Here is a 42,313-nt window from a genome sequence, read left to right as displayed (position 1 = left end):
CTATATCGCAGGCCTCCACCTCCGCGCCGCAATGATCTGGATCGACGACCTCCTGAAGACCACCGACTGATCACGACATCACACAGGCCCTAGTGGCGGGCGGGGTGGAAGACCAGCTGCTGGTCGGCCGGCGAGTAGCCGCTGAGGGTCACGGTGGGCCCGTGGGTGGGCAGCGACGGGTCGGGGAAGTCGGCGGCCACCGGCTGCCGGCCCTCGGGACGCCGGTCCATCGTCGGGTACTCCACCGGGAACGGCGCGCCCCGCTCGATCTGCCGCGCGTAGAACTCCAGCCACCGGGTGTTGTCGAAGCTCACGGCGGCGATGACGCGGCCCTGGTAGCCGTACACGCCGACGAACCGCCGCTCGGCCGGCGAGCCCTGCGTGATCATGATCTGGTCGCCCATCGGCGGAACACCGACGGACTTGATGTTCACGCCGAACATCGACGACCAGAAGGCCGGCATCCACAGATGCGGCCGCCGGTCGGCGCCGTGGCAGATCATGTTGTGCGCGGCCGTCTCCGCCTGCGCGACGGCGTTGCCCCAGTGCTCCAGCGACAGGAACTGGTAGCCGAACAGCGCGTGCGGGGACCGCGCGACGTCACCCGCGACGAAGACGTCGTCCGTGACGATGCCCCGGAAGTCGAAGGCACGGCAGCCCGCGTCGCAGGCGATGCCCCGGGGGCCCGCGCCCAGCCCCGACCCGGCCAGCCAGTCCGTGTTCCGCAGCGAACCCAGCGAGACCACGACCACGTCCGCCTCGACGACACTCTCGTCGGACAGATGGACCGCCCGCACCCTGCCCGTCGCGTCGCCCTCCAGACCGGTCACCGTGACATGCGTGCGCAGATCCACACCGTTCTCGAGCAGGAGCTCCGCGGCGACCGCGCCGACCACTCGGCCGAGCGCACCCACCAGCGGCGCCCCCGCGCGCTCCGCGACCGTGACGGGGATGCCCATCTCCCGGCAGGCCGAGGCGACCTCCGAACCGGCGAACCCGGCACCGATGATGAACACCCGGCGCGGCCCCGCCTTCAGCCGGTGGTACAGAGCGGCCGCGTCGTCCCGCGTCCGCAGCAGGCAGACGCCGTCCAGCCGGGCCTCCTCCTCCTTCGGCCAGGGCCGCGCGCGGACACCGGTCGTGATGAGCAGCCGGTCGTACTCCACCTCGTCGCCGTCGGCCAGCCGGACCCGTTTGGCCGACAGGTCGAGCCCGGCCGCCGGGACACCGAGCCGCCACTTGGCGTCGATCTCCCGGCGGTGCGGCAGCTCGGTGTGCAGCGGTGACGCCCGGCCCAGCAGCACGGACTTCGACAGCGGCGGCCGGTCGTAGGGCTCGTACGGCTCGTCACCGATCAGGGTCAGCTCGCCGGTGAAGCCCTCGGCGCGCAGGGTCTCGGCGGCGCGCAGGCCCGCCAAGGAGGCACCGACGACGACGATCCGGCCCTCGCGCCTGAGCCATTCCACGGGGTCAGCGGCCATCGGACGCCCCCGGCGACCGGGACGCCGAATCCTCCGCACCGTCCAGACCGTCCGCGGTGATCGCCTGCACCGGGCACGCGGCGACGGCACGCGCCAGCCGCTCCCGCTGCTCCTCCTCCGCACGCGGGTTGTACACCAGCGACTCCTCGCCGTGCATGGCGAAGACGTCGGGCGCGAGGAACGCGCACTGCGCGTACCCCTGACACTTGTTGAGATCGACGACGAGCCTCATCGACGCTCCGCCCTTTCCGGTGGCCAGGTCCGGTGCGCTCCACCCCGTGGCGTGCGGTCAGCTCCGGACGGCGGTCATGTCCCGCACGCCAGCATGGGAGCCGGGCTGCGGGGCCGCCCGCCGGGAGGACCGACCGGGTGAACGGCGGCGCGGGGGTGCCGACGCGGTCAGGAGGACGCGGCGGCCCGGCCCTTCGCACTGCGGCCGACCATGAGGATGTGCAGGCTGAGCACGAGCGACCAGCCCGGGAAGACCAGCTCCGCCCAGGGCACGTTCGGGGACACGAAGAGCAGCGTCAGCGTGGTGAGGATGCCCACGACCGACAGCCAGCGCGGCAGCACCCCGAGGCGGTGACCCATCACCGACAGGGAGCACACGAAGACGGCCGCCATCCGCATGCCGTACCCCACCAGCAGCGTGTACGCGAAATTCCGGCCGAAGTCCCAGACGGACGGCCCGGGCGTCGCGCCCGTGGGAGCCTCCAGGGCGAGTACGGCGGACGCCGCCGCGGCGCCCCCGAACATCATGGCCGTGAAGATCAGTCCGCTGCCCAGGAAGACGGTGGCCAGGAACCGGTCCTCGACCGCCCCGACGTGGGTGCGTACGGCGCCGACGAACCACAGGAAGAAGATGCCGGCGAAGGGCACCAGCGCGAGGGCCGCCAGCACGGCCCTGCGCCGCCCGGACTGCTGGAAACCCTGGGCGGTGATCGCGTCGGCCCCCGCGGGGACCCCCAGCCGGACCAGGACGATCGTCGCCGCCAGCAGCAGCGCGAACACGACCCCGGCCAGCCCGGCCGCCCCGGGTGTCTCCAGCACCCGCTGCCCCGGCCTCTTCTCCCGCATTCCCGGCCCGCCTCCTCCGCGTCGCCCCGGCACCAGCTAGCGGCCTGGCCACCGCGGGCGCCACCGGGGGACGGCCGGACGGCCGAGGGGGGCGCCCGCCCCGGAGGCGGGCCGTACCGGGCAGGCCGTGGTGGAGCGGCACGAGGTCCGCGGCCCGCTCGCCGGAATTCGCTCGCACCGCGCGCGGCGCACCCCTATCGTGGCCGGTCATGTCTCCTGACGCGCACCGCCCCGCCCCGGAGGACCTGCGCCGGGATCCGCTGCCGCTGCTGGGCCGTACGGCCCTCGTCACCGGCGTCGGCCGGCGGGCGGGGATCGGGCACGCCGTCGCCGGGCGGCTGGCCGCGTACGGCGCCGGCGTCTACCTCCACCATCACGTGCCGCACGACATGGAGATGCCCTGGGGCGCCGACAGCCCCGAGGCCGTCGCCGCGTCCGTGCGCGCGGCGCTCGGCGATCCGGCGGCACGCGTCGTGGAGGGGCCCGGCGATCTTGCCGACCCGGACGGACCGGCCCGGCTGATCGACACCGTCACAAAGGAGTTCGGGCGGCTGGACATCCTCGTCGCCAACCACGCCCTCAGCGGCCGCGACGGCACCCTGGACGAGGTCGACGCCGCGATGCTGGACGCGCACTGGGCCGTGGACACCCGCTCGGTGCTGCTGCTCGTCCAGGCGTACGTCCGCGCGCGCTCGCGGCTGCCCCCGGAGGCACCCGGCGGCCGCGTCGTGATGATGACCTCGGGGCAGGACATCGCCGGCGGCATGCCGGGCGAGATCGCCTACGCCCTCCAGAAGGGCGCCCTCGCCTCCGTCACCCGCTCGCTGTCCACCGCGCTCGCCGAGCGGTCGATCACCGTCAACACCGTCAACCCGGGCCCGGTGGACACCGGTTACGCCACCGGCGAGGACCACGCGGCCGTCGCCGCGCGGTTCCCCGCCGGACGCTGGGGGCTGCCCGACGACCCGGCCCGCCTCATCGCCTGGCTGGCCACCGACGAGGCGGGCTGGATCACCGGAGAGGTCATCAACTCCGAGGGCGGCTTCCGGCGTTGAACCGGAGGACGGCGGCCGGGAAGCCCCCGGGAGTCAGAGCCGGGCCAGCTCGTCGACCAGGTCGTCCAGGCCCAGCGAACCCTGCGACAGCGCCGCCATGTGCCAGGCCTTCAGGTCGAACGCGTCGCCGTGCCGCGCGCGGGCCTTCTCCCGGCCCAGCAGCCACGCCCGCTCACCGAGCTTGTAGCCGATCGCCTGACCCGGGATCGTCAGGTAGCGGGTCAGCTCGCTCTCCACGAAGTCCGCGGGCCGGCTGCTGTGCGCCCCGAAGAACTCCTGCGCCAGCTCCGGCGTCCAGCGCTCCCCGGGGTGGAACGGCGAGTCCGCTGGGATCTCCAGCTCCAGGTGCATACCGATGTCCACGATGACCCGCGCCGCCCGCATCATCTGCGCGTCCAGGTAACCGAGCCGCTCCTCCGGGCCCGTGAGGTAGCCCAGCTCGTCCATCAGCCGCTCCGCGTACAGCGCCCAGCCCTCCGCGTTGGCACTGACCCCGCCGACGGTCGCCTGGTAGCGGGAGAGGTTCTCGGCCACGTGCGCCCACTGCGCGATCTGCAGATGGTGGCCGGGCACGCCCTCGTGGTACCAGGTCGACACCAGGTCGTACACCGGGAACCGGGTCTGGCCCATCGTGGGCAGCCAGGTGCGGCCCGGCCGGGAGAAGTCCTCCGACGGCCCGGTGTAGTACGGGGCGGCGGCGCCGCCGGGCGGGGCGATGCGCGACTCCACCTTCCGTACCCGCTCGGCGAGTTCGAAGTGCGTGCCGTCCAGGTCCGCGATGGCCTTGTCCATCAGGCCCTGCAGCCACTCGCGGACCTCTTCCACGCCCTCGATGTGCCGGCCGTGCTCGTCGAGGTGCGCGAGCGCCACCCACGGCGTCTCGGCGCCGGGCAGGACCTTCTCCGCCTCCTGCCGCATCTCGCCGAGGATGCGGTGGAACTCCGACCAGCCGTAGGCGTACGCCTCGTCCAGGTCGAGATCGGTGCCGTTGAAGTAGCGGGACCAGCGCGCGTACCGCTCCCGGCCCACCGTGTCCGGAGTGCCCTCGACGGCCGGCGCGTACACGTCCCGCAGCCAGTCCCGCAGCTCCACCAGGGCGTCGGTCGCCGCGCGGGCCGCTTCCTGAAGTTCCGTGCGCAGGGCCTGCGGACCCCCGTCGGCGAAGTCCTCGAACCAGCCCCGCCCCGAGCCGTCGGTGTCCGTCCACTCCGTGAGCTGTTCGATGAACGTCGCGGTCGGGCGCGGAGCGGCGAACAACTTCCGGTCCAGACCGAGTCGCAGCGACTCGTGGTACCCGGCGAGAGCGGCCGGCACCGCGCGCAGCCGCTCGGCGATCGCCGCCCAGTCCTCGTCCGTCTGTGACGGGGTGACCGTGAAGATGTCCCGCACCGAGTGGCCGGGCGTGTGCATGTTGCCGACCGCGCGCAGGTGCTCGTCCGCCTCGTGCACGGCGAGTTCGGCGGTCAGCCGCTCGCGCAGCAGCCGGCCGCAGCGCCGCTCCACGTCGCTGTCCGCGCCGGGCCGGCGTTCCGCCTCGTCCAGCTTCGCCAGGGTGGTCCGGGCCAGCTCCGCGAGGGCCTCCCGACCGGCCGGCGAGTAGTCGGGCAGCCTGCTCGAACTCTCCTGTACGCCGAGGTAGGTGCCGGTGATCGGATCGAGGGCGATGAGGTCGTCCACGTACGCGTCGGCGACCTGACGGGGGAGCGGGCTCTTGGTGTCAGACATGCCGCCCATCCTCGTACGCCGAGGATCACCGCGTCACCCACGTATCGGGGGATTCAGCTCTGGGCGTGGCCGGGCGGCAGCAGTGGCCCGCACTCCCACTGCTGGAAGATCAACCGGGTCTCCACCCGGGCCACCTCCCGCCGTGCCGTGAACTCGTCCAGCACCAGCCGCTGCAGATCGGCCATGTCCGCGACGGCCACATGCACGAGGTAGTCGTCCGGGCCGGTCAGGTGGAACACCGAGCGCGCCTCCGGCAGCTCGCGGATCCGCTCGACGAACGGTCCCACCAGCTCCCGCCGGTGCGGACGCACCTGCACCGACAGCAGCGCCTGCAGCCCGCGGCCCAGTCTGCCCGGGTCGACCTGCAGCCGGTGGCCGAGTATCACCCCCGAGCGGCGCAGCCGGGTCACCCGGTCCAGACAGGTCGACGGCGCCACGCCCACCTGCGCGGCGAGGTCCCGGTAGGTGGTCCGGGCGTCGTTCTGCAACAGACGCAGCAGGTGGAGGTCCACCGGATCCAGTACGACAGATTCGGCCATTGGCCGAACGTAGCACGGTGTTCGATTCCAGTGAACCGTTCGATGTTCACCCTTCCGCCCATGGACACAGCGAGCACCGGTGCCTACGACGACGTACGCACCGCAACGAGAGCACTGGCCACCGAGGCCGTGCACGCCGGCCGCGACGATCTCGCCCGCCAGGGTCTGCACGCCCCGCCGATCGACCTGTCCACCACCTACCCGTCGTACGACAGCCGCGGTGAGGCCGCCCGCATCGACGCCTTCGCCACCGACGGCGCCGATCCGGTGGGTCCGCCCGTCTACGGCCGCCTCGGCAACCCCACCGTCGCCCGCTTCGAGACCGCGCTCGCCCGCCTGGAGGGCACCGAGTCCGCCGTCGCCTTCGCCAGCGGCATGGCCGCCCTCAGCGCGGTCCTCCTCGCCCGCTCCGCCATGGGCCTGCGGCACGTCGTCGCGGTACGGCCCCTGTACGGCTGCAGCGACCACCTGCTGACCGCGGGGCTCCTCGGCTCGGAGGTCACCTGGACCGACCCGGCCGGCATCGCCGACGCGCTGCGCCCGGACACCGGCCTGGTGATGGTCGAGTCCCCGGCCAACCCGACGCTCGCCGAGGTCGATCTGCGGGCCGTCGCGCACGCCTGCGGCTCCGTACCGCTGCTCGCCGACAACACCTTCGCGACCCCTGTGCTCCAGCGACCGGCCGAGCACGGCGCCCGGCTGGTGCTGCACAGCGCCACGAAGTACCTCGGCGGTCACGGCGATGTGCTCGCCGGGGTCGTCGCCTGCGACGAGGAGCTCGCGGGCCGGCTGCGGCAGATACGGTTCGCCACCGGTGGCGTGCTGCATCCGCTGGCCGGCTACCTACTCCTGCGCGGCCTGTCCACGCTCCCCGTCCGGGTCAGGGCCGCGTCCGCCAACGCCGCCGAACTGGCCCGCCGGCTCGGCGACGACCCGCGCGTCGCCCGCGTCCGCTATCCGCGGCTCGGCGGCGCGATGGTCGCCTTCGAGGTGCACGACGACCCGCACGAGGTCATCAGCCGGGTCCGCCTCGTCACCCCGGCGGTGAGTCTCGGCAGCGTCGACACCCTCATCCAGCACCCCGCGTCCATCAGCCACCGGATCGTCGACGCCGACGACCGGCGCGGCGCGGGCGTGAGCGACCGGCTGCTGCGGCTGTCCGTCGGCCTCGAGGACGTGGACGACCTGTGGGCCGACCTCGACCAGGCCCTCGGTGTCCCGGCCCGCACCCCGGTACCCCTCCGGGAAGCGGTGCACTGACCGGGCTGTCCGCCGTCGTCCGGGTCGGGGGACCGGACGATCGGAGGGCGGGCGCGGTCGGCGGTGGTGCGCGAGGCGGCACCGCCGACCGCCCACGTACGGGCCCGGCGCCGGTGCCGGTGCACGCTCGCCGGCGGACCCGGGGGCCGGGCCCACCGGGCGGGCCGTGACCGTCGAACCAGAAGCGGTCGGCGTGGCGGCTCCGGCGGACCGTTTGGGCGGCGCCGGCCGATCGGGGGTACGACGGCGCGGGCCGCTGTCGGCCGAGCGGAGCTTCAGCCGGCCGGGGAGGCTGGTGCCGGCCTGACGAGCCGACGGCGGCCGGCCCGGGCGACGGGTCCGGTGGGTCGATGCCGCCCGGGTGCGATGCGGGCGACGAAGCCGGCTGACTGACGTCGCCGCGCCCTGGGAAGTTGCCCGCCCGGCCCGGCCGGGCGGGCCGGGCCGTCAGGGTGTGCGGTGGCGGGTCAGTCCCGGCGGGTCGGGGCGCCGAGCCGGTCCTGCGCGATGTCGTGGGCCGGCCGTGCGGCGACCGGTGTGGCGTCCAGCCGGGCCGTGATCACCAGGGTGCCTTCCTCGATCTGGTAGTCCAGGGGCAGCCCGAGACCGCGCATCGCGGCGACCATCCCGGTGTTGGAGGCCTGCGTCACCGCGTACACGCTCTCGCAGCCTGCCTCCGAGGCCATCGTCACCAGCCGGCCGAGCAGTTCCGCGCCGATACCGCGCCGCTGCCACGCGTCCTCGATCAGCAGCGCGATCTCGGTCTCGTCACCGTCCCACAGCAGATGCCCGAGGCCGACGACGCGGCCCGAGGTGGTCTGGGCGGCGAGGGTCCGCCCGAAGCGCGGGCTGAGCAGATGGTTCAGATAGCGGTCGGCGTCGGGGACCGGGCCGTGGTAGCGCATGCCGAGGGTGCGCGCCGAGCACCGGTCGTGCATCGCCTTCGCCGCCGGCAGGTCCCCGGTGTCGATCCGCCGCACGGTGATGTCGTTGCCCTCGGGCAGCGTCAGCACGTCGGTGCCCTCCGGGATCCGCGGGCCGAGCCGGCTGTCCAGCTCCACCAGGGCCCGGGCCCGCGCGAACTCGGTCGGCGTGAACGGCAGATACGGCCGCTCCACGGTGAGCACACCGCCCTCCGGCGCCCGCAGGCGCATGACCGTGTCCTCCAGGACGCCCTCCACCGGCACCGGCTCCGGCCCGCGCCCGCCCCCGAACGGTGTCCCGGGCAGCGAACGGATCGAGCACCGGCCCAGCAACTGACGCAGGGCAAGGGGCAGTTCCGCGGCGTCCAGTGCGGTGCGGGCCGCCAGGCCGAGCACCCGGGTCGGGGCGTCGACCAGATCGTGGGCGTCGGCCCGCTCGATCCAGGTGGACCTGCCCCCGGCCAGCGAGACCGCCCGGGTGAGTTCGGCCGCCTGCAGTCCGCCCGGCGCCCGGACCAGGAACTCGTCCACGGTGCCGTCGGCCAGCGGGTGCGTCTGCAGGCTGAGGATGTCGACCCGGTACTCGGCCAGCGCGGCGCAGAGCGCCGCCAGCGATCCGGGTTCGTCCTTCACCGTCGTCCGCATCCGCCACAGCGCACCGGTGCCGGCCACCTCGTCCGTCGAGGCGCCGGGCTGTCCGGTGGGCCCGGCCGACCGCGTCCGCGCGGCCTGCCGGGCACCGGTATCACTGACCGGCGGTGCGTGTCCGTGGCGCCGTGCCCACCAGATGTGGAAGCCTGCCGTCGCCGCCAGCACCATCGCGGAGATCACCAACAAAGTCGGACCGTCGGGTCCGTGGCCGATCAGGTTCGCCACCGCGTCCGCCACCGCGACGGCCGTGAAGAGCGCGGCGAGTTCGACGACGTCCCGCCGCCAGTGGTGCACGGGTCGTCCGTGCTTCGTCCGGGTCACATCAGACATGTCTGGAGTCATGCAGCCACTGTGAAGGAAGGGTGTTGCGTGATCACGAACGGTTTGTGACCGATGGGTAAAGCATGCTCCGCCCCATTTGTTGGAATTTCTACTGCTGCGGGTGCGGCCGACCCGCACCCGCAGGCCGGTCCACGGCCGGACCCGACCCGTTCACGCGGCCAGCGCCTCCGAGGCGAGCGCGGCTCGCAGCCGCCGCGCCTCGGTGACCAGCCGGGAGCTGCCCTTGCGCGCGGCGATGCCCGCCAGATGCGGCAGCTCTCCGTGTGCCCCGGAACGCTCGGCGCAGTCCGCCGCCGCGGCCAGCAGATCCCCGAGCCCTCTGGCGGGAACGGCGGACGCCTCCGGCCGGCCGGTCGCGAGGTCGGCGAACAGCACGGGAAGGGTGTGCCGCAACGTCTCCCAGACCGTCGCGTGCGCTCCGGTGGCCGCCGCCGTCCGAGCCGAGTCGGCCAGTCGCTGCGGTTTCACCGCGCCGCGCCGCACCAGCTGGCCGAGGTCCGCGCCCAGCACCGCGGTGTCGAGCTGCCCGCGCCCGGCCAGCACCAGCAGGGCGTCCACGGCGGCGAGCCGGTCCTCCGCGTGCCGTGCGCCGAGACCGTAGGCCACGCACAGGTGCACGGCCTCACCGGCCTCTCCACCGGACTCGGCGAGCAGCGGCAGGACGACGGCACCACGGCTGTCGTCCACGGCCGTGGCCGCCACGTCGTGCAGCAGCCGGATCGCGACCAGCTCCCGGCGCTCCGGCAGCACGGCGAGCCAGTGACGGCGCAGCGCGTGGTCCCAGTGACCGCACCAGCGCTCCGTGAAGACGGAGACCGGCCCGCCGAGCCGGTGGAACTCCTGCGGGAACCCCTCCACGAGATCGGGCAGTTCACCGAGCTCCAGCAGTACGCGCGGGCCGTGGACGCGCCGCCGGACCGGAGGCCGGACCGGATCGCCCGCCGACAGCCGGTGGGCCAGCCGCGCACCCTCGCGGGTGCCGAGCGCCCGCGCGTGCCGCGCCGCCTCCTCGGCCGCCGCGCGGTCGTCCGTGCGCACCCGCAGCAGGGCCTGGGCGAAGTCGGCCGCGCCGACCCGGGCGTCCAGGCGCCGGTACTCCACGAGGCGGGCCACCAGGTCCGCCGGCTCCAGCAGGCCGGTGCTCCAGGTGGGTGTGGCGAGCAGCAGCGGCAGCGGATCCGCCCGGAGGCGGTACGCCACCTCGCGCAGCCGGGCGTCGAACACACGGCTGAGGCCGGCGTGCGGGCACTCGTGCTCATTGGGACCGCGCCGCACGGCGTCCAGCAGCGTGGCCGTGCTCACCTTGCCGTGCAGGGTCGCGAGGAGCAGGTCGAGTCCCTCGCCGGCGCCGAGTGCGCCGTAACGGCCGTTGCCGAACATGTCGTCCATACGCGGCCAGTGGGTGTCGTCCGAGGTCGCCCACCAGCGGTTGGCGACGACCGGTCCGAGCGCCTCACGCAGCGCGTCGGGGTTCCGGTGGGAGTGGCGCACCAGGCCGTCCAGCACCCGCTCGTAGGCGGCGACGTCCTCGTCGGCGGAGGCCAGCACCGCGCCGATCTCCTCGGCCAGTTCCACCGCCGTCTCCGGCGCGGGCCGCAGGCGCACCGGTACGGGGGCAGGCGGCAGGATCTCCTCGTACACCTCCGGGGACGCCACGGTGATGCCCGGCAGCGTGGCCGCCCGGGCGCGCAGGACGGGGGACAACTGCTCGACCGCCCAGCCCAGCTCCTCGACCGAGCCCAGCCGTGCGGCATGCCGTTCGACCAGTTTGAGGGCGCGCTCCTGCACCTGGGCGTCCTCGTGCCCGAACGCCTGGGCCACCACCGGCAGCAGCTCCGCCGCGGTGCCCGGCTCACGGGCCAGCACCTTGCCGAGCAGCACGAGCTGCGCCCGCACCAGCTTCTTCTCCGCGCGGAACAGCAGTCCCTCGGAGGCCTCGGCCAACTGCCGCGGGGTCAGCTCGCCGTCCAGGGCCAGGGCCGCGAGCACCGCCTGGGCGTGGCCCGCCACGGGGGAGACCGCGTCCCGGGCGAGGGCGGTCCACTCGGCGATCCGCTCCCGCTCCTCCGCCCTCCCCAGGGCGAGCCCGGTGAGCAGCGGCAGGAAGACCCGGTGGTCCGTGGGGCCGCCGCCGCGCAGCAGCCGGGCGACGCAGGCGTCCACGAGGGACCCGCGGTCGAGGACACCGTCCCGGACCAGGGTGAGCAGGGCGCTCTGCCACGAGTGCGGTCCGTCCTCCAGCAGCCAGCGCACCTCGCCGAGGTCCGTGAGCGTGAACAGACCGGCGACCAGAGCGGCCAGTTGAGGCTCGACGCGCAGCGCGTCCAGCACCTTCGAATCGTCCCACCGGCCCCCGATGTGCTGGACCCAGCCGACGAGGTAGGCGTCCGTGACGGGCACCTCGCAGCCCGCGCGCGCCACGAGCCCGGACATCAGCGGGTACGGCACCCGCGCGGACACCGGCCGGCGTGCCAGCCGGTGTGCGACATCGGCCAGCCAGGCGGCGTCCCGGTGCTCCAGCGCCCGCAGGATGCTCTCGGTGGGTGCCTGACGCCAGCGCATGTCCGCGCCGGCGAGCCAGTCGGCGGCCGCCGCCGCGCCCGTCTGACAGGCGGTCCCCGCCAGATGCAGCGCCGGAGAGATCCGCTCGGACCGGGACTCCCACCACGGGACCGCCCGCATCTCCTTGCGCAACTCCTTCAACCCCGGCAGATGAAGCCGTCGTTCGGCATCCGTCAGCCCGGTCAGCAGTTTCAGCGCCTCCGCCGTGCGGCCCGCCCGGACCGCCTCCACCAGCTCACTCATCGCACACCCCCGTCGATTCCCGCCAGATCCCGCCGCCCCGCGCCGGCGCTCGCCGCCGCGCCCGGCACCGCACCGCGCCGGACCATCCGCACCGCCAGCGCGTGCTTGCACGGCCCGCGCCCGCCCCGGTACCTCGCCCACCACAGACAGCTGCAGGTGAGCACCCCCGCCGCGTCCCGCACCCGGTGCACATGGCCGTCCTCCGCCGTCACCGTGGCGAGGGAGCCGTCCAGAGCCACCGCGCCCGCCTCGACCAGCGCCCGCGCCGAGCGCAGACGCGGATTGTGCCGCTCGGCGCGCCCCGAGTCGTACGGCAGCTCCCGGTGGAAGTGGGCCGCCTCCGCCGTGTCGTACCCGACCTGGCCCGAGGTGCCCAGGCGGACCAGGGCGGCACGGACCCGCTCCGGGGTGAGACCGGACGCGGCGGCGAGGTCGGCCACGTCGACGCGCGGCTCCCAGGCCAGCAGGACGGAGATCAACTCGGCGTCCTCCGCCGCCTCTTCCGTGGCCAGCGCGTCCAGCACCCCGCCCTCACCGGAGAAGCCGCGCGAGGCGTCCGGCGACAGCGTCAGCGTGAGCCGCATACCGGCCAGGACGACCTCCCAGGCGGCGGCCGCGGGGGCCGTACCGGTGACCGCGGGGCCGTAGACCCGCAGGGCCATGGCGTGGCGCAGCACCCGCTGGAGCGCGGCCAGCCGCTCCGGGCCCGGCAGGCAGACCGCGCCCGGCACCGGGCGGGTCGTCGGCCGCAGCCCCCGGCCCACCGGCACCACCCAGCGCGGCCCGGCGGGGGCCCGGCGGCCGCCGTCGGAGCGGGGCAGTCCGCGCAGGAACCGCACCGCCTCGGCCGCCGGCAGTTCGGCCCGCAGGTCGAACCCCGCCGCCACCACCTGCGCCTCGGCGAAGCCGCGCAGCCAGCGGTCGGGCAGCGGGACCTTCTTCTCCACCACCGGTCCGCCCAGGGTGGTGACCGCCAGTTCGTCCGGGCCGACCCTCAGGTGCAGCGGGTCGTCGCCGCCGAGGCGGGTCAGCGCCTCCCGCAGCGGGTTGTTGACGTCGACGTTGGTGGTGCCGTGACCCACCTCGCCGCCGTCCAGGCCCGGGGTGAGCACGTCCAGGCGGGCGTACACCCCGCCGCAGCCGGAGAAGGACTCGAAGCGCAGCCGGTCGCCATTGCCCGTCACCACCGGGTCGAGCGAGGCCCGCAGTTGCGGCTGGTAGTAGCGCGCGGCCGCCACGTCGGCCACCGCGAGCAGTCCCGCCGCCGCCACCTGAGGGGTGGTCAGGAAGCCCGCGAAGAAGCTCGGATGGTCCTGGACACCCGTCGGCGTGGCCCCGCGGGAGGTTTCCAGCCCGAGCCGGCGCCCGTCCGCCGCCGACTCCAGCGCGGAGGGTCGGCGATAGGCCACGGCCTGCAGTGATCGCGTCATGGAAAAACCGTAGAGGCGACCACTGACAATCGGTCCGACCTGCGGAAACATCCCAGATGCAGGGGTAGTTGCCGTGCCGCGCTCCGGGGGATGACGCCGGGGCGCGGCACACTCGACAGGGTACGGGGCACGGTGGCCCCGCCGGTGCTACTGGCCGACCCGGCCCGGCTGGAGCGACTTCGTGAACAGCACGGTCCCGTCCTGCTCGCGCAGCCGGACCGTCAGCTCGCCGCTGCCGCCGTCGATGTCGACCTCGCCGAAGAACTGGTAGCCGCCCGCGGGCGACACGTTCGACGCCGTCGGCGCCTTCACGAACACCCGCTCCGGACCGAAGGTGCCGTCCAGCGCGCTCGCCGGGAACGCGCCCGCGTTGAGCGGACCGGAGACGAACTCCCAGAACGGCTCGAAGTCGGTGAACGCGGCACGCGACGGCTGGTAGTGCTGGGCGGAGGTGTGGTGCACGTCCGCCGTCAGCCACACGGTGCCGGTGATCCGCCGGTGCTTGACGAACCTGAGCAGTTCGGCGATCTGCAGCTCACGGCCGAGCGGGGCGCCCGGGTCGCCCTGGGCCACCGCCTCGATGTTCGGCCGGCTCTCGGTCGTGTCGGGCACCACGAGGCCGAGCGGCATGTCGGCGGCGATCACCTTCCACACCGCGTGCGAGCGGGACAGCTCCCGCTTGAGCCATTCCAGTTGCTCGCGGCCGAGGATGCCCTGCGGGTCGACGGTCTGGTCGTCGGGGGAGTTGGCGTTGCGGTAGGTGCGCATGTCCAGCACGAACACGTCCAGCAGCGGGCCCTGGCGCAGCACGCGGTGGACGCGGCCCTCCTTCGCGCCCGGCCGCAGCGTGGAGATCGGGAAGTACTCGCCGAACGCCCGCCGGGCGCGCGCGGCGAGCACGTCGACGCTCTTCTCGGTGTACCGGGTGTCCGTGGCCGCGATCACCTCGCCCGGGTACCAGTTGTTGCGGACCTCGTGGTCGTCCCACTGGACGATGGAGGGCACCTGGGCGTTGAACCGGCGCAGGTTGTCGTCGAGCAGGTTGTAGCGGAAGTTGCCCCGGAACTCCGCGAGTGTCTCGGCGACCTTCGCCTTCTCCTCGGTGGTGACGTTCCGCCAGGTGCTGCCGTCGGGCAGGGCCTGGGTGGGACCGATCGGGCCGTCGGCGTAGATGTTGTCGCCGCTGCACAGGAAGAAGTCGGGGTCGAGCTTGGCCATCGCGTCGTAGATGCGGTAGCCGCCCCGGTCGGGGTTGATGCCCCAGCCCTGGCCGGCGAGGTCGCCCGACCACAGGAACCGTACGCCGTCGCGGCGGTGGCGGGAGACGGTACGGAAGGCGCCCGCCACCGGCTCGCCCGTGCGGCGCGGGTCGTCGGGGTCGGCGAGGAGCACGCGGTAGTGGATCTGCTCGCCGGACGGCAGGCCGCGCAGCCGGGTCGTGCCGGTGAAGTCCGTGCCGGCGTCCAGCAGCGGGCCGTGGAAGCGGCGCGGGTTGCGGAACGACTCCGTCGCCGATGTCTCCACGATCATCCGGGCCGGCCGGTCCGAACGCACCCACACCAGGCCGGAGTCGGTGGTGACGTCGCCCGTCTGCACGCCCCAGCCCGCCTGGGGGCGCCCGGACCGGGCGAACGCCGGGGCCGCGCCGAGGCCCACGGGCAGGGTCAGGGCCGCCGACGCGGCGAGGGAGCCGCGCAGAACGCTGCGGCGGCCCGGGAACGGACGGTGTGACATGGCTGCGCCTCCAGGAACGGGATCCGGCCAGTGTGCAGAGCCACACCTACTGGGGTGCTGCGGCGCGCACGGAAACCGAAGGTGAACAACGGACCGTGCGGCCACCGGACTCCGTCACGGTCACGCAGACCGACGGTACGTCAGCCGGTGGGCGCACGGGATGGCGTCGGTGCGGGTCGGCGGCCGCGGGACGGCTGCCGCGCGGGGCTGGGACAGGGTGCGCACGGCGAGCGGTCGGCGGGGCTGCAAGTGCGCCTGGCAGCAGCCGCTGTGGCGGCACTCGAGACCGGCCGGTACGTGGCTGTGCCGAGGTCTCCCGCACGCGACCGGCGCCGGTCGCAGGTTGCCGCCGGCTTGGCGATGCGCGGCGAGCCCGTACGCGACTGCCCTGAAACCGCGCCCGTGCACCGCCGGCCGACGGCCGCGGCCTTCACGAGGGCAGCGCGCCTGCCGCCCCGATCAACAGTCCCGAGGGGGCCGTACGTACAACCAGCGGTCGGTACGTGAACCGTGTCCGTCAGCGGCTGCCGTCGAGGATGACCCGGGCGACCAGGGCCGGGTCGTCGTTCATCGGGCAGTGACCGCAGCCGGGCAGCCGCACCAGGCGGGCGTGCGGGATCATCTGCTTGGCGCGTATGCCCTGGCGGCGCAGGAGCAGCCGGTCCTGGGTGCCCCAGGCCACGGTGACCGGCAGGCCCGGCAGGTCGTCGGTGAACCGGACGGCGGTGCCCGCGCGCAGGGTGGCGTCGAAGCCGGTCGCCCCCACGAGGGCGAGCGTCTCGGCGACCACGGCCTCCGGGGCCCGGCGCGCCGGCCGGCTGTAGATGGTGCTCGTCAGCGCCGTACGGCCGGCCGCGCTGCGGCTCAGCCGCTCCACCAGCGGCAGCGGCAGCCGCTGGGCGATGCCCCGCATCGCCAGCAGCACCGCGAAGGCGTACCGGCGCTCGGCCTCCGTCCAGAACCCGGCGGGAGACAGCGCCGTGACGGACCGTACGCGCTTCTCGCGGCCCAGCTCCAGGGCGAGCAGACCGCCCAGAGAGTTGCCGGCGATGTGCGGGCGGTCCAGTTCCAGGGCCTCGAACAGGGCGCCGAGGACGGTGTTGGTCGTGGGCAGGTCGTAGGCGAGGTCGCCCGGCAGGGCAGGGGAGGCGCCGAAACCCGGGAGGTCGACGGTGATCACGTCACGCTCGGTGGCCAGGATGTCCACGACCGGGTCCCAGGCCTGCCGGTGATGGCCGATCCCGTGCAGCAGGACCAGGGGTGCCCCGTGTCCCACGCGCGCGTAGGACACGGTCACGTCCTTCGGGCCGTGCGCGGTGGGGACCTGGAAGGAGACGGTGGCGGACATGGGTGCTCCTCGTCTGGGTGCTGACGGACGCCGTAGACAGCTTGTCAGCAATTACTACCGACGGGTAGCCCCCGACCCGGTCCCGGGTGGACACCCGCCAGGTGTGTCGGATGGGATCACGAGGTGACAGCTGACCTCACCGACGTCTTCGAAGCGCACCGGCCCCTGCTCATGGGGGTGGCCTACCGCATGCTGGGCCGGGTGGCCGACGCCGAGGACGTGGTCCAGGACGCCTGGCTGCGCTGGTCCGGTGCCGACCGCACCGAGGTCGGCGAACCGCGCGCCTACCTGGTGCGCGTCATCACCCGGCTGGCCATCGACCGGCTGCGCCGCGCCAAGGCGCACGGCGAGGCGTACATCGGCCCGTGGCTGCCGGAGCCCTGCGTCACCGAGTTCGGCGGCACCGCCCCCGACACCGCGGAGCGTGCCGTGCTCGCCGACACGGTGTCCCTCGCCGTCCTGATCGTCCTGGAGTCGCTGTCCCCGCTGGAACGGGCCGTCTTCGTGCTCAGGGAGGCCTTCGGCTACCCGTACGCCGAGATCGCCGCCCTGCTCGACCGCGGCGAGGCGGCGGTACGGCAGCTCGCCGGGCGGGCCCGCCGGCACGTGGCCGAACGACGACCGCGCTACGACGTGGACCCGGTGCGGCGCCGTGACCTGACCGAACGCTTCCTCGCCGCGGCGGGTGACGGCGACCTGGACGGCCTGCTGTCCCTGCTCGCCACGGACGTCCGCCTCGTCGGCGACAGCGGCGGCAAGGCCAAGGCACCCCTGCGGACCCTGCACACCGCGGACAAGGTGGGCCGCTTCCTGATCGCCGTGTCGGGCACGGTACCCGAGCTGTCCGTGCGCTTCCTGGAGGTCAACGGCGGTCCCGCCGTGCTGATCCTGTCCGGCGGCAAGCCCGACAGCCTGATCCAGGTGGACGTCGCCGACGCCCGCGTCAGCACCGTGTACATCGTCCGCAACCCCGACAAGCTGCGGCACCTCGCCGACCTCTGAGGCACCTCGCCGAGCCGGCTCCCGCGAGCCCCTGTCGTACGACGGGGGCTTTGCCGCGATGTCACACGCACCGCCCATGACGAACGCCTCGTGAACGCTCCACGGCGGACGGCCGGTACATGACGCAGGGGACCGAGGATTGGTCTTGACCAAGGGTGACGGCAGCCCTATCGTCGCAGAGAAGTGCAACAACCTTTAATAAACAAGGGCGCTAAAAACCGCCGGACCACGGCTCTTGCGGAGGACAGGGTGGGGACCACGCAGCTGGAATCGGTGCCGGAACCGAAGTACTGGCATCTCAAGACCGTGCTCACCGAGGCACTCGACTCGGAGTTCTCGGTCGGTGAGATCCTGCCCAACGAGCGCGACCTCGCCGCCCGCTTCGGCGTGGCCCGCGCCACGCTCCGCCAGGCCCTCGAACAGCTCGAGCTGGAAGGCCGCCTGCAGCGCCGGCGCGGCGTCGGCACGACCGTGGCGCCGCCGCGCGTGGGCGTCGCCGTCGGCACCGAGCAGCACACCTGGCCGGGGGCCGCGGGAGACGCCTGGCAGCCCGTCGACAGCGCCCAGGAGACTCCGCCCGCCGCGGTCGCCGCCGGTCTGGAGACCGGCCCGGACGACGCCGTGCACACCGTCCGCCGCTCCCGGACGTCCCACGGCCAGCTGGTCGCCACCGAGCTGCTGTACATCCCGGCGGACTCGGTCCCCGACCTCACCGCGATCGACGCCCCGTCCGGCCCGGCACGCGCGCGTGCGGTGCTGCGCGAGCTCCAGCGGCTCGAACTGGAGGGGCAGGAGCGCGCAGTCGAGCTGGGGTCCGCCCGTGCGGACGACGCCAGGGAACTCGACCGGTTGCCCGGCTCGCCCGTCCTCGTCGTCACCACCCGCTTCTTCGCCCGGGGCCGCACCGCGGCGCTGTCCGTGGCGACCTACCGTGCCGACACCTGCCGGCTCACCTTCGGCGACTCGGCCGGCGTCGAAATACACCACGACCCCGAGCGCCAGGCTTCCTGACCCTCCGCCGAGCCTCCCGCCGGAGCGTGGGGCGGGCTTCCCGAGCCCGTCCGCCCCACGCTCGCGGCACACCGTCGCGCCCCGGAACTCCACCGGGGCGCGAGGCGTCTGACGGACCGGCACACCGGCCGTGGACGAGATACCCGCCACCCCCGTCGCTTCTCGGCCCCGGCCTCGGACGGGCCGACGCACGGACCCCGCCCGACGGGACGGCACACCCGACCCACTCGGCGGCACCCGGCGGCCCGGTGAACCCGTCCGGCCGGACGACCGGCACACCCGCCCCCTGCTGAAGTACGAGCACTGGTCCCCGCACGCAGCAAGGCGCTCCTGGTAACGCCCCGAGCGCCCCGTCCGCGCAGGGCCTCCGGCCGCCCCGCCCCGGTCAGCGGCGGGTCGTCGCCGCGCCCTCCACCGCGAACAGCTGCGCCTCCACGTGGTCCAGGGCGAGGCGGAGCGCGCCCGTGGCCACGGCGGCCTCGCCCAGCAGCGAGAGCGTCACCCGGGGCGGCCGCAGGCAGTAGCGGGCCAGTTCCCGGCGCAGCGGCTCCAGGACACCGTCGAGTCCGGCCGCCCAGCCGCCGATCACGACCAGCTCCGGATCGAGCGCCAGGACCAGCGCGGCCACGTCGTGCACGAGCCGGTGGTTGAACCGCTCGACCGCCGCCCGCGCCCGCTGGTCGCCGTCCCGCGCCAGCGCGAACACCTCGGCGACCGCCTGCTCGTCCAACGGGTGCAGCGGCTCGTCGGTGGTCGACAGCAGAGTCTCCGGCGTGGCCTCCCGGCCCAGCAGGTGCAGCGCGCCGATCTCCCCAGCCGCTCCTCCGTAGCCACGGTGCAGCCGGCCGCCGATCAGCGAACCCGCCCCGGGACTGAGCCCGGCCAGCACGAACACGACGTCGTCGGTCTCGGTCGCCGCGCCCTTCCAGTGCTCGGCGACGGCCGCCGCGTTGGCATCGTTCTCCACCAGCACCGGGCACTTGAAGGAGCGGCTGAGCCGGTCCCCGAGCCTCAGCCCCGTCCACTGCGGCAGGGCCGTGCTCAGCCGAACCGTTCCGTCGGCCTCCACGATGCCCGGGGTGCCCACGCCCACCGCCCGCAGCGAACCGCGCGCGACCCCGGCCCGCCGCAGCAGCTCGGCGACCGCGCCGCGCAGCCGGTCGAGCCGCTCGTCCGCCGGGGCGGACTCGTCGACCTCCTTGGCCTGCGCGCCGAGCACCCGCCCGTCCAGGTCGGACAGCAGCGCGGCGACCCGGTGCGGCCCGATCTCCAGGCCCAGCAGATGGCCCGCCTCGGCCCGGAACCGGAACCGTCGGGCAGGCCGGCCCTGGCGTCGCGTGGTGCCCTCGTCGGCCGCGGTCTCCACGACGAGCCCCGCCTCGATGAGGCCTTCGACCACGCCCTCCACGGTCGGCCGGGACAGTCCGGTGACCCGGGTGACCTCGGTGAGCGTCGCGCAGTCCGTGGCCCGCAGCGCGTGCAGCACCACCGCGGAATTGATCCTTCGCAGCAGCGAGGGATCGCCGCCGGTCAGCTGCCCCACCGTCCGTCCTTCCAGCTCGCGGGCGTGTTTGCCGGATCGTACTCGGCCCGGCGCACCCCGGCGAGTGCGGGTCGCCCCGGGGCCGGGTGGCCGCCCTCGACGAACGGACCCGGCCGCCCGCACCCGGTCAGCCCGGCTCGACGAATCCCGACTCGTACGCGGCGATGACCGCCTGGGTGCGGTCGCGCGCGCCCAGCTTGGCGAGCACGCCGCTCACATGCGTCTTCACCGTCTCGGTGCCCACGACCAGTTGTTCGGCGATCTCCGCGTTGGACAGCCCCCGCGCCATGAGCCGCAGCACCTCCGCCTCCCGTTCCGTGAGCCGGGCCCGCTCCAGCGCGGCCTCCGCCGGGCGTTCACCGTCGCCGTACCGGGCGGCGAGGCGTCGTACGGAGGCGGGGAACAGCAGCGACTCGCCCGCCGCCACGAGTCGTACCGCGTGCACGATCTCGGCCGGCCGGGCCCGCTTCAGCAGGAACCCGTCGGCACCGGCGCGCAGCGCCTCGTACACGAACTCGTCGTCCTCGAAGGTGGTCACCACCAGGATCTTCGGCGGCTCGGGCACCGTGCGCAGCACCGCGCGGGTGGCCTCGATGCCGTCCAGCAGCGGCATGCGGACGTCCATCGCGACGACGTCCGGCCGCAGTTGACGCACCAGCGGGATGACGGCGGCCCCGTCGGCCGCCTCACCGACCACCTCGATGTCGGGCTGGGCCTCCAGAACGGCCCGCAGACCCGCGCGGACCAAGGGCTCGTCGTCGACGAGGAGTACGGTGACCGGCATCCCGCCAGCGTAGATCAACCCAGCGGCAGCTCCGCGCGCACCTGCCAGTCGCCCTCGTCGGGGCCGGTGCGGGCCGTGCCGCCGAGCAGCGCGGCCCGCTCGCGTATGCCGCGCAGACCGCTGCCCCGCCCCGGGCCGGGCACCGGAGCCGGCAGCGGATTGCGGACCTCCAGGTCCAGCCGGTCGCCGGTGACCCGGACACGGACCCGCACCGGGACGGCTCCCGCGTGCCGCAGCACGTTGGTGAGCGCCTCCTGGAGGATGCGGTAGCCCTCCCGGGACACCGGCCCGGGCAGGGCGGCGACCGGACCGGTCACCTCGGCGTCGACCTTCGCACCGGAGGTCCTGGCCGAATCCAGCAGCCGGCCCGCGTCGGCCAGGGTGGGTCTCGCGCTCACCGGCCGGTCGGCCTCGCGCAGCACGCCCAGCACCCGCTCCAAGTCCTCCAGGGCGGCCCGGCCGGTCTCCTCGATGGCGGCCAGCGCACGGTCGGTGAAACCGGGGTCGCCGGCCGCCCGTGCCGCGCCCGCCTGCACCACCGCGACCGTCAGAGCGTGCCCGATCGAGTCGTGCAACTCCCGCGCGATGCGGGTGCGTTCGAGCAGCTGCTCGGTGCGCTGCTCCAGGGCCTCCAGCCGCTCGGCGGCGGACGGACCGAGCAGCCGGCGGGCCCCGGCGGTGGCCAGCGCGCCGAGGCCCACCACCAGGCCGTACAGGGCGATCAGGGGGAGCGGGACGAGGAGCCCGTACGCCCAGTGCGGCTGCACCTCGTCCAGCAACGGGGAGTGGGGGTTGGTGTGCCCGCCCGCGAGCCGCCCCAGCTCGTAGGAGAAGACCGGCAGCCACACCGAAGCGAACGTCGTCGGCACGGCGAGGAGCATCCGCAGCTCGAGCCAGAGCACCGTGCGCCCCCGGTCCCGCCAACTCGCCGACGGCGTCACCGAGATGCCCGGCTCCTCCTTGCCGGGCGTCAGCAGCAGCCGGGCCTGGACGCCCTCGCCCACGCGCACGGCGGGTACCAGGCCGACCGGCAGGAGGACGAGCGCGGGCACCCACGGCTTCGACATGTCGATGAACAGCCACACGCTCTCCATCAGCATGGGCACCCACAGATGCAGCAGCCGGGTGTACGTCGTCCCCCGCAGAAGCGGGCGCAGGCAGCGGACCATGAGCACATCGTCGCAGGTGGCACCGGAGACGGACCTCCCCCGCACGGGGGAGGCGGTCCCCACCGGCGGGGGAGGGGCAACCGCCCGCGAAGGGCCAGGCTGTCGGTCATGTTGAGCATCGACGTACGAGACCTCACCAAGGAGTACGCCGGCCGCCGGGCCGTCGACGGGCTGACCTTCCGAGTGCGCCCCGGCAGTGTCACCGGCTTCCTCGGCCCCAACGGCGCGGGCAAGTCCACCACCATGCGACTCGTCCTCGGCCTCGACCGGCCCACCTCCGGTACGGCCGTGATCGGCGGCCGCGCCTACACCGAACTGCGGGACCCGCTGCGCCGGGTGGGCGCCCTGCTCGACGCGCGTGCCGCACACGGCTCCCGCACGGCACACGACCATCTGCGGGCCCTGGCCGTCAGCAACCGCATCCCGGCCCGGCGGGTCGACACGGTGCTGGAGGAGACCGGACTCGCCGCGGTCGCGGAACGCCGGGTGAAGACGTACTCCCTGGGCATGCGCCAGCGGCTCGGCATCGCCGCCGCCCTGCTCGGCGACCCCGAGGTGATCCTGCTCGACGAGCCCGCGAACGGCCTCGACCCCGAAGGCATCGTGTGGATCCGCACGTTGCTGCGCGGGCTCGCCGCAGAGGGCCGCACGGTCCTGGTCTCCAGCCATCTCATGGGCGAGACCGCCGCGTTCGCCGACCATCTGCTGATCCTCGGCCGGGGCCGCCTGCTCGCCGACACACCGGTGCGGGAGTTCATCGACGCACGCGTACGGCCCCACGTCCGCGTCCGCAGCACCGATCCCGTCGTCCTCGGCGCCCTGCTCGCCCGGCACGGGCACGACGCCTCCCGCGGCGAGGACGGCAGTTGGACGGTGCGGCACGCGCGCGTGGACGACATCGGCCGGCTGATGTCCGAGGCGCGCGTCCCGGTCCTCGAACTCGCCGCCGGCGAGGCCACCCTGGAGGAGGCCTACCTCGATCTGACCGCCGCCGAGGCCGAGTTCAGCGCACAGCCCCAGGAGGCCTGACCATGTCGTTCGTCCCCGTGTTCCACTCCGAGTGGATCAAGATCCGCACCCTGCGTTCCCTGTGGGGCGCACTCGCCGGAATCCTCCTGGCCACCGCCGCGTTCTCGGCGCTCGCCTCCGCCGACGCCGACACGGGCGACGCCGACCCGCTGTTCGCGGTGTTCTTCGGCATCAGCTTCGGGCAGATCGCCGCGATCGCCTTCGGTACGACGGCCGTCTCGTCCGAGTTCCGGGGCGGCGCGCTGGGACTGACACTGGCGGCGGTGCCCGACCGGCGACGCTGGTTCGCCGCGAAGGCGACGGCGATCGCCCTGCCCGTGCTGGCGGTCGGCCTGCTCACCGGCCTGCTGACGCTCGTGCTCGGCAAGGCGGTGCTCGGGAGCGCCGGGCCCGGCTGGACCGAGGGGCTGCGCGGCGCGGCCGGCTGCGGACTCCAGCTCACGCTCATGGCGCTGTTCGCCGCCGGTCTCGCGGCCGTGCTGCGCAGCGGGGTCGCGACGCTCTCGGTGCTGATCCCGTTCCTGCTGATCGTGTCCTTCGTCGTCGGCGACCTGTCCGGCGGGGCCGCCGACTTCCTGCCCGACCGGGCCGGCCAGGTCGTCCTGCACAGCACCTGGGACGGCACCCTCGGCCCGTGGACCGGCCTCGCGGTGACCGCACTGTGGACGGCCGCGGCCCTGCTCGCGGGCGGCTGGTGCCTGAAGAGCCGGGACGTGTGACGGCACACCCCGACGGCTCGTTGTGAGCCGCCCGGCGCCGGACGACGTAGCGCTCAGGTGCCGACCACCGTCCGCCGACGTGATCAGCCCTGGCCGGCGCGGTCCCCCGGGGCGAACGCGGCCTGTCGCAGACGGGCGAACTCCTCGGCCATCGTGGCCGCCGTCCAGTGCGCGTTCAGTCCGCTCGGATTGGGCAGCACCCACACCCTGCTGTCCCCGACGGCCCGCTCCTGCGGGCCCACCCGCGCGGTACGGTCGCCGAACGCGGACCGGTACGCGGTCACGCCCACGACCGCCAGCCACCTCGGCCGCAGCTCCGTCACCTTCTCGGTCAGCAGCCGGCCGCCCGCCACGTACTCCTCGGCGGTCAGCTCGTCCGCCCGCGCGGTCGCCCGCGCCACCACGTTCGTGATGCCGAGGCCGTACGACAGCAGCTCGCCCTGCTCGGCCGGCCTCAGCAGCCGCGGGGTGAACCCGGACAGGTGCAGCACCGGCCAGAACCGGTTGCCGGGGCGGGCGAAGTGGTGGCCCGTCGCCGCTGTCATCAGCCCCGGATTGATGCCGCAGAACAGGACGTGGAGGCCGTCCGCGACGACGTCCGGTACGAGACGGTCGCGGGCGGCCTCCAGCTCCGCCTTGGTGAAGCGGGGCGAGCGGGGGGAGCCGGTCAGAGGATCGCCCCGGGGGTGTAGCCGGCGGCCTCCGGGCGCTGCTTGGCGAGCTCCTCGATCCGGCCGACGACCACGCCGACCTGATCGGCCGCGGCACCGGTGAAGGACAGCTTGTCGGCCATCAGCGCCGCCAGCTGCTCCCGGTCGAGCGGCAGCCGCTCGTCGGCGGCGAGCTTGTCGAGCAGCTCGTTGCGCTCGGCGCCCTGCTCCCGCATCGCGAGCGCGGAGGCGACGGCGTTCTCCTTGATCGCCTCGTGCGCGACCTCGCGGCCCACACCCGCGCGCACGGCGCCCATGAGCACCTTGGTGGTGGCGAGGAACGGCAGGTAGCGGTCCAGCTCGCGGGCGACGACGGCCGGGAAGGCGCCGAACTCGTCGAGGACCGTCAGGAAGGTCTCCAGCAGGCCGTCCAGCGCGAAGAACGCGTCCGGCAGCGCGACCCGGCGCACCACCGAGCAGGACACGTCACCCTCGTTCCACTGGTCGCCCGCCAGCTCACCGGTCATCGAGGCGTAGCCGCGCAGGATCACCATGAGGCCGTTGACGCGCTCGCAGGAGCGGGTGTTCATCTTGTGCGGCATCGCCGAGGAACCGACCTGGCCGGGCTTGAAGCCCTCGGTGACCAGCTCGTGCCCGGCCATCAGCCGGATCGTCTTGGCCAGCGAGGACGGCGCCGCCGCCAGCTGCACCAGCGCGGTGACGACCTCGTAGTCCAGCGAGCGCGGGTAGACCTGGCCCACCGAGGTGAACGCCTGCGAGAAGCCGAGGTGCCCCGCGATCCGGTCCTCCAGGTCGGCGAGCTTCGCCGCGTCGCCACCGAGCAGGTCCAGCATGTCCTGCGCGGTGCCGACCGGGCCCTTGATGCCGCGCAGCGGGTAGCGGCCCAGCAGCTCCTCGACGCGGCCGTACGCCACGAGCAGCTCGTCGGCGGCCGTCGCGAACCGCTTGCCGAGGGTCGTGGCCTGCGCGGCGACGTTGTGCGAGCGGCCGGCCATGACCAGCTCCGCGTACTCGCCCGCGAGCTTGCCCAGCCGCGCCAGCACGGCCACCGTGCGGTCGCGCATCAGCTCGAGGGAGAGCCGGATCTGCAGCTGCTCGACGTTCTCGGTGAGGTCGCGGGAGGTCATGCCCTTGTGTACGTGCTCGTGCCCGGCGAGGTCGTTGAACTCCTCGATCCGCGCCTTCACGTCGTGCCGGGTGACCTTCTCGCGCTCGGCGATCGAGGCGAGGTCGACGGTGTCGAGGACCCGCTCGTAGTCGGCGATCGCCGCGTCCGGCACCTCGATGCCGAGGTCCTTCTGGGCCCGCAGCACGGCGAGCCAGAGCCGGCGCTCCAGCCTCACCTTCTGCTCGGGCGACCAGAGCGTGGCGAGCTCGGCGGAGGCGTAACGTCCGGCGAGGACGTTCGGGATGCGGGGCTTGGCGGGCGCAGAAGTCACGTGTCCAGAGTCTACTGGCGATTCGTGCAGGCCAGCGCCATGGGGTGGTTCGGCTGAAGCTACGAGACGCCCGTCACCTCGGCCGGGCCGGGGGAGCGGCCTCGGCCTCGCCGGCGGCACCGGCCGCTCCACGGGTCCGGTGCACGGCCACGACCTCGGCCCGGGCGCCGTCCGCTTCCTCTTCAGGAGTCGTGGGCGCACGGGCCGTACAGCGGGTGCGGCTACGCCAGGTCCTCGTACGGCAGCAGCTCCGGCCGCTTCGCCGGGCGGCCGTCCCCCGAGGAGCGGCCGGTCAGGCGCCGCCCTATCCACGGGAGCAGGTGCTGCCGGGCGAACCGCGCGTCCGCGACCCGCCGGGTCATCCAGCCCGGCGGCAGGGTGGCCGGCATCGGCACCCGCCAGTCGGAATCCTCGGGCTCGTAGCCGAGCGTCTGCCAGACCGCCTCGGCGACCCGGCGGTGACCCTCGGCGGTCAGGTGCAGCCGGTCCACGTCCCACAGCCGCGGGTCGGCCAGCGAGGGCGCCCCGTACAGGTCGACCACCAGGGCGCCGTGCTTGGCGGCCAGCTCGTCCACGCACGCGAACAGCTCCTCCATGCGCGGCCGGAACCGCTCCAGCACCGGGCCCTGCCGGCCGGGGCTGCGCATCAGCACCAGTCGCTCGCAGGACGGCGCGAGGCGCTCCACGGCCTCGGTGAGCAGGTCCCGGACCTGGACCATGTCGCACTTGGGCCGCAGGGTGTCGTTGAGGCCGCCGACCAGGGTGATGACGTCGGGCTTCATGGCCGCGGCCACCTCGACCTGCTCGTCGACGATCTGCCGGATCAGCTTCCCGCGCACGGCGAGGTTGGCGTACCGGAAACCGGGGCTGCGGGCCGCCATCCGCGTGGCGAGCAGATCGGCCCAGCCGCGGTAGGAGCCGTCGGGCAGCAGGTCCGACATGCCCTCGGTGAAGGAGTCGCCGAGTGCGACCAGGCTGGTGTGCGGGGGAGGTGTGGGTTTCGTCTGCATGGCGACAGCGATGGTATCCCGGCTCCATACCTGCCGGTCGGTCGGCCCGGTCCCGTCCGTGGGCGGGACCGGGCCGCGGGCGCGGCCGGCGTCAGGCGGGCTGACCGAACAGCTGCCGCAGCACGTCCTCCATGGTCACCAGACCGGCCAGCCGGCCGTCGTCGCCGAGCACGGCCGCGACGTGCGTACGGCTGCCCCGCATGGCGGTGAGCACGTCGTCCAGCGGGGTCCCCTCGCGCACCCGCGGGATGGGCCGCATGTCCCGCAGCCGGAACGGCACGTCCCGCGGCGAGGCGTCCAGCGCGTCCTTGACGTGCAGATAGCCCACGATCCGCCGGCCCGCGTCGACCACCGGGAACCGGGAGAAGCCCGAGTCGGCCGACAGTCGCTCCAACTGCTCCGGTGTGACGCCCACGCGCGCGTAGACGACGCGCTCCAGCGGGACCACCACGTCCCGTACGGGCCGGCTGCCCAGCTCCAGGGCGTCGTGCAGCCGCTCCTGGGCCCGGCCGTCGATCAGCCCGGCCTCGCTGGCGTCCTTGACGATCTCGGCGAGTTCGGCGTCCGTGAAGGTCGCCGCGACCTCGCCCTTGGCCTCCACGCGCAGCAGCTTCAGCAGCCCGTTGGCGAAGGCGTTCACGGTGAAGATCACCGGTCGCAGCGCCCGGGACAGGCCGACCAGCGGCGGGCCCAGGAGGAGCGCGCTGCGCACCGGTTCCGCGAGCGCGATGTTCTTGGGCACCATCTCGCCGAGCAGCATGTGCAGATAGGTCGCCAGGGTCAGGGCGATCACGAAGGACACCACGTGGCCCGCGCTCTCGGGTACGCCGACCGCGTGGAACACCGGCTCCAGCAGGTGCGCGATCGCCGGCTCGGCCACCACGCCGAGGACCAGGGTGCACAGCGTGATGCCGAGCTGGGCGGCGGCCAGCAGCGCCGACACGTGCTCCAGGCCCCACAGCACGCTCCGGGCACGCCGGTCGCCCTCCTGCGCGAGCGGCTCGATCTGCGAGCGGCGCACGGAGATCAGCGCGAACTCGGCGCCGACGAAGAAGGCGTTGACGACGAGCGTCGCCAGGCCGATCAGCAGCTGTACGGCGGTCATCGCGCCCCCTCCGGCGTCTCGTCGGCCCGCTCGTCGTCCAGCGGCGCGTGCAGCAGCACCCTGGCCGCGCGGCGGCCCGAGGCGTCCACCACGTCCAGCCGCCAGCCGGTGACGAGGACGGTGTCGCCGATCTCGGGTATCCGCCCCAGTTCGGTGGCGACCAGGCCGGCCAGCGTCTCGTACGGCCCCTCGGGGACGCGCAGGCCCACGCGCGCGAGCTGGTCGGTGCGGGCGGCGCCGTCCGCCGAGTACAGGGCCCGGCCCTCCTCGTCCGCGCCGGCCGGGGCGAGGTCGGGCGTCTCGTGCGGATCGTGCTCGTCGCGCACCTCGCCGACGACCTCCTCGACGATGTCCTCCAGCGTGGCCACGCCCGCCGTGCCGCCGTACTCGTCTATGACGACGGCCATGGTGCGCCGGCCGCCGAGCCGGTCCAGCAGCCGTTCCACGGTGAGCGACTCGGGCACCAGCAGTGGTTCGCGCATCACCTGGGCGACCGTGCGGTGGCGCCGTTCGTCGGCGGGCACGGCCAGCACGTCCTTGATGTGCGCCGTGCCGACCACCGAGTCCAGGCTGCCGCGGTAGACCGGGAACCGGGACAGGCCGGTGGCCCGGGTCGCGTTCGCCACGTCCTCGCAGGTGGCCTGGGTGTCGAGGGCGACGACCTGGACGCGCGGGGTCATCACGTTCTCCGCCGTGAGGTCGGCCAGGTTCAGCGTGCGGACGAACAGCTCCGCGGTGTCCGCCTCCAGTGCGCCCTGCTTGGCGGAGTGCCGGGCCAGGGCGGCCAGCTCCTGCGGGCCGCGCGCCGAGGCCAGTTCCTCCGCCGGTTCGATGCCGAGGCGGCGCACGAAACGGTTGGCGGTGTTGTTCAGATGCGTGATGAAGGGGCGGAAGGCCGCGCTGAACCAGCGCTGGGCGCTGCCCACCCGCTTCGCCACCGCCAGCGGTGAGGAGATCGCCCAGTTCTTGGGCACCAGCTCGCCGACCACCATCAGGAACACCGTGGACAGGGCCGTGCCCAGCACCAGGGCGACGGAACTCGCCGTGGCCGGCGACAGCCCCAGGGCCTCGAACGGGCCGGACAGCAGCTTGGCGATCGACGGCTCGGCGAGCATGCCGACCACCAGGTTGGTGACGGTGATGCCCAGCTGGGCGCCGGAGAGCTGGAAGGTCAGGCTCCGTACGGCCTTGAGGGCGCCCGAGGCTCCGCGCTCGCCGCGCTCGGCGGCCCGCTCCAGCTCGCCGCGCTCGACCGTGGTCAGCGAGAACTCCGCCGCCACGAAGGCGCCGCAGGCGAGCGACAGCAGGATCGCCACCAGCAGGAGCAGCACTTCGGTCATCGGGTCACCCCCGTCCCATGATCGGACAGGGCAGGGGGAATCGCGCGGTGTCGCGGACCGGGAGGCTCGCCCATGGGCGGACGCTCACAACCTTTCATGGAGGGACGGGTGCTCCCTCAATGGTAAAGGATGGGCAAAGAGATCGGTGATCTCAGTCCGTCAGGGGCTTCACCCAGCGCCGCCACTGCTCCTGCGGCCCGTAGCCGGCGGCCCGCCAGGCGTGCTGCCCGCTCTCGTTGCGGACCAGCACCATGGCGTCCGCGCGCCGGCCGCCGAGCCGGGTGAACCGCTCCTCCGCAGCGGCGAGCAGCGCGGAACCGATGCCCCTGCGGCGCCGTTCCGGATGCACCGCGAGCCGGTAGAGATGACACCGCCAGCCGTCGAAGCCGGCGATCACCGTGCCCACCAGCTCGCCGCCGGACTCGGCGAGCAGCAGGGCGTCCGGGTCCCGCTCGACCAGCCCCTCCACACCGGCGCGGTCGTCGCTGATACTCGTCCCCTCGGCGGCCGTCTTCCAGAACGCGAGGACGGCGTCGAGATCGTCCGGCCCGGCAGGTCGTACACACAGCTCGGTCATGCGGTCATCGGATCACGGACAGCCCGGCAGGGCGCGGGAATTCCGTCATGCGGACTCCTCGCGCAGCCGTCGCATCACCGGCGCGAACGCCTCTATGGACGGCTCCAGCACGGTCAGGTACGAGAACCCGAACCGCTCCCGCTGCGCCCGCACCCGCGCGACGATCTGCTCCAGGGTCCCGACCAGCATGATCGGCAGGGTCAGTGCCCGGTCCAGGTCCAGCCGCGGGTGCCGTTCCAACAGCGGCCTCAGTACGGGTTCGGGGTCGTCCGTGACGGCCACCAGCTGGATGAGCAGGTTCAGCTCGGCCGGTGCGGGGCGGTCCGCCGCCAGCTCGCGGTAGCGGGCCACGCGCTCGTCCAGCTCGTCCGCGGTGAGCGGTGTCAGCGTGCCCGCCGCGTCCGCGGCCCGGGCCCCGGTGAACGCGGCGACGTCCGCGTGCTCGGCGGTCAGCCGCAGCATCCGGTCGCCGTTCGCGCCGATCAGCAGCGGCACCCTCGGCTGAGCCGGGCGCGGCCGGTGTTCGGCGGAGCGGAGCGCGCGCTCCAGCTCCCCGACGGTACGGCGGAGCAGGTCCACCCGCTCCCGCGGCGAGCCGAACGGCAGGCCGGCCGTCTCGTGCTCGGCCCGGACGTACCCGGTGCCCAGGCCCAGTTCGAGGCGGCCGCCGGTCAGCGCGTCCGTGGTCGCCACCTCACGCGCCAGCAGCGCCGGGTTCCAGAAGCCCGCGTTCAGCACGAACGTGCCGAGCCGGGGCCGCTCGGTGGCCCCGGCCGCCGCGACGAGCGCCGGGAACGGCGCGACCATGCCCAGGTGGTCGGGCACGAGGATGACGTCGTACCCGAGTTCCTCCGCGCGACGGCACTTGGCCCGCCACTCGGCGGCCGGCGCGGACGTGAGCAGGTTGACCCCGAAGCGGAACGGGCGTGGCATGAACTCTCCTCACCGACACGTGACTTGGCTCTGCCCCGCGATTCCATCACGTCCGCGGCCCGCTCGGCACGGGTGCTCTCACTCGTGCGCGATCGCCGCCAGCACGTTCATCCTCGACGCCCGCAGCGCCGGCAGCAGGGCCGCGACGACGCCCACCACCGCCGAGCCGATCACGACCGCGACGATCGTGCCCCAGGGGACGGCGAACGCCGTCAGGCCGCGCAGCGCCAGCACCTGCTGCATGCACACACCCCACACGAGCCCCAGCGCCAGCCCGAGGACCGCGCCGAACACCGCGATCACCACCGACTCCAGCCGGATCATCCGGCGCAGCTGCCGCCGCCCGAGCCCGATCGCGCGCAGCAGACCGATCTCCCGGGTGCGCTCGACCACCGACAGCGCGAGGGTGTTGACCACACCGAGGACCGCGATGACGATCGCCAGTCCGAGCAGCGCGTACACGAGGTAGAGCAGCACCGAGATCTGGTCGTGGACCAGCTTCTTGTAGTCGGCCTGGTTGCGCGTCTGGACCTGCGGATACGGCTTGAGCGCCTGTTCGAGCCGGGGGCGCAGCTCCTCCGCGCCGGTTCCGGAGGCCGCGTTCACGTACAGAGCGGAGTCCTGGGCGTCCGGCACGTACCGGTCGAGGGTGCCGAGGCCGAGGAAGAGGCCGCCCTGGGCGCCGAACCCCTGCGTCGTCTCCTGATCGGTGAGGGCGCCGACCGTCAGCTCGGTGTGCCGTCCGCCCGGGAACTCCGCGGGCAGCACGCTGCCGACGCGCACGCCATGGTCCCTGGCGAAGTCGGCGTCCATGGCGAGGTGCCCGTCGGCCAGCGCGGCCGCCGAACCGCCCCGCGCGTAGGGGATGTGCACGACGTCGTCGAGACCCGGCCCGTACGCGGCGGCGGACGTCTTGACCCGGTCCCCGTCCGGCAGCCGTACGGCGAGGGGGGTCTGCCGCTGCGGCACCACGAGCCCCACACCCGGCGTCCCGCGCACGGCGGCGCGCACCTCCTTGGTGAACGGGGCGAAGTTCGTGTTCTGGACGATCAGGTCGGCGCCCAGCGTCCTGTCGATCTGCCGGTCGAACGACGCGGACAGCGAGGCGCTCGCCACCGACATCCCGCCGACCAGGGCCAGGCCCACCATCAGCGCGGCGGCCGTGGCACCGGTACGGCGCGGATTGCGCAGCGCGTTGCGCTGGCTCATGCGGCCGACCGGCCCGAACAACGCGGGGAAGGCGCCGCCCAGCACCCGGATCACCGGCCGCACGAGCAGCGGCCCGGCGACCACGGTGGCGATCAGCGTCAGGACCACGCCGAGTCCCAGCAGTGCGGCCGCCTGCGCGGTCCGCGTGGCCGCGGCGCACCCGGCCAGGGCGGCGGCACCGGCCGCCCCGACCAGCGCTCCGACGATCGCCCGCACCTTCAACGGCTTCCCCACACCGGCCACTTCGGCGTCCGCGAGCGCCGCCATGGGGGAGACGGCCGCCGCCCGGCGCGCGGGCAGGTAGGCGGCGACGACGGTGACCCCCAGACCGACGACGTAGGCCGCGACGGGCGTTCCCCAGCCGATGACCATCTCGGTGGTCTTCAGGTTCATCCCGAAGGCGCTCATCAGCCGGATCAGCCCGAAGGCCAGTCCGATCCCGGCGGCGAGACCGAGTGTCGAGCCGACCAGGCCCAGCAGCACCGCCTCCGTGAGCACCGAGCGCCGCACCTGCCGCCGGTCGGCGCCGAGCGCCCGCAGCAGGCCCAGTTCCCTGGTGCGCTGGGCGATGAGCATGGAGAAGGTGTTGACGATGAGGAACACGCCGACGAGCAGCGCGATGCCGGCGAAGCCCAGCATCACGTACTTGATCACGTCGAGGAAGGTGCCCAGGTTGGCGGAGGCCGACTTCGCCTGCTCGTTCGCGGTCTTCAGGTCGTAGGCGCCGGTGTCGACCGCCGTGCCGATCCGGCGCTTGAGTTCGGTGTCGGTCACGCCCCTGGCCGCGTCCGCCTGGATGCTGGTCGCCTTCGCGGCGGAGCCGAGCAGTTCCCGGCCGGCCACCGCCGGGTCAAGGTAGATCAGGGCGGAACCCGGGTTGGTGGTGGTGAACGTGGCGATGCCGACGATCCGCACCCGGAAGGTGCCCGGCTGCGCGTGCACCGTCAGCGTGTCCCCGATCCGCACGCCCTTCTTGGCGGCGGTGTCGGCGTCCAGCAGCGCCTCGCCGGAGCCTCGCGGAGCATGGCCCGAGGTGAGCTTCACCGGGCTGTGCGGAGTGACGTACCAGGCCATCGCGATGGTCGGGGCGCCGGTCGTGGGGCCGACCGACTTGTCGTCGGCGTCGACCACGACGGCGTTCTGCACCGACACCTCGGCCCGGGCCGCCGCGACCCCGTCGGTCCTCGCCACGCGGTCCCGCAGCGCGGCGGCCAGGGTCGGTACCGAACCGCTCAGCCGGGCCGACCGCAGGTCCTCCTGCTTCGGCAGCACCGTCACATCGGCCGCGGTGGAGGCGAACAGCCGGTCGAAGGTACGGGTGACGGTGTCGGAGAAGATCAGGCTGCCCGCGACGAACGCCACGGACAGGACCACGGCCAGCGCGGACAGGGCGAGCCGCCCCTTGTGCGCGAGAAAGCTCCTGAGGGTCGCCTTGAGCACCGGGTCAGTCCTCCCCGGCGGTGACGCCGTCGGCGAGCCGGCCGCGCACCACGTCGAAACGCTTCATGCGTTCCAGCACGGCGTCCGCCGTCGGCTGTTCCATCTCGTCGACGATCCGCCCGTCCGCCAGGAAGAGCACCAGGTCGGCGTGGGCGGCGGCGCCCGGGTCGTGGGTGACCATGACGACGCTCTGGCCGAGATCGTCGACCGCGCCGCGCAGGAAGCCCAGCACCTCCAGGCCCGCCCGTGAGTCCAGGTTGCCGGTCGGCTCGTCCGCGAAGATCAGCTCGGGCCGGGAGGCCAGCGCCCGCGCGCACGCGACGCGCTGCTGCTGGCCGCCGGAGAGCTGCGCGGGCCGGTGCGTCAGCCGCCCGCGCAGGCCGAGGGCGTCGATGACCTGGTCCAGCCATCGCTGATCGGGCCGGCGCCCCGCGATGTCCATCGGCAGGGTGATGTTCTCGGCGGCCGTCAGCGTCGGGATCAGGTTGAACGACTGGAACATGAACCCGATCCGGTCCCGCCTCAGACGGGTCAGCTCCCGCTCCTTCAGCCCGGTGATCTCGGTGTCGCCCAGCCACACCTGGCCGGCCGACACGTTGTCGAGGCCGGCCAGGCAGTGCATGAGCGTGGACTTCCCGGACCCCGAGGGGCCCATCACGGCCGTGAAGCGACCGCGCGCGATGTCGACGTCGACCGAGTCCAGGGCGACGACGGCCGTCTCCCCGGAGCCGTAGGCCTTGGTCAGTGCGCGGGCGCGGGCCGCGATCCCGACGTCCGGCGCCCGGCCCGGAACGTGCTCCGCAGCAGTGGTGGACAAGACCGCCTCCCGGTCGCCTCGACGTCACGCCCCGACTCCTTGGTGGGCCGAGCCTAGTGTGACCCGGCACACAGCCGGAATCCCACCTTCGCCCGAGACCCGGACCACGTCCAAGGGACGCGGTCCGGTCGGGGGCCCCTTGCCGTGCTAGCACTCCGGCGCTAGCGTCGAAACCATGGCGAAGACCCAGCTGAACGTACGCGTGGACGAGGGCACGGCCCGCGCGGCTCGCGAGCGCGCCGTGGCCCGCGGGATCAGCGTCAACCGCTACATCGAAGAGCTGGTCAGACAGGACACCGGGGAGGCCGGCCGTACGTTCGTCGACGCCGCCGCCGACTTCATGAAGCAGTACGAGTCCGTGTTCGCCGAGGAGTTCGCCGACACCCGCGGCACCGACCCGGTCGAAGACCGCCGCTGATCCCTTGGACGCACTCACTGTCGACCTCGCCTGGCTGCTGATGCTCGCCGAGCAGAAGACGCCGGGGGACCCGCAGGTCACCGACTGGGGCGCGCTGGTCGCCGCCGTCGCCCGGCACCGGGCCGAGATATTCGGCGTCCCGGTCTACGACAGCCCGCACGCCCGTGCCGCGTCCCTGCTCCAGCTGCTGATCCACGTGCCCGCGCTGGAACGCTCCAACGCGCTGTTCGCCTCGGCGGTCGCCTACGCCTACCTGGTCGCCGGCGGCGAGAAGCTCGCCACCACACCCGAGCAGGTCCGCGACCTCGCCCGGCTGGTCAAGGACGGTGCGGCGAGCGTCGACGACATCGCGCGGCAGCTGCGCGGCTGGAGCGTCTGATCAGCGGGCGGCCGGCTCGTCCGGCCGCCAGGCCACCCCCAGCGAGCAGTAGGAGGTCGGCAGCACGGGCCCCTTGTCCGGCAGCAGCACCCGCCGCTGCGGGCCGATGAGGAACCCGGCCTCGCGCAGGGCGGCCACCGGCTCCCGGGACAGATGGCAGCCCCCGTTCAGCACGGGCCACAGCGTGCGGTCCAGCGCCCGCTGCGTCAGCGTCATGGCCCGGCCGCCGCCACGCCCGTGCTCGAAGAAGCGCACCTCGCCGCCCGGCCGGAGCACCCGCCGTACCTCGCCCAGCGCCCGCGGCACGTCCCGCACGCTGCACAGCACCAGCGACAGCACGACCGCGTCGAAGGCCTCGCTCTTGACCGGCAGCGCCTCGGCCGCGCCCGGCACCACGTCCACCGGCACCTGGGCGCGCAGCGCGGCCTCCAGCGCCAACTTCCTGAGCGACGGCTCCGGTTCGATCGCGACGACCTCCGCGACCGCACCCGGGTAGTGGCCGAAGTTCAGCCCGTTGCCCGCGCCGATCTCCAGCACCCGGCCGGACAGCCCGGCGAGGAGCCGCTCGCGCACCCCGGCCATGCCCAGCCGGGTCTCGGCACCCACGCTGAGCCGGGCGTAGTAACGGGCGAACAGCGGATGGTGGACGGGACCCCGCGCCACCTTGCCCGAGCCGGTGGACAGCAGTCGCATGGCAACCTCCCGAAGCAGGACGGCCCTGCCAAGAGTGTCCCCCGCGGGGCGCCCGGGCACCCCCGCCGAGCGGATTCGGCGGCGAAAGACGGCCGAACGGGTGCCCGGGCGGTACGGGCGCCCGGCTCAGGCGAACGCCGGAGGTGCCTCCCGTACCTTGAACGCCTCCGCGTCCCAGGTGCCGTCCAGACGGGGTGCGAGCCAGGTCGGGGCCGCCGTGCGGAACTCGGCCGGCGGCAGCGCGCCGGCGCGGGCGGGCAGGGCGCCGAGCAGCGGGGCCCCGGCCACCACGGGCAGGTCGGCCACGTTGCAGCGGGTGGCCAGGTCGGGGGAGTCGGGCCAGCTGCCGATGACCACGCCGGCGAACTCCAGCTCACGACGCCGAAGTTCACGGGCCGTCAGCTCGGTGGTGTTCAGCGTGCCCAGCCCGGCCGTGGCGACGACCAGCACCGGTGCGTTCAGCAGCCGGGCCACGTCGGCCAGGGTGCCGCCCGCCGCGTCGAACCGGACGAGCAGCCCACCCGCCCCCTCCACCAGCACCAGATCGTGCTCGGTGGCCAGCTTGGCGGCCCGGTCGGCCACCTCGTGCGGATGCACCGGCGCCATTCCCGCCCGGCGGGCCGCCGTGCCCGGTGCCAACGGCTCCGGGTAGCGGGCGATCTCATCGGCCGTCACCGGACCCGCGAGCCACACGACCTCGTCGGCGTCCCCGCGTTCGTCCGGCGTCACGCCCGTCTGCGCGGCCTTCAGCACCGCCACCGAACGGCCGGCCGCGAGCGCCGCGGCGGCGACGGCCGCCGTGGTGACGGTCTTGCCGACCTCCGTGCCCGTTCCCGTGATCACCAGTACCGGCATCTCATCCCTCCCGCGCCGCGGCGCACACCGCGCGCGTGATCCGTTCCAGGTCCGCGTCCGAGGTGACGTACGGAGGCATCGTGTAGATCAGGTCGCGGAAGGGCCGCAGCCACACGCCCTCCCGTACGGCCGCGGCGGTCGCCGCGGCCATGTCGATCTCGTGGTCGAGCTGCACGACCCCGATGGCGCCGAGCACGCGGACGTCCCGCACGCCCGGGAGCTCCGCGGCCGGTGCGAGCCCCTCGCGCAGGCCCGCCTCGATCCGTTTCACCTCCGCGCGCCAGTCCTGCCCGAGCAGCAGTCCGAGGGAGGCGCAGGCCACCGCGGCCGCCAGCGGGTTGCCCATGAACGTCGGACCGTGCGCGAGCACCGGCACCTCGCCGCGCGAGATGCCGTCGGCGACCCGCGCGGTGCACAGCGTGGCCGCCATCGTCAGATAGCCGCCGGTCAGCGCCTTGCCCACGCACATCACGTCCGGGGTGACGGCCGCGTGGTCCGCGGCGAACAGCGCGCCCGTACGGCCGAATCCGGTGGCGATCTCGTCGAACACCAGCAGCACGTCGTGCGCGTCGCACGCCTCCCGCAGCACCCGCAGGTAGTCGGGTGAGTGGAAGCGCATCCCGCCCGCGCCCTGCACCACCGGCTCCACGATGACCGCGGCCAGCTCGTCCGCGTGCCGCGCGATCAGCTCGCGCAGATGCTCCGCGTACGACTCCTCGTACTCCGCCGGCGGCGCGTCCGCGAAGAGCTGGCGCGGGAGCACACCGGTCCACAGCTCGTGCATCCCGCCCTCGGGGTCGCACACCGACATGGGGTTCCAGGTGTCGCCGTGGTAGCCGCCGCGCCAGGTCAGCAGCCGTCGCTTGCCCGGCCGGCCGAGCGAACGCCAGTACTGCAGGCACATCTTCACCGCGACCTCGACCGAGACCGAGCCCGAGTCGGCCAGGAACACATGCTCCAGGCCGTCCGGTGACATGTCGACAAGGAGCTTCGCGAGCCGTACGGCGGGCTCGTGGGTGAGCCCGCCGAACATCACATGGCTCATCCGGCCCAGCTGCTGGTGCGCGGCCTCGTTGAGCACGGGGTGGTTGTAGCCGTGGATGGCCGACCACCACGACGACATCCCGTCGACCAGCTCGCCCGAGCCGTCCGCGAGCCGCAGCCGGACCCCGCTCGCCGACTCCACGACGAGCGGTTCGGCACGGCCGGGCATCGGCCCGTAGGGATGCCAGACGTGCTTGCGGTCCAGTTCCAGCAGTTCCGGGACGCTCGGCCGGGACAGGTCAGGCATTGGGCGCGAGGTCCGTTCCGGCGCCACGGCGACGCACGGCGACGAGATCGGGGCGCGCCTCCTGGGCGGCGGGCGCGGCCGTCACGGCGGCCGTACCGCACACCCCGCCGCCGGCGTGGGACCCGCAGCCGGCCTCGGCGTGCGAGCCGCAGCCGGCCTCCGCCTCGGACCCGCACCCGGCGCCCTCGTGCGACCCGCATCCGCCGCCGGCGGCCATCGCCCGGTGCTCCGGAAGCGTGACCTCCCCGGCGCCCTCCACCTCGAACCCGGCGTCCGCGATCATTTCCAGGTCGGCCTTGCCGGCCTGGCCCTCACTGGTCAGGTAGTCGCCGAGGAAGATGGAGTTGGCCAGGTTCAGCGCGAGCGGCTGCATCGTGCGCAGGTGGACCTCGCGGCCGCCCGCGATCCGGACCTCCACGTCCGGACAGACGAAGCGGACCATCGCGAGGATGCGCAGGCAGCGCTGCGGGGTGAGGTTCCACTCCTTGGCCAGCGGGGTGCCCTCGAACGGGATCAGGAAGTTCACCGGCACCGAGTCCGGGTCCAGCGCGCGCAGCGAGTAGACGACGTCGACCAGGTCCTCGTCGCTCTCGCCCATGCCCGCGATCAGACCGGAGCAGGCGGACAGACCGGCCGCGTGCGCCTTCTGCACCGTGTCCACCCGGTCGGCGTACGTGTGGGTGGTGGTGATGTCCCCGTAGGTGGACTCGGAGGTGTTCAGGTTGTGGTTGTAGGCGTCCGCACCGGCCTCGCGCAGCCGCTCGGCCTGGCCGTCGGAGAGCAGACCGAGGCAGGCGCACACCTCGACGTCCTCGTTCTGGTCCTTGATGGCCTTGATGGTGTCCGAGACCCGGTCCACGTCCCGGTCGGTCGGGCCGCGCCCGCTGGCCACCAGGCAGACGCGCTTGGCGCCGCCCGCCAGCCCGGCGGCGGCCGCCTGGGAGGCCTCGTCGGGCTTGAGCCAGGTGTACTTCAGGATCTCGGCCTTGGAGCCCAGCCGCTGGGAGCAGTAGGAGCAGTCCTCCGGGCACAGGCCGGACTTGAGGTTCACCAGATAGTTGAGTTTCACCCGTCGCCCGAACCAGTGCCGGCGCACCTTGCCGGCCGCGGCCACCACATCGAGCAGGTCGTCGTCGGAGGTGGCCAGCACGGCGAGTGCTTCCTCGCGGGTCGGCAGCTCGCGCCGCAGCCCCTTGTCCACCAGCGTGTTCAGCAGGTCCATGAGGTCCGATCCTGGCCTACGGGACCGCCCCTGGCCAAGGAGACTTTGCACAAGCCCGACAGTTCTCCGTGTGGGTATCGCCACACAGTGGGCGGCCGGGCGGCCCGCTAGGGTCTGTGCGCTACCTACAAAAGCACCGGAGGGGTTCATGGCGTTCGGGTGGATCGACGAGCAGGCGGAGGCGCGCCGCCGCGCCGGACTCGTACGAACCCTGCGGCCGCGCCCCGCCGACTCGCCGCTGCTGGACCTGGCGAGCAACGACTACCTGGGCCTGGCGCACCACCCCGAGGTGACCGAGGGCGCGGCGCGGGCCGCCCGTACCTGGGGCGGGGGAGCCACCGGTTCACGTCTGGTCACCGGCACCACCGAGCTGCACTCCGAGCTGGAACGCGAACTGGCCGCCTTCTGCGGATTCGAGGCGGCCCTGGTCTTCTCCTCCGGTTACGCGGCCAACCTGGCCGCGGTCACCGCGCTCGGCCCGCACGGCTCGCTGATCGTCTCCGACGCGGGCAACCACGCCTCGCTCATCGACGGCTGCCGGCTCGCCCGGGGCGCGACGCAGGTCGTCGGGCACGGCGATCCCGAGGCCGTGCGCAAGGCCCTGGCCACGCACGAGGGGACGGCGATCGTCGTCTCCGACACCGTGTTCTCGGTCGACGGGGACCAGGCGCCGCTGGCCGGGCTGGCCGCGGCGTGCCGGGAGCACGGCGCGGGCCTGGTGGTGGACGACGCCCACGGTCTCGGCGTGCTGGGCGACGGCGGGCGGGGCGCGCCGTACGCGACCGGTCTGGCCGGTGCCGAGGACGTGGTCGTGACGGCCACCCTGTCCAAGTCGCTGGGCAGCCAGGGCGGGGTGGTGCTCGGCCCGGCCCGGGTGATCGGCCATCTGGTCAACGCGGCCCGGACGTTCATCTTCGACACCGGTCTGGCGCCGGCGGCGGCGGGTGCCGCGCTGGCCGCGCTGCGGCTGCTCGTCCGGGAGCCGGAGCGTGCGGCGCGGGCCCGGGAGGTGGCTTCGGAACTGCACGCACGGCTGACCGCCGCGGGCCTGGAAGCGGTACGTCCGGACGCCGCGGTGGTCTCCGTGCGGGCACCGTCCCCGGAGCAGGCGGTGCGCTGGGCGGCCGACTGCCGTACGGCGGGTCTGGCCGTGGGCTGTTTCCGTCCTCCCTCCGTGCCCGACGGCATCTCACGGCTGAGGCTGACCGCCCGGGCTGACCTCTCCGGGGCCGAGATCGAACGCGCTGTACGAGTGATCGGCGAGACGCGACCATGAGTCGGCGTGACACGGCCGGGCGCCGCCGTCAGGGGATGTGATCAGAGGCGGGCAGGGTGTTGGTGGATCACGGGAGCGTGGTCACGAACCCCGCCCAGCTCTCGGGGGAGAAGAGCAGCGCGGGTCCGGCCGGGTCCTTCGAGTCGCGCACGGCGAGCAGCCCGGCCCAGGGGCCGGTGTGCGGCCGGGCCGTCTCCACGCAGTTGTTGGCTCCCGTGCTGTGGCTGCTGCGCAGCCAGCTCACGTCGTGCAGGTCGGTACTGGCAGGGACGTTCCGAGGCAGAGCGGTCATGGTGCCTCCTTACGCGCCGTCACCTATCCCGGCGATGTAGTCCAACGAGTCCTCGGGTGAAAGGGCTTGGTTTTGAAGGGACTTGAAGGCCTGCGAGTAGGCCATCAGGTCTTCTTTCCGTTCGAGGTAGAGGCTACTCGTCAACTGGTCGACAACAACCACATCCAGATCAGAAGTGCTCGGAAATGAGAAGATAACGAAAGGCCCGGTGAGGCCGACATGCGCTCCGGCGCCGAACGGCAGTACCTGGAGCCGTACTTGGGGCAGCCGGGCGGCCTCCTCCAGTCGCTCCAGCTGCCGGGCCATCACCCCGGGACCGCCGACCTCGCGGCGCAGCACCGCCTCGTCGAGCACCGCGCTGAGCTCCAGCGGCGGGTGCGAACGCAGCACGTCCTGCCTGGCCAGACGTACTTCCACCAGCGCGTCCAGGTGCTCCTCGTCCAGGTCGTTCACGGCCGCCCGGGTCACCGCGGTGGCGTACTCGGCGGTCTGCAGCAGACCCGGCACGACCGTCGTCTCCAGGGTGCGCATGACGCTCGCCTGCGACTCCAGACTGATGAAATCCCGGTACGTCGGCGGCAGCACCCCGCGATAGGCGTGCCACCACCGGTTGCTTCCACCGGCGTCCTCCGACCCCGCCAGCATCAGCAGCAACTCGCGCAGATGTCCGTCCCGCACCCCGTACGCGTCCAGGAGTAACCGCAGATCGGCCGGTTTCACACCGCTCGCGCCGGTCTCGATGCGGCTCACCTTCGACTGGTGCCAGCCGACCAGCTCCGCCGCCTCCCCGCTCGTGAGCCCAGCACCGGTACGCAGCGTGCGCAGTTCGGCGCCCAGTTTGCGGCGGCGCACCGCGGGACCGTTCTGCATGGGCTCCTCCTTACTCCTTATGGACCGCCCGGATACGGCTGCGCGTCGCAGAGTTCACCGCTTCGGGCGACAGATATATGCATATCTTGGTGGATCGCTCCCCGTGACCGGCCCGGTGATGGCAGTCTGGCGACGAGCACCAGTCCGGGACCGTACTCGAACCATCCGCTCCATGTCGGACTGCGGTCCCGCGGGAAAGGGACGACGTCGCCATGGCAGACCATCTGGAAGCATCCGTCACTCTGCCGAGCGATCCCGCCTCGGTCTCCGCGGCCCGCGCCTACGTGGTGGGGACGCTCGCGGAGTGGGGCCTGCCGTCGGACACCGACGTGGCCGACACCGTCCGGCTCATCGTCTCCGAACTCGCCACCAACGCCGTACAGCACACCTTCGGACAGTCACCCACCTTCACGGTCGACATCGCGCTGCACCGTGACGAACACCTGCGCATCGGCGTCACGGACAGTCATCCCCGCTTCCCCAAGAGACTGCCCGCCGCCGTCCAGCAGGACAACGGGCGCGGCATGGTCATCATCCGCTGTCTCACCGCCGAGTGCGGCGGCAAGCTCCGCGTCCGCCCGACCCGTGAGGGGGGCAAGACGGTGTTCATCGAACTTCCGTGGGCGCTGCCGGTCGAGCCGGTGGCGGCCGGAGGCCAGCAGGAACCGTAGCCCGGCACCCGCGCCCGGACGCCGCGACGCCCCGGCCCGGGGGCCCCCCCGGGGGCCCCGGGCGGGGGGGGGCCCCCCCGGGTGGGGCCCGTCCCCCCGGGGGCCGCCCCCCGGCCCCCCAGGGGCCCCGCCGGGGCCCCCGCCGCCCGGCCCGGGCCCCGGCCCGCCCCCCCCCCCG

General features: G+C 73.7%; 38 protein-coding genes. 10 read left to right on the top strand and 28 right to left on the bottom strand.

Annotated features, from left to right (window positions below):
- Window positions 1-89: 89 nt before the first annotated feature.
- The 3 genes from ACF08B_RS19985 to ACF08B_RS19975 form a co-directional block, all read right to left on the bottom strand.
- Window positions 90-1,481 (bottom strand): NAD(P)/FAD-dependent oxidoreductase, encoded by a 1,392-nt coding sequence (locus tag ACF08B_RS19985; RefSeq protein WP_392318551.1) that lies wholly within the window; start codon window positions 1,479-1,481, stop codon window positions 90-92.
- Window positions 1,471-1,713 (bottom strand): ferredoxin, encoded by a 243-nt coding sequence (locus ACF08B_RS19980; RefSeq protein WP_392318550.1) that lies wholly within the window; start codon window positions 1,711-1,713, stop codon window positions 1,471-1,473. The genes ACF08B_RS19985 and ACF08B_RS19980 overlap by 11 nt, the downstream gene beginning before the upstream one ends.
- 167 nt (window positions 1,714-1,880) lie before the next feature.
- Window positions 1,881-2,558, bottom strand: a complete 678-nt coding sequence (locus tag ACF08B_RS19975) for a hypothetical protein (protein WP_392318549.1) — start codon at window positions 2,556-2,558, stop codon at window positions 1,881-1,883.
- Between the two features lie 209 nt (window positions 2,559-2,767).
- On the opposite strand from ACF08B_RS19975, the gene ACF08B_RS19970 reads away from it, so the two are divergent.
- A complete protein-coding gene (locus ACF08B_RS19970) occupies window positions 2,768-3,613 on the top strand; it encodes an SDR family oxidoreductase (RefSeq protein WP_392318548.1) in 846 nt (281 codons plus the stop codon).
- Window positions 3,614-3,646: 33 nt separating this feature from the next.
- Here the strand turns inward: ACF08B_RS19970 and ACF08B_RS19965 are convergent, their stop codons facing one another.
- Together ACF08B_RS19965 and ACF08B_RS19960 are read right to left on the bottom strand one after the other, a co-directional pair.
- A complete protein-coding gene (locus tag ACF08B_RS19965; protein WP_392318547.1) occupies window positions 3,647-5,338 on the bottom strand; it encodes a DUF885 domain-containing protein in 1,692 nt (563 codons plus the stop codon).
- A 53-nt stretch (window positions 5,339-5,391) separates the two neighbouring features.
- Window positions 5,392-5,877: an Lrp/AsnC family transcriptional regulator gene (locus tag ACF08B_RS19960; RefSeq protein ID WP_073895094.1), complete on the bottom strand. Its 486-nt coding sequence runs from the start codon at window positions 5,875-5,877 to the stop codon at window positions 5,392-5,394.
- A 60-nt stretch (window positions 5,878-5,937) separates the two neighbouring features.
- Between ACF08B_RS19960 and ACF08B_RS19955 the strand changes: the two genes are divergently transcribed.
- Entirely contained in the window at window positions 5,938-7,137 is a 1,200-nt protein-coding gene (locus ACF08B_RS19955; RefSeq protein ID WP_392318546.1) for a trans-sulfuration enzyme family protein, read from the top strand.
- A gap of 467 nt (window positions 7,138-7,604) precedes the next feature.
- Here the strand turns inward: ACF08B_RS19955 and ACF08B_RS19950 are convergent, their stop codons facing one another.
- From ACF08B_RS19950 to ACF08B_RS19930, 5 genes are all read right to left on the bottom strand, one after another.
- Window positions 7,605-9,041, bottom strand: coding sequence for a GNAT family N-acetyltransferase (locus tag ACF08B_RS19950; protein ID WP_392318545.1), 1,437 nt, complete (start codon window positions 9,039-9,041; stop codon window positions 7,605-7,607).
- Between the two features lie 162 nt (window positions 9,042-9,203).
- Window positions 9,204-11,858, bottom strand: a complete 2,655-nt coding sequence (locus ACF08B_RS19945; RefSeq protein WP_392318544.1) for a DUF6493 family protein — start codon at window positions 11,856-11,858, stop codon at window positions 9,204-9,206.
- Window positions 11,855-13,288 (bottom strand): SWIM zinc finger family protein, encoded by a 1,434-nt coding sequence (locus tag ACF08B_RS19940; RefSeq protein ID WP_392318543.1) that lies wholly within the window; start codon window positions 13,286-13,288, stop codon window positions 11,855-11,857. Before ACF08B_RS19940 ends, ACF08B_RS19945 begins: the two co-directional genes overlap by 4 nt.
- Before the next feature lie 147 nt (window positions 13,289-13,435).
- Window positions 13,436-15,022, bottom strand: coding sequence for an alkaline phosphatase D family protein (locus ACF08B_RS19935; protein ID WP_392318542.1), 1,587 nt, complete (start codon window positions 15,020-15,022; stop codon window positions 13,436-13,438).
- A 517-nt stretch (window positions 15,023-15,539) separates the two neighbouring features.
- Entirely contained in the window at window positions 15,540-16,370 is an 831-nt protein-coding gene (locus ACF08B_RS19930) for an alpha/beta fold hydrolase (RefSeq protein ID WP_073895088.1), read from the bottom strand.
- A 123-nt stretch (window positions 16,371-16,493) separates the two neighbouring features.
- Between ACF08B_RS19930 and ACF08B_RS19925 the strand changes: the two genes are divergently transcribed.
- On the top strand, window positions 16,494-17,372 hold the full coding sequence (locus tag ACF08B_RS19925; protein WP_392318541.1) for an RNA polymerase sigma-70 factor: 879 nt from the start codon (window positions 16,494-16,496) through the stop codon (window positions 17,370-17,372).
- A gap of 249 nt (window positions 17,373-17,621) precedes the next feature.
- Window positions 17,622-18,383 (top strand): GntR family transcriptional regulator, encoded by a 762-nt coding sequence (locus ACF08B_RS19920; RefSeq protein ID WP_392318540.1) that lies wholly within the window; start codon window positions 17,622-17,624, stop codon window positions 18,381-18,383.
- 385 nt (window positions 18,384-18,768) lie between these two features.
- Here ACF08B_RS19920 and ACF08B_RS19915 read toward each other — a convergent pair whose 3' ends face one another.
- From ACF08B_RS19915 to ACF08B_RS19905, 3 genes are all read right to left on the bottom strand, one after another.
- Window positions 18,769-19,926: an ROK family transcriptional regulator gene (locus ACF08B_RS19915; protein ID WP_392318539.1), complete on the bottom strand. Its 1,158-nt coding sequence runs from the start codon at window positions 19,924-19,926 to the stop codon at window positions 18,769-18,771.
- Window positions 19,927-20,053: 127 nt separating this feature from the next.
- Complete coding sequence (locus ACF08B_RS19910; RefSeq protein WP_392318538.1) at window positions 20,054-20,710, bottom strand: response regulator; 657 nt, start codon at window positions 20,708-20,710, stop codon at window positions 20,054-20,056.
- Between the two features lie 14 nt (window positions 20,711-20,724).
- Window positions 20,725-21,879, bottom strand: coding sequence for a sensor histidine kinase (locus tag ACF08B_RS19905; protein WP_392318537.1), 1,155 nt, complete (start codon window positions 21,877-21,879; stop codon window positions 20,725-20,727).
- A gap of 108 nt (window positions 21,880-21,987) precedes the next feature.
- Here ACF08B_RS19905 and ACF08B_RS19900 point away from each other — a divergent pair, with 108 nt between their 5' ends.
- Together ACF08B_RS19900 and ACF08B_RS19895 are read left to right on the top strand one after the other, a co-directional pair.
- Window positions 21,988-22,908 (top strand): ATP-binding cassette domain-containing protein, encoded by a 921-nt coding sequence (locus ACF08B_RS19900; RefSeq protein WP_392318536.1) that lies wholly within the window; start codon window positions 21,988-21,990, stop codon window positions 22,906-22,908.
- Between the two features lie 2 nt (window positions 22,909-22,910).
- The gene (locus ACF08B_RS19895) at window positions 22,911-23,627 is read left to right on the top strand and encodes an ABC transporter permease (RefSeq protein WP_392318535.1); all 717 of its coding nucleotides are present in this window, start codon (window positions 22,911-22,913) and stop codon (window positions 23,625-23,627) included.
- Window positions 23,628-23,710: 83 nt separating this feature from the next.
- Here the strand turns inward: ACF08B_RS19895 and mug are convergent, their stop codons facing one another.
- From mug to ACF08B_RS19850, 9 genes are all read right to left on the bottom strand, one after another.
- On the bottom strand, window positions 23,711-24,256 hold the full coding sequence (gene mug, locus ACF08B_RS19890) for a G/U mismatch-specific DNA glycosylase (protein WP_392318575.1): 546 nt from the start codon (window positions 24,254-24,256) through the stop codon (window positions 23,711-23,713).
- A gap of 38 nt (window positions 24,257-24,294) precedes the next feature.
- Entirely contained in the window at window positions 24,295-25,737 is a 1,443-nt protein-coding gene (gene purB / locus ACF08B_RS19885; protein ID WP_392318534.1) for an adenylosuccinate lyase, read from the bottom strand.
- Window positions 25,738-25,958: 221 nt separating this feature from the next.
- The gene (locus ACF08B_RS19880) at window positions 25,959-26,747 is read right to left on the bottom strand and encodes an SGNH/GDSL hydrolase family protein (RefSeq protein WP_392318533.1); all 789 of its coding nucleotides are present in this window, start codon (window positions 26,745-26,747) and stop codon (window positions 25,959-25,961) included.
- A gap of 91 nt (window positions 26,748-26,838) precedes the next feature.
- On the bottom strand, window positions 26,839-27,852 hold the full coding sequence (locus ACF08B_RS19875; RefSeq protein WP_392318532.1) for a hemolysin family protein: 1,014 nt from the start codon (window positions 27,850-27,852) through the stop codon (window positions 26,839-26,841).
- The gene (locus ACF08B_RS19870; RefSeq protein ID WP_392318531.1) at window positions 27,849-29,192 is read right to left on the bottom strand and encodes a hemolysin family protein; all 1,344 of its coding nucleotides are present in this window, start codon (window positions 29,190-29,192) and stop codon (window positions 27,849-27,851) included. Before ACF08B_RS19870 ends, ACF08B_RS19875 begins: the two co-directional genes overlap by 4 nt.
- 151 nt (window positions 29,193-29,343) lie before the next feature.
- The gene (locus ACF08B_RS19865) at window positions 29,344-29,769 is read right to left on the bottom strand and encodes a GNAT family N-acetyltransferase (RefSeq protein ID WP_392318530.1); all 426 of its coding nucleotides are present in this window, start codon (window positions 29,767-29,769) and stop codon (window positions 29,344-29,346) included.
- 45 nt (window positions 29,770-29,814) lie between these two features.
- Window positions 29,815-30,702, bottom strand: a complete 888-nt coding sequence (locus tag ACF08B_RS19860) for an LLM class F420-dependent oxidoreductase (protein WP_392318529.1) — start codon at window positions 30,700-30,702, stop codon at window positions 29,815-29,817.
- Window positions 30,703-30,780: 78 nt separating this feature from the next.
- Window positions 30,781-33,351, bottom strand: coding sequence for an ABC transporter permease (locus tag ACF08B_RS19855; RefSeq protein WP_392318528.1), 2,571 nt, complete (start codon window positions 33,349-33,351; stop codon window positions 30,781-30,783).
- Between the two features lie 4 nt (window positions 33,352-33,355).
- Complete coding sequence (locus ACF08B_RS19850; RefSeq protein ID WP_392318527.1) at window positions 33,356-34,168, bottom strand: ABC transporter ATP-binding protein; 813 nt, start codon at window positions 34,166-34,168, stop codon at window positions 33,356-33,358.
- A gap of 175 nt (window positions 34,169-34,343) precedes the next feature.
- On the opposite strand from ACF08B_RS19850, the gene ACF08B_RS19845 reads away from it, so the two are divergent.
- Complete coding sequence (locus ACF08B_RS19845; protein WP_392318526.1) at window positions 34,344-34,586, top strand: toxin-antitoxin system HicB family antitoxin; 243 nt, start codon at window positions 34,344-34,346, stop codon at window positions 34,584-34,586.
- Between the two features lie 40 nt (window positions 34,587-34,626).
- Window positions 34,627-34,965 carry a fic family toxin-antitoxin system, toxin component gene (locus ACF08B_RS19840; protein WP_392318574.1) on the top strand — a complete coding sequence of 113 codons (339 nt, stop codon included), beginning with the start codon at window positions 34,627-34,629 and terminating at the stop codon, window positions 34,963-34,965.
- Here ACF08B_RS19840 and ACF08B_RS19835 read toward each other — a convergent pair whose 3' ends face one another.
- From ACF08B_RS19835 to bioB, 4 genes are all read right to left on the bottom strand, one after another.
- On the bottom strand, window positions 34,966-35,658 hold the full coding sequence (locus ACF08B_RS19835) for a class I SAM-dependent methyltransferase (RefSeq protein ID WP_392318525.1): 693 nt from the start codon (window positions 35,656-35,658) through the stop codon (window positions 34,966-34,968).
- 126 nt (window positions 35,659-35,784) lie between these two features.
- Window positions 35,785-36,513: a dethiobiotin synthase gene (bioD, locus tag ACF08B_RS19830; protein WP_392318524.1), complete on the bottom strand. Its 729-nt coding sequence runs from the start codon at window positions 36,511-36,513 to the stop codon at window positions 35,785-35,787.
- Window position 36,514: 1 nt separating this feature from the next.
- Window positions 36,515-37,804, bottom strand: a complete 1,290-nt coding sequence (locus tag ACF08B_RS19825) for an adenosylmethionine--8-amino-7-oxononanoate transaminase (protein WP_392318523.1) — start codon at window positions 37,802-37,804, stop codon at window positions 36,515-36,517.
- Entirely contained in the window at window positions 37,797-39,026 is a 1,230-nt protein-coding gene (bioB, locus tag ACF08B_RS19820) for a biotin synthase BioB (RefSeq protein ID WP_392318522.1), read from the bottom strand. Before bioB ends, ACF08B_RS19825 begins: the two co-directional genes overlap by 8 nt.
- Window positions 39,027-39,174: 148 nt before the next feature.
- Here bioB and ACF08B_RS19815 point away from each other — a divergent pair, with 148 nt between their 5' ends.
- A complete protein-coding gene (locus tag ACF08B_RS19815) occupies window positions 39,175-40,302 on the top strand; it encodes an 8-amino-7-oxononanoate synthase (RefSeq protein WP_392318521.1) in 1,128 nt (375 codons plus the stop codon).
- 67 nt (window positions 40,303-40,369) lie between these two features.
- Here ACF08B_RS19815 and ACF08B_RS19810 read toward each other — a convergent pair whose 3' ends face one another.
- A complete protein-coding gene (locus tag ACF08B_RS19810) occupies window positions 40,370-40,594 on the bottom strand; it encodes a DUF397 domain-containing protein (protein ID WP_123438665.1) in 225 nt (74 codons plus the stop codon).
- A 9-nt stretch (window positions 40,595-40,603) separates the two neighbouring features.
- Window positions 40,604-41,464, bottom strand: a complete 861-nt coding sequence (locus ACF08B_RS19805; RefSeq protein ID WP_392318520.1) for a helix-turn-helix domain-containing protein — start codon at window positions 41,462-41,464, stop codon at window positions 40,604-40,606.
- A gap of 212 nt (window positions 41,465-41,676) precedes the next feature.
- On the opposite strand from ACF08B_RS19805, the gene ACF08B_RS19800 reads away from it, so the two are divergent.
- The gene (locus ACF08B_RS19800) at window positions 41,677-42,135 is read left to right on the top strand and encodes an ATP-binding protein (RefSeq protein ID WP_392318519.1); all 459 of its coding nucleotides are present in this window, start codon (window positions 41,677-41,679) and stop codon (window positions 42,133-42,135) included.
- Window positions 42,136-42,313: the final 178 nt, after the last annotated feature.

Source organism: Streptomyces sp. NPDC015139 (genome assembly GCF_043079785.1).
GTDB classification, from domain to species: domain Bacteria; phylum Actinomycetota; class Actinomycetes; order Streptomycetales; family Streptomycetaceae; genus Streptomyces; species Streptomyces albidocamelliae.
The sequence above is the reverse complement of the archived record's forward strand: the minus strand, read 5'-3'. Positions and strand labels throughout refer to the sequence as shown.

Bases quoted from the DNA above. Each gene is read 5' to 3' on its own strand.
- bioB (WP_392318522.1), bottom strand. From the start codon at position 39,026: ATGGACCTGCTGAACACGCTGGTGGACAAGGGGCTGCGGCGCGAGCTG.
- ACF08B_RS19985 (WP_392318551.1), bottom strand. From the start codon at position 1,481: ATGGCCGCTGACCCCGTGGAATGGCTCAGGCGCGAGGGCCGGATCGTC.
- ACF08B_RS19980 (WP_392318550.1), bottom strand. From the start codon at position 1,713: ATGAGGCTCGTCGTCGATCTCAACAAGTGTCAGGGGTACGCGCAGTGC.
- ACF08B_RS19845 (WP_392318526.1), top strand. From the start codon at position 34,344: ATGGCGAAGACCCAGCTGAACGTACGCGTGGACGAGGGCACGGCCCGC.
- ACF08B_RS19880 (WP_392318533.1), bottom strand. From the start codon at position 26,747: ATGCAGACGAAACCCACACCTCCCCCGCACACCAGCCTGGTCGCACTC.
- ACF08B_RS19900 (WP_392318536.1), top strand. From the start codon at position 21,988: ATGTTGAGCATCGACGTACGAGACCTCACCAAGGAGTACGCCGGCCGC.
- ACF08B_RS19800 (WP_392318519.1), top strand. From the start codon at position 41,677: ATGGCAGACCATCTGGAAGCATCCGTCACTCTGCCGAGCGATCCCGCC.
- ACF08B_RS19955 (WP_392318546.1), top strand. From the start codon at position 5,938: ATGGACACAGCGAGCACCGGTGCCTACGACGACGTACGCACCGCAACG.
- ACF08B_RS19875 (WP_392318532.1), bottom strand. From the start codon at position 27,852: ATGACCGCCGTACAGCTGCTGATCGGCCTGGCGACGCTCGTCGTCAAC.
- bioD (WP_392318524.1), bottom strand. From the start codon at position 36,513: ATGCCGGTACTGGTGATCACGGGAACGGGCACGGAGGTCGGCAAGACC.
- ACF08B_RS19975 (WP_392318549.1), bottom strand. From the start codon at position 2,558: ATGCGGGAGAAGAGGCCGGGGCAGCGGGTGCTGGAGACACCCGGGGCG.
- ACF08B_RS19870 (WP_392318531.1), bottom strand. From the start codon at position 29,192: ATGACCGAAGTGCTGCTCCTGCTGGTGGCGATCCTGCTGTCGCTCGCC.
- ACF08B_RS19945 (WP_392318544.1), bottom strand. From the start codon at position 11,858: ATGAGTGAGCTGGTGGAGGCGGTCCGGGCGGGCCGCACGGCGGAGGCG.
- ACF08B_RS19960 (WP_073895094.1), bottom strand. From the start codon at position 5,877: ATGGCCGAATCTGTCGTACTGGATCCGGTGGACCTCCACCTGCTGCGT.
- ACF08B_RS19910 (WP_392318538.1), bottom strand. From the start codon at position 20,710: ATGCCGGTCACCGTACTCCTCGTCGACGACGAGCCCTTGGTCCGCGCG.
- ACF08B_RS19840 (WP_392318574.1), top strand. From the start codon at position 34,627: ATGCTCGCCGAGCAGAAGACGCCGGGGGACCCGCAGGTCACCGACTGG.
- ACF08B_RS19930 (WP_073895088.1), bottom strand. From the start codon at position 16,370: ATGTCCGCCACCGTCTCCTTCCAGGTCCCCACCGCGCACGGCCCGAAG.
- ACF08B_RS19895 (WP_392318535.1), top strand. From the start codon at position 22,911: ATGTCGTTCGTCCCCGTGTTCCACTCCGAGTGGATCAAGATCCGCACC.
- ACF08B_RS19935 (WP_392318542.1), bottom strand. From the start codon at position 15,022: ATGTCACACCGTCCGTTCCCGGGCCGCCGCAGCGTTCTGCGCGGCTCC.
- ACF08B_RS19950 (WP_392318545.1), bottom strand. From the start codon at position 9,041: ATGTCTGATGTGACCCGGACGAAGCACGGACGACCCGTGCACCACTGG.
- ACF08B_RS19860 (WP_392318529.1), bottom strand. From the start codon at position 30,702: ATGCCACGCCCGTTCCGCTTCGGGGTCAACCTGCTCACGTCCGCGCCG.
- ACF08B_RS19965 (WP_392318547.1), bottom strand. From the start codon at position 5,338: ATGTCTGACACCAAGAGCCCGCTCCCCCGTCAGGTCGCCGACGCGTAC.
- ACF08B_RS19825 (WP_392318523.1), bottom strand. From the start codon at position 37,804: ATGCCTGACCTGTCCCGGCCGAGCGTCCCGGAACTGCTGGAACTGGAC.
- ACF08B_RS19810 (WP_123438665.1), bottom strand. From the start codon at position 40,594: ATGACCGCTCTGCCTCGGAACGTCCCTGCCAGTACCGACCTGCACGAC.
- ACF08B_RS19815 (WP_392318521.1), top strand. From the start codon at position 39,175: ATGGCGTTCGGGTGGATCGACGAGCAGGCGGAGGCGCGCCGCCGCGCC.
- ACF08B_RS19865 (WP_392318530.1), bottom strand. From the start codon at position 29,769: ATGACCGAGCTGTGTGTACGACCTGCCGGGCCGGACGATCTCGACGCC.
- ACF08B_RS19905 (WP_392318537.1), bottom strand. From the start codon at position 21,879: ATGGTCCGCTGCCTGCGCCCGCTTCTGCGGGGGACGACGTACACCCGG.
- ACF08B_RS19835 (WP_392318525.1), bottom strand. From the start codon at position 35,658: ATGCGACTGCTGTCCACCGGCTCGGGCAAGGTGGCGCGGGGTCCCGTC.
- ACF08B_RS19970 (WP_392318548.1), top strand. From the start codon at position 2,768: ATGTCTCCTGACGCGCACCGCCCCGCCCCGGAGGACCTGCGCCGGGAT.
- ACF08B_RS19805 (WP_392318520.1), bottom strand. From the start codon at position 41,464: ATGCAGAACGGTCCCGCGGTGCGCCGCCGCAAACTGGGCGCCGAACTG.
- ACF08B_RS19940 (WP_392318543.1), bottom strand. From the start codon at position 13,288: ATGACGCGATCACTGCAGGCCGTGGCCTATCGCCGACCCTCCGCGCTG.